56 protein-coding genes and 1 tRNA gene (1 of these 57 running past the window's edge) are annotated in these 55,766 nt (G+C 62.5%); 32 read left to right on the top strand and 25 right to left on the bottom strand.

Annotation, left to right across the window (positions count from 1 at the left end):
• The 5 genes from V6765_RS16155 to V6765_RS16135 form a co-directional block, all read right to left on the bottom strand.
• A protein-coding gene (locus V6765_RS16155) for a GntR family transcriptional regulator (protein WP_448430566.1) crosses the window boundary here: on the bottom strand, positions 1-474 show its 5' portion. Its footprint begins 249 nt before the window's first position; 474 of the gene's 723 nt are visible here — the first part of the coding sequence; the start codon lies at positions 472-474; its stop codon lies beyond the left edge, outside the window.
• 537 nt (positions 475-1,011) lie between these two features.
• Complete coding sequence (locus V6765_RS16150; protein WP_448430564.1) at positions 1,012-2,625, bottom strand: BCCT family transporter; 1,614 nt, start codon at positions 2,623-2,625, stop codon at positions 1,012-1,014.
• An 81-nt stretch (positions 2,626-2,706) separates the two neighbouring features.
• A complete protein-coding gene (locus V6765_RS16145) occupies positions 2,707-3,123 on the bottom strand; it encodes a universal stress protein (protein ID WP_448430562.1) in 417 nt (138 codons plus the stop codon).
• 245 nt (positions 3,124-3,368) lie between these two features.
• Positions 3,369-5,117, bottom strand: coding sequence for an ABC transporter ATP-binding protein (locus tag V6765_RS16140; RefSeq protein WP_448430936.1), 1,749 nt, complete (start codon positions 5,115-5,117; stop codon positions 3,369-3,371).
• A 228-nt stretch (positions 5,118-5,345) separates the two neighbouring features.
• Positions 5,346-7,766, bottom strand: a complete 2,421-nt coding sequence (locus tag V6765_RS16135) for a beta-mannosidase (protein WP_448430560.1) — start codon at positions 7,764-7,766, stop codon at positions 5,346-5,348.
• Between the two features lie 172 nt (positions 7,767-7,938).
• Between V6765_RS16135 and modA the strand changes: the two genes are divergently transcribed.
• The 3 genes from modA to modC are packed head-to-tail and all read left to right on the top strand — an operon-like array spanning position 7,939 to position 10,464.
• The gene (modA, locus tag V6765_RS16130) at positions 7,939-8,688 is read left to right on the top strand and encodes a molybdate ABC transporter substrate-binding protein (protein ID WP_448430558.1); all 750 of its coding nucleotides are present in this window, start codon (positions 7,939-7,941) and stop codon (positions 8,686-8,688) included.
• A 37-nt stretch (positions 8,689-8,725) separates the two neighbouring features.
• On the top strand, positions 8,726-9,391 hold the full coding sequence (gene modB, locus V6765_RS16125; RefSeq protein WP_448430556.1) for a molybdate ABC transporter permease subunit: 666 nt from the start codon (positions 8,726-8,728) through the stop codon (positions 9,389-9,391).
• Positions 9,388-10,464, top strand: coding sequence for a molybdenum ABC transporter ATP-binding protein (gene modC, locus V6765_RS16120; RefSeq protein ID WP_448430554.1), 1,077 nt, complete (start codon positions 9,388-9,390; stop codon positions 10,462-10,464). Before modB ends, modC begins: the two co-directional genes overlap by 4 nt.
• Here modC and V6765_RS16115 read toward each other — a convergent pair.
• The 6 genes from V6765_RS16115 to V6765_RS16090 form a co-directional block, all read right to left on the bottom strand.
• Positions 10,454-11,431 (bottom strand): LysR family transcriptional regulator, encoded by a 978-nt coding sequence (locus V6765_RS16115; RefSeq protein WP_448430552.1) that lies wholly within the window; start codon positions 11,429-11,431, stop codon positions 10,454-10,456. The two genes, modC and V6765_RS16115, sit on opposite strands and share 11 nt — an antisense overlap.
• Positions 11,432-11,471: 40 nt before the next feature.
• Positions 11,472-12,503, bottom strand: coding sequence for an ABC transporter ATP-binding protein (locus tag V6765_RS16110; RefSeq protein WP_448430550.1), 1,032 nt, complete (start codon positions 12,501-12,503; stop codon positions 11,472-11,474).
• A gap of 10 nt (positions 12,504-12,513) precedes the next feature.
• Complete coding sequence (locus V6765_RS16105) at positions 12,514-13,317, bottom strand: ABC transporter permease (RefSeq protein ID WP_345899883.1); 804 nt, start codon at positions 13,315-13,317, stop codon at positions 12,514-12,516.
• Positions 13,310-14,134 carry an ABC transporter permease gene (locus V6765_RS16100; RefSeq protein WP_448430548.1) on the bottom strand — a complete coding sequence of 275 codons (825 nt, stop codon included), beginning with the start codon at positions 14,132-14,134 and terminating at the stop codon, positions 13,310-13,312. Before V6765_RS16100 ends, V6765_RS16105 begins: the two co-directional genes overlap by 8 nt.
• 314 nt (positions 14,135-14,448) lie before the next feature.
• Complete coding sequence (locus tag V6765_RS16095) at positions 14,449-15,474, bottom strand: ABC transporter substrate-binding protein (protein WP_448430546.1); 1,026 nt, start codon at positions 15,472-15,474, stop codon at positions 14,449-14,451.
• Positions 15,475-15,504: 30 nt separating this feature from the next.
• Positions 15,505-15,981, bottom strand: a complete 477-nt coding sequence (locus tag V6765_RS16090; protein ID WP_448430544.1) for a DUF3830 family protein — start codon at positions 15,979-15,981, stop codon at positions 15,505-15,507.
• A gap of 267 nt (positions 15,982-16,248) precedes the next feature.
• Here V6765_RS16090 and V6765_RS16085 point away from each other — a divergent pair, with 267 nt between their 5' ends.
• Both V6765_RS16085 and V6765_RS16080 read left to right on the top strand, forming a co-directional pair.
• Positions 16,249-16,860 carry a DsbA family protein gene (locus tag V6765_RS16085; RefSeq protein WP_448430542.1) on the top strand — a complete coding sequence of 204 codons (612 nt, stop codon included), beginning with the start codon at positions 16,249-16,251 and terminating at the stop codon, positions 16,858-16,860.
• 76 nt (positions 16,861-16,936) lie between these two features.
• Positions 16,937-18,739, top strand: coding sequence for an adenine deaminase (locus tag V6765_RS16080; protein WP_448430540.1), 1,803 nt, complete (start codon positions 16,937-16,939; stop codon positions 18,737-18,739).
• A 10-nt stretch (positions 18,740-18,749) separates the two neighbouring features.
• Here V6765_RS16080 and V6765_RS16075 read toward each other — a convergent pair whose 3' ends face one another.
• On the bottom strand, positions 18,750-19,250 hold the full coding sequence (locus V6765_RS16075) for a ClbS/DfsB family four-helix bundle protein (protein ID WP_448430538.1): 501 nt from the start codon (positions 19,248-19,250) through the stop codon (positions 18,750-18,752).
• Between the two features lie 283 nt (positions 19,251-19,533).
• Between V6765_RS16075 and phoR the strand changes: the two genes are divergently transcribed.
• The 7 genes from phoR to phoB all read left to right on the top strand — a co-directional run bounded on the left by phoR (position 19,534) and on the right by phoB (position 27,031).
• A complete protein-coding gene (gene phoR / locus V6765_RS16070; protein ID WP_448430934.1) occupies positions 19,534-20,736 on the top strand; it encodes a phosphate regulon sensor histidine kinase PhoR in 1,203 nt (400 codons plus the stop codon).
• Positions 20,737-20,861: 125 nt separating this feature from the next.
• On the top strand, positions 20,862-21,905 hold the full coding sequence (locus V6765_RS16065) for a PstS family phosphate ABC transporter substrate-binding protein (RefSeq protein ID WP_448430536.1): 1,044 nt from the start codon (positions 20,862-20,864) through the stop codon (positions 21,903-21,905).
• 67 nt (positions 21,906-21,972) lie between these two features.
• Complete coding sequence (pstC, locus tag V6765_RS16060; protein WP_448430534.1) at positions 21,973-23,454, top strand: phosphate ABC transporter permease subunit PstC; 1,482 nt, start codon at positions 21,973-21,975, stop codon at positions 23,452-23,454.
• Positions 23,451-24,779 (top strand): phosphate ABC transporter permease PstA, encoded by a 1,329-nt coding sequence (gene pstA, locus V6765_RS16055; RefSeq protein ID WP_448430532.1) that lies wholly within the window; start codon positions 23,451-23,453, stop codon positions 24,777-24,779. The genes pstC and pstA overlap by 4 nt, the downstream gene beginning before the upstream one ends.
• A 9-nt stretch (positions 24,780-24,788) precedes the next feature.
• Complete coding sequence (gene pstB / locus V6765_RS16050; RefSeq protein WP_448430530.1) at positions 24,789-25,592, top strand: phosphate ABC transporter ATP-binding protein PstB; 804 nt, start codon at positions 24,789-24,791, stop codon at positions 25,590-25,592.
• Positions 25,593-25,605: 13 nt separating this feature from the next.
• A complete protein-coding gene (gene phoU, locus V6765_RS16045) occupies positions 25,606-26,325 on the top strand; it encodes a phosphate signaling complex protein PhoU (protein WP_448430528.1) in 720 nt (239 codons plus the stop codon).
• Positions 26,326-26,347: 22 nt separating this feature from the next.
• Positions 26,348-27,031: a phosphate regulon transcriptional regulator PhoB gene (phoB, locus tag V6765_RS16040; protein WP_448430526.1), complete on the top strand. Its 684-nt coding sequence runs from the start codon at positions 26,348-26,350 to the stop codon at positions 27,029-27,031.
• An 11-nt stretch (positions 27,032-27,042) separates the two neighbouring features.
• On the opposite strand, the gene V6765_RS16035 is transcribed toward phoB, so the two are convergent.
• Positions 27,043-27,228: a hypothetical protein gene (locus V6765_RS16035; RefSeq protein WP_448430524.1), complete on the bottom strand. Its 186-nt coding sequence runs from the start codon at positions 27,226-27,228 to the stop codon at positions 27,043-27,045.
• Positions 27,229-27,393: 165 nt separating this feature from the next.
• Between V6765_RS16035 and V6765_RS16030 the strand changes: the two genes are divergently transcribed.
• The gene (locus V6765_RS16030) at positions 27,394-28,089 is read left to right on the top strand and encodes an orotate phosphoribosyltransferase (RefSeq protein WP_448430522.1); all 696 of its coding nucleotides are present in this window, start codon (positions 27,394-27,396) and stop codon (positions 28,087-28,089) included.
• A 36-nt stretch (positions 28,090-28,125) separates the two neighbouring features.
• The gene (locus V6765_RS16025; protein WP_448430520.1) at positions 28,126-29,052 is read left to right on the top strand and encodes a carbohydrate kinase family protein; all 927 of its coding nucleotides are present in this window, start codon (positions 28,126-28,128) and stop codon (positions 29,050-29,052) included.
• A gap of 15 nt (positions 29,053-29,067) precedes the next feature.
• Here the strand turns inward: V6765_RS16025 and V6765_RS16020 are convergent, their stop codons facing one another.
• A complete protein-coding gene (locus V6765_RS16020; RefSeq protein ID WP_448430518.1) occupies positions 29,068-31,125 on the bottom strand; it encodes a M3 family metallopeptidase in 2,058 nt (685 codons plus the stop codon).
• Positions 31,126-31,261: 136 nt separating this feature from the next.
• Here V6765_RS16020 and V6765_RS16015 point away from each other — a divergent pair, with 136 nt between their 5' ends.
• The 3 genes from V6765_RS16015 to V6765_RS16005 all read left to right on the top strand — a co-directional run bounded on the left by V6765_RS16015 (position 31,262) and on the right by V6765_RS16005 (position 33,775).
• Positions 31,262-31,699, top strand: coding sequence for a MarR family winged helix-turn-helix transcriptional regulator (locus V6765_RS16015; protein ID WP_448430516.1), 438 nt, complete (start codon positions 31,262-31,264; stop codon positions 31,697-31,699).
• A 14-nt stretch (positions 31,700-31,713) separates the two neighbouring features.
• Positions 31,714-33,009 carry a multidrug effflux MFS transporter gene (locus V6765_RS16010; RefSeq protein ID WP_448430514.1) on the top strand — a complete coding sequence of 432 codons (1,296 nt, stop codon included), beginning with the start codon at positions 31,714-31,716 and terminating at the stop codon, positions 33,007-33,009.
• Between the two features lie 76 nt (positions 33,010-33,085).
• The gene (locus V6765_RS16005) at positions 33,086-33,775 is read left to right on the top strand and encodes a hypothetical protein (protein WP_448430512.1); all 690 of its coding nucleotides are present in this window, start codon (positions 33,086-33,088) and stop codon (positions 33,773-33,775) included.
• Between the two features lie 73 nt (positions 33,776-33,848).
• On the opposite strand, the gene V6765_RS16000 is transcribed toward V6765_RS16005, so the two are convergent.
• The gene (locus V6765_RS16000; protein WP_448430510.1) at positions 33,849-35,069 is read right to left on the bottom strand and encodes an argininosuccinate synthase; all 1,221 of its coding nucleotides are present in this window, start codon (positions 35,067-35,069) and stop codon (positions 33,849-33,851) included.
• Between the two features lie 275 nt (positions 35,070-35,344).
• Here V6765_RS16000 and V6765_RS15995 point away from each other — a divergent pair, with 275 nt between their 5' ends.
• From V6765_RS15995 to V6765_RS15980, 4 genes are all read left to right on the top strand, one after another.
• Positions 35,345-36,211: an SDR family NAD(P)-dependent oxidoreductase gene (locus V6765_RS15995; protein WP_448430508.1), complete on the top strand. Its 867-nt coding sequence runs from the start codon at positions 35,345-35,347 to the stop codon at positions 36,209-36,211.
• Positions 36,201-36,542, top strand: a complete 342-nt coding sequence (locus V6765_RS15990; protein WP_448430506.1) for a TfoX/Sxy family protein — start codon at positions 36,201-36,203, stop codon at positions 36,540-36,542. Before V6765_RS15995 ends, V6765_RS15990 begins: the two co-directional genes overlap by 11 nt.
• Before the next feature lie 111 nt (positions 36,543-36,653).
• The gene (locus V6765_RS15985) at positions 36,654-37,283 is read left to right on the top strand and encodes a riboflavin synthase subunit alpha (RefSeq protein ID WP_448430504.1); all 630 of its coding nucleotides are present in this window, start codon (positions 36,654-36,656) and stop codon (positions 37,281-37,283) included.
• A gap of 159 nt (positions 37,284-37,442) precedes the next feature.
• The gene (locus tag V6765_RS15980) at positions 37,443-38,390 is read left to right on the top strand and encodes a hypothetical protein (RefSeq protein ID WP_448430502.1); all 948 of its coding nucleotides are present in this window, start codon (positions 37,443-37,445) and stop codon (positions 38,388-38,390) included.
• Between the two features lie 20 nt (positions 38,391-38,410).
• On the opposite strand, the gene V6765_RS15975 is transcribed toward V6765_RS15980, so the two are convergent.
• Genes V6765_RS15975 through V6765_RS15965 form a run of 3 tightly spaced genes read right to left on the bottom strand, consistent with a single transcriptional unit; the run spans position 38,411 to position 41,035 of the window.
• Positions 38,411-38,935, bottom strand: a complete 525-nt coding sequence (locus V6765_RS15975; RefSeq protein ID WP_448430500.1) for a flavin reductase family protein — start codon at positions 38,933-38,935, stop codon at positions 38,411-38,413.
• A gap of 52 nt (positions 38,936-38,987) precedes the next feature.
• The gene (locus V6765_RS15970) at positions 38,988-39,878 is read right to left on the bottom strand and encodes an aldo/keto reductase (RefSeq protein WP_448430498.1); all 891 of its coding nucleotides are present in this window, start codon (positions 39,876-39,878) and stop codon (positions 38,988-38,990) included.
• A complete protein-coding gene (locus V6765_RS15965) occupies positions 39,878-41,035 on the bottom strand; it encodes an LLM class flavin-dependent oxidoreductase (RefSeq protein WP_448430496.1) in 1,158 nt (385 codons plus the stop codon). The genes V6765_RS15970 and V6765_RS15965 overlap by 1 nt, the downstream gene beginning before the upstream one ends.
• Before the next feature lie 75 nt (positions 41,036-41,110).
• Between V6765_RS15965 and V6765_RS15960 the strand changes: the two genes are divergently transcribed.
• The 3 genes from V6765_RS15960 to V6765_RS15950 all read left to right on the top strand — a co-directional run bounded on the left by V6765_RS15960 (position 41,111) and on the right by V6765_RS15950 (position 44,284).
• Entirely contained in the window at positions 41,111-41,818 is a 708-nt protein-coding gene (locus V6765_RS15960; RefSeq protein ID WP_448430494.1) for a GntR family transcriptional regulator, read from the top strand.
• An 11-nt stretch (positions 41,819-41,829) separates the two neighbouring features.
• Complete coding sequence (locus V6765_RS15955) at positions 41,830-42,945, top strand: Gfo/Idh/MocA family protein (protein ID WP_448430492.1); 1,116 nt, start codon at positions 41,830-41,832, stop codon at positions 42,943-42,945.
• A gap of 124 nt (positions 42,946-43,069) precedes the next feature.
• The gene (locus V6765_RS15950) at positions 43,070-44,284 is read left to right on the top strand and encodes a sensor domain-containing phosphodiesterase (protein ID WP_448430490.1); all 1,215 of its coding nucleotides are present in this window, start codon (positions 43,070-43,072) and stop codon (positions 44,282-44,284) included.
• A 161-nt stretch (positions 44,285-44,445) separates the two neighbouring features.
• On the opposite strand, the gene V6765_RS15945 is transcribed toward V6765_RS15950, so the two are convergent.
• The 3 genes from V6765_RS15945 to V6765_RS15935 form a co-directional block, all read right to left on the bottom strand.
• Positions 44,446-44,640 carry a hypothetical protein gene (locus V6765_RS15945; RefSeq protein WP_448430488.1) on the bottom strand — a complete coding sequence of 65 codons (195 nt, stop codon included), beginning with the start codon at positions 44,638-44,640 and terminating at the stop codon, positions 44,446-44,448.
• A gap of 287 nt (positions 44,641-44,927) precedes the next feature.
• Positions 44,928-45,014, bottom strand: a tRNA-Leu gene (locus V6765_RS15940).
• 103 nt (positions 45,015-45,117) lie between these two features.
• Positions 45,118-45,420 (bottom strand): SelT/SelW/SelH family protein, encoded by a 303-nt coding sequence (locus V6765_RS15935; RefSeq protein WP_448430486.1) that lies wholly within the window; start codon positions 45,418-45,420, stop codon positions 45,118-45,120.
• A 174-nt stretch (positions 45,421-45,594) separates the two neighbouring features.
• On the opposite strand from V6765_RS15935, the gene V6765_RS15930 reads away from it, so the two are divergent.
• The 6 genes from V6765_RS15930 to V6765_RS15905 all read left to right on the top strand — a co-directional run bounded on the left by V6765_RS15930 (position 45,595) and on the right by V6765_RS15905 (position 51,334).
• Complete coding sequence (locus V6765_RS15930; RefSeq protein ID WP_448430484.1) at positions 45,595-46,083, top strand: GFA family protein; 489 nt, start codon at positions 45,595-45,597, stop codon at positions 46,081-46,083.
• A gap of 124 nt (positions 46,084-46,207) precedes the next feature.
• Positions 46,208-46,744 carry a hypothetical protein gene (locus V6765_RS15925; RefSeq protein ID WP_448430482.1) on the top strand — a complete coding sequence of 179 codons (537 nt, stop codon included), beginning with the start codon at positions 46,208-46,210 and terminating at the stop codon, positions 46,742-46,744.
• Between the two features lie 141 nt (positions 46,745-46,885).
• The gene (locus V6765_RS15920; RefSeq protein WP_448430480.1) at positions 46,886-48,499 is read left to right on the top strand and encodes a bifunctional metallophosphatase/5'-nucleotidase; all 1,614 of its coding nucleotides are present in this window, start codon (positions 46,886-46,888) and stop codon (positions 48,497-48,499) included.
• Positions 48,500-48,796: 297 nt separating this feature from the next.
• Positions 48,797-49,834 carry a ferrochelatase gene (hemH, locus tag V6765_RS15915; RefSeq protein ID WP_448430478.1) on the top strand — a complete coding sequence of 346 codons (1,038 nt, stop codon included), beginning with the start codon at positions 48,797-48,799 and terminating at the stop codon, positions 49,832-49,834.
• Between the two features lie 31 nt (positions 49,835-49,865).
• The gene (locus V6765_RS15910; RefSeq protein ID WP_448430476.1) at positions 49,866-50,867 is read left to right on the top strand and encodes an SPFH domain-containing protein; all 1,002 of its coding nucleotides are present in this window, start codon (positions 49,866-49,868) and stop codon (positions 50,865-50,867) included.
• Positions 50,868-50,872: 5 nt separating this feature from the next.
• Positions 50,873-51,334: an NfeD family protein gene (locus V6765_RS15905; RefSeq protein ID WP_448430474.1), complete on the top strand. Its 462-nt coding sequence runs from the start codon at positions 50,873-50,875 to the stop codon at positions 51,332-51,334.
• An 18-nt stretch (positions 51,335-51,352) separates the two neighbouring features.
• Here V6765_RS15905 and V6765_RS15900 read toward each other — a convergent pair whose 3' ends face one another.
• The gene (locus V6765_RS15900; protein WP_448430472.1) at positions 51,353-51,799 is read right to left on the bottom strand and encodes a Crp/Fnr family transcriptional regulator; all 447 of its coding nucleotides are present in this window, start codon (positions 51,797-51,799) and stop codon (positions 51,353-51,355) included.
• Positions 51,800-51,832: 33 nt separating this feature from the next.
• On the bottom strand, positions 51,833-52,516 hold the full coding sequence (locus tag V6765_RS15895; RefSeq protein WP_448430470.1) for a response regulator transcription factor: 684 nt from the start codon (positions 52,514-52,516) through the stop codon (positions 51,833-51,835).
• Between the two features lie 76 nt (positions 52,517-52,592).
• Here V6765_RS15895 and V6765_RS15890 point away from each other — a divergent pair, with 76 nt between their 5' ends.
• Complete coding sequence (locus V6765_RS15890; RefSeq protein ID WP_448430468.1) at positions 52,593-53,174, top strand: L,D-transpeptidase family protein; 582 nt, start codon at positions 52,593-52,595, stop codon at positions 53,172-53,174.
• Between the two features lie 6 nt (positions 53,175-53,180).
• On the opposite strand, the gene V6765_RS15885 is transcribed toward V6765_RS15890, so the two are convergent.
• A complete protein-coding gene (locus tag V6765_RS15885) occupies positions 53,181-54,188 on the bottom strand; it encodes a 2-hydroxyacid dehydrogenase (RefSeq protein WP_448430466.1) in 1,008 nt (335 codons plus the stop codon).
• A gap of 191 nt (positions 54,189-54,379) precedes the next feature.
• Here V6765_RS15885 and V6765_RS15880 point away from each other — a divergent pair, with 191 nt between their 5' ends.
• Positions 54,380-54,913: an SH3 domain-containing protein gene (locus V6765_RS15880; RefSeq protein ID WP_448430464.1), complete on the top strand. Its 534-nt coding sequence runs from the start codon at positions 54,380-54,382 to the stop codon at positions 54,911-54,913.
• 25 nt (positions 54,914-54,938) lie between these two features.
• Here the strand turns inward: V6765_RS15880 and ubiG are convergent, their stop codons facing one another.
• Positions 54,939-55,691 (bottom strand): bifunctional 2-polyprenyl-6-hydroxyphenol methylase/3-demethylubiquinol 3-O-methyltransferase UbiG, encoded by a 753-nt coding sequence (gene ubiG, locus V6765_RS15875; protein WP_448430462.1) that lies wholly within the window; start codon positions 55,689-55,691, stop codon positions 54,939-54,941.
• Positions 55,692-55,766 lie beyond the last annotated feature (75 nt).

Genomic DNA, 55,766 nt, shown 5'->3' with positions numbered 1-55,766 from the left:
ACGCGCTAGGGACGGCTCAAGCCCGGCATAGCGGCCGGGAATGAACATGTGGTTCCAGCAAAACGCCCGCAGCCGGCCCGACATGCGCCTGACACCGATCACCTCCAGCCACTTCCCGTCGTGACATCCCCTGCCCCGCAACAGCGGCTCCTCGCTCTCCTCCACCATCCGGGTGGTCCAGATGTCGAGCACGGTTTCGCGCTCGAGGCGCATCAGCTCCGCCAGTGAGTTGGTTCTCATCCGGAAATGAAGCTGGGGCGTGAGCGCGGTCACGATCGTACCGACCCGCTTGCGCCGGGCCACAAGACCCTCCGCCTCCAGCTCGCTCAAGGCTCGCCTGAGCGTGGTGCGGCTCACGCCGCGCTGGGCGGCAAATTCCACTTCAGGTAGCAGTCTGTCGCCGACCTTGAATTGGCCGGAGGTGAGCTCCTCACGCAGGGCCCGGGTCAGTTGCTTGTGTCGCGGTGCGCTCATTCACTTTCTCCGAAAACAGAGAGTGATCTGACGAACAATCGTCAGACGCTGGTAAAGAACCTGGATTAGGCCGGAAATGCGGCATAGGGCGCGCAGGCAATCTCGGCGCTGGGGTCTCGACGTCGCCGCCGGGCCTTCATCGAGACCTGTCGCTCGTCCTGTCCGGACGCGTCACCAGATCGTCCGGTGGCGTTCGCCGCTCCAAAACCTCCGGCTGCAATGCCGGACAGGGGAAAACGCCGGGGCCCCGATCAGGCAAGCGGCGAAGGCTGAAAAAGAAGACTGAAAGCGTTGATAATCAGAAAATGTCATCGGAAATAGAACTCGGTTGACCCTTCCTGCCCGCACTTTAACGTTGTGACAGGTTGTACACTTGCCTACAGCGATTACGCGGAAGTTGCAAGCCGCCGCGCCGGTTGTAAATCGATTTGCATTTTTTCAGCGGATGCGATGCGGAAGACAGGCGCAAAGCCCCCCAAACAAAAAGGCGGCGCCCGCTGGGGACGCCGCCTTTGAATATGCTCCGCCACGATCGACCTATCGCGGCTCGCTTCTGAGCCCTTTCACGATGGCAAAGCAGGCCAGCAACAGCACGAAGGTGAACGGGAAGCCCGTCGACACGGCCATCGCCTGCAGCGCCGTCAGGCCGCCGCCGAGCAACAGCGCGATCGCCACAAGGCCCTCGAAGCTTGCCCAGAACACGCGCTGCGGCACCGGCGCATCGACCTTGCCGCCCGCGGTGATCGTGTCGATCACGATCGAGCCGGAGTCCGACGAGGTCACGAAGAACACGATGACGAGGACGATGCCGATAACCGATGTGATCGTCGCCAGCGGCAGCGCCTCCAGCATGATGAACAGCTTCAGATCGAGCGGCGCCTGGGCAAGAGCCTCATAGTTGTTGACGATGATCTCGCGGATCGCGGTATCGCCGAACACCGTCATCCATACGATCGAGACAACCGACGGAATGACCAGCACGCAGGTGATGAACTCGCGCACTGTGCGGCCGCGCGAAACGCGGGCGATGAACATGCCGACGAAGGGCGACCAGGAAATCCACCAGGCCCAGTAGAACGACGTCCAGCCATCCAGGAAGTTCTTGTCGCTCCGGCCGAACGGATTGGCAAGCTCCGGCAGATAGCGGGCATAATCCACGAAATTGGTGAATATGCCGCTAAGAATGGCAAGCGTGGGACCGACGGCGACCACGAACACAAGCAGCAGGGCCGCAAGCGCCATATTGATCTTCGAAAGCCGCTGGACGCCGGCATCCATGCCCGCGACCACCGATGTGAGCGCGATGCCGGTAATGAAGACGATCAGGACCACCTTGGAGACCTCGCTCACCGGCAGGCCGAAGATATGATTGAGGCCGGCATTGGCCTGTTCCGCGCCGATGCCGAGCGAGGTCGCAAGCCCGAACAGGGTTGCGAGAACCGCCAGCACGTCAATGATGTGGCCGGTCCAGCCCCAGACGCGCTCGCCAAAGATCGGATAGAACACCGAGCGCATGGCGAGCGGCAGGCCCTTATTGTAGGAAAACAGCGCCAGCGCCAACGCGACGATGGCGTAGATTGCCCAGGGATGAAGCGCCCAGTGGAAAATCGTCGCAGACATGGCAAGCGACTGCGCCTTCACCGAGTCGCCCGGCGCGCCGCCGAGCGGGGCCCAGCTATCCGGCGTGCCGGCATTCTCCGCGATCGAGGACGTGTAGTGCGAAATCGGTTCGGAGACGCCGTAGAACATCAGCCCGATACCCATTCCCGCGGCGAAAAGCATCGCGAACCAGCCGGTATAGGTATAATCCGGCTTGGCGTCCGCGCCGCCGAGGCGAATCTTGCCGTAGGGCGAGAAAATCAGATAGATGCCGAGCAGCACGAAGACGTTGCCGGCCAGAAGGAAGAACCAGTCGAAGGTCGAGGTCAGCCAGTCGCGCATGCCGTTGAACACGGCCTCAGCCTGATTCTGGAAGGCGAGCGTGACCAGCACGAAGGCGACGACGGCAAGACCCGAGATCAGAAAGACCGGGTTATGGATGTCGAGACCGAACGGACCGATATTGGTGGTGATATTGTCCTGGCCGATCTCGTAATCGGTGTCGATGATGTCTGTCTCGCCCTCAGGCTCGGGTATCCCCGTGTCGGACATATAATATCTCCTTGTTTCACTTCGACGCATCGGCCCGGACTTGGGCGTCGGTCGATCCGCGATGTCTAATCTTCAAACGGCTCAGCCGCGCACCAGCAGCACCGATGCCTTGGTATGCGTTGCAAGCTGGCCGCCATGGGAATGCATGAAATGGTCGGCAAGGTTGGGCACATGGGTTGCCATAACCACCAGATCGCAGCCGAGTTCATCGACGGAGCGTGCAAGCGACTGGTTGATGTCGACCGCCGGATCGTGGGCGACAACAACATGAATGTCGGTCGCCAGGCCGTGTTCGGACTCCTGCGCTTTCGCAAAGGCCTCGAGCTTCTGCCGGTATTCCTCCGGATTGTGGCCAAGCGCGCCCGGCGCCGATGATGTGACGCCGACATAGATAACGGATGCGCCATAGAGCTTGCCGATATCGCCCGCAGCCTTCAGGCCGCGCTCAAGCTTCTCCGCATGGGCCAGATCGACGGGTACCATGATTTTCGTAAACATCGCGATTCCTGGATTTGCGGGTTTGCCGACCCGCCGGTTTCCTTCCCTCTTCCACAAGGCCTGTGGGGCTTTCCGCCAGCACGACATATGCCGATCACGAAAAAGCCACATTCTGTTTAGCATTTCGCCGCATGCCCCGCAAATCGAGCGAGGCATATTGTCGCTGCACCGGGCTGAAGCGGACGCAAAAAAGCCATGGCGCGCAAGGGCAGCCATGGCTTTTCAAAAAAATCGGAGGACGGCGATCAGGCCTCTTCGAGCTGGGGAAGAATCTGCAACTCGTAAAGGCGCCGGTAGGGCCCGTCATGGGCGAGAAGCTCGCGCTGCGGCCCCTGCTCCAATATCTTGCCGTTTTCGAGAACGACGATGTTGTCGGCCGACGTGATCGTTGCGAGACGGTGGGCGATCACGATCGTGGTGCGATCCTTGGTCAGCCGCTTCAGCGCATCCTGCACCAGCGATTCGGCATAGGAATCGAGCGCGCTGGTCGCCTCGTCGAGGATCAGGATATCGGCGTCGCGCAACATCGCGCGGGCAATGGCCAGACGCTGTTTCTGGCCGCCGGAAAGATTGCCGCCGTTTTCGCCGACGAGGGAGTCATAGCCATTGTTCATGTTCATGATGAAATCATGCGCATGCGCCGCCTTGGCCGCCTCGATGATTTCCTCTTCGGTGGCCCCCTGACGGCCAAGCTCCAGATTGTCTCTCACCGTGCCGTTGAACAGGAATGTATCCTGACCGACATAGGACATGTGCGCGCGAAGCGACTCGAAGGACACCTGCCTGAGGTCGAGGCCGTTGACCGTGACCGAGCCTTCATCGGGGTCGAACATGCGCATGACGAGATTGATGATCGTCGACTTGCCGCCGCCGGACGCACCCACCAGAGCCGTTGTCTTGCCCGCGGGGAAGACGAGGTTCAGGTTCTTGAACAGCGGTTTGTTCTCGTCATAGGAGAAACCGACATTATCGAAGATGATCTCGCCACCGCCCGGAGGAACCGGCTGGGCGTTTTCGGCTTCGGTCAGCATGATCGGATGATCCTTGAGCTCGTACATCATCCTGACCCCGACCATGGCCGATTCGAGATTCACGCGCATACGGGCCAACCGCTTGGCTGGCTCATAGGCCAGAAGCAGAGCGGTGATAAAGGACATCAGCTCCCCGGGTGTCTGGCTGCCGCCGACAACCCAAAGACCGCTCAGCGCGATCACGCCGGCGATCGCCAGACCCGATAGCGTTTCCATGATCGGGCTTGTGGCTGCGGAAAGCCGGGCGATGCTGTTGGCACGATGCTCCACCTGGGTGACCTGCAGGTCCATGCGCTTGCGCATGTGTTCCTCCAGGCCAAACGCCTTGATGATGCGAACGCCTGTGGAAGCTTCCTGAACGCTTTCGATGATCTTGGCGAAGGCGGTCAGTTCCTGCTGCATGATATGGCGGACCTTGTTGGTCAGGTAGCGAACGCCGATAAAGGCCGCCGGTCCGAGAATGAAGGAAACAAGCGATAGGATCGGTTGCTGGATGAACATCACGATGACCAGTCCGATCAGCGAAAACAGGTCGCGGATTGCCGAGGTCAGGATCAGATCCATCGCCGTCCTTGCCGCCTGGGCATTGTTGGTCAGGCGCATGACAAGGTCGGAGGACGGAAACCGGATGAAGAAGTTCAAATCCTGCTGCAGGATCCGGCTGAAGATGCTGCTTTGGGTCTTGGCGATGATATTGTTGCCGGCCTTGCTCAGGATCACGATCTGGAAGTAGGTCGCGATGCCCTTGACGATGAAGATCAGCGCCACGCCGCCTGCAAGCATGAACATGCGGTTCATGTCTTTCGAAACCACGGTTTCGTTGACAATATCCTTCATGATCCATGCGCTCATGGAGGTCATGCCGGCGACAATCAGCATGGCGACCGTCGCCAGAGCATACCATGGAGCCTGGTCGCGCAGGTTCTCCGACAGCAGCCGATAAAGCAGGCTGCGGTTGGCCATGGGAATAAATCGCGCTGCGACCTTGTCGAGCAGACGCTTGAAAACAGAGGTTCTGGGCATTGGGATGCGTTGTTCCATATCGATTAGGGCCCTTCGCTGTCGCGCGGCAACACTGTCGTGCGCTCATCGTCCCATTCGGCATTGGGCGCCGACAAATAGGCCAATCGTCGCGCAAGGGCAAGGCCCGCACGTCCCAGTGAACGAAGAACAACACGGAGGTGTGTCTTATCAGCCCCTCAAATACCGCAGCGCCGGGGCGCCCTCGCGCGGAAGATGCGCGGTCCGTCTGCGGGTCACCGTCAGCACCTTGTCTTCGCCCGGCAGCAGCGTGAAGCAATTGTCGGAATAGATGTCGTCGCCGCCGTGATCATAGGTCACATAGAGCGCCGGCCGATCAGTTGCGAGTATGATCCGGTCGTCTTCAGCGTGGACGGTGATGTTCGGCTCCCCGAAGCGATAGGCTTTCGGCCGCTGCGGCAGATACTCGTTTTCGCCGAGATGATTGCCGTCGCCGTCGCGCCAGTCGAACAGAAGGAAGGTGCTTTCGCCCAGGCTTTCGGGACGGATGCGAGTAATCTCGACCACGGCATCCACGCTGGTGACCACCTCATAGGTTCCCAGTTCGGAAACCGTGCCATCGGTCGCATCGACAGTGCGCAGCCTGACGGTGATCGGCTTTTCGTCCTCGATATCGGAGACCGCGAGCAGAACGATCGCGCCGGTTGCCGGGTCCGGTTCCGCCGTCACCATCAGCGGCGCGAAGAAGCGGCGGGCGAGATACTGCGTGGTCTTCCAGCCGCCGCCATATTCAAGGCTCGACCAGCTTGCCACCGGCCAGGTGTCGTTCAACTGCCAGAACAACGTGCCCATGGTGCGGGGCTTGTTTGAACGCCAGAATTCGATCGCCGTCTTCATCGCCAACCCTTGCGAAAGCTGACTCAGATAGACCATGTCCTCGAAACTGTCGGGGAAGCGGAAATAGCGCGCGATGGTCTCAACGATGCGGCTATTGCCGCCGATATTGCGCTGGTGGACGTCCATGACGGCGGAGGAGACGTTGCGGTCTTCCGGCGCGGTGAAGCTTTCGATCACCCGCATCGAGGGAAACGACTGGAAGCCGAATTCCGAGCAGAAGCGCGGGCGGACCGTGCGGTAATGCTCGAAATCCTTGGCCGAGTGCCAGACATCCCAGAAATGCATGTCGCCCGAGGTATCGACATGCCAGCCATCGCCGAAATCGAGCCGCCCGACCGAGGGCGATGACGGGCGGAACGGCAGGCCGATCGCCTCATCCTCCACCGCTTCCTCGAGCGCGTGATTGAGCCGGTCGTAGATCGCGAGATAGCGATCGCGGTTCTCGATGCTCTCCTCGTACCAGCTGAGCGCGCCCACCAGTTCGTTGTCGCCGCACCACAGCGCGATCGAAGCGAAGCGCGACAGCCGGCGTAATTGCTGACGGGCTTCCACGCGGACCAGATCGAGAAAGCCGCGCTCATGGGCGGGATAGTGGCTGCAGGCGAACATGAAATCCTGCCAGACCATGATGCCAAGCTCATCGCAGAGTTCGTAAAACCAGTCGGCCTCATACTGCCCGCCGCCCCAGACGCGGATCATGTTCATATTGGCCTCGACCGCCGAGACCAGCAGGTCGCGTACCTGATCGGGCGTCGCGCGGCCCGGCAGGGCATCGCCCGGAATCCAGTTGGCGCCCTTCATGAAGATCTCGCGGCCGTTGATCTGAAAGGCGAAGCGATGACCGATTTCGTCGGCATTGGTCAGCAGTGCAACGCTGCGCAGGCCGATGCGGAAATCGCGCCGCTGGCCGGCCAGCGACACGGCAAGATCGTAAAACGCCTGCTCCCCGTGGCCCGCCGGCCACCACAGCCGCGGATTCTCGACCCGCACAGTCACCGTGACCCGGTTTTCGCCGGGCCATGCGGTCAGCATGCCCGTCGCCCGCGCGCCGTCGATTTCGACCGTCGCCTCGGCTTGCCCCGGCGCAAAGGCGAAGGCATGGAAGGTCACATCGAGTTCCACCGCGCCGCCCGCATGGCGCTGGCGGATCGCGACATCGTCAAGCCTCAGATCACCGGTGCGCACCAGCTTGATTTCGCCGTAGAAGCCGAGCGGCGACAGCGCGATCCCCCAGTCCCAGCCGCCATGGCATTGCGCCCGGCGCAGGAAGTTCAAATGGCCGATCCGGCTGTTCTTGGTGTAGGGTATCGGAAATTCGGAGGCTTTCGCGCGCTTTTCCGCCTCGCGCGAATTGGAAAGGAACCGCACCGCGATCTCGTTTTCGCCCGCGCGCAACAGCCCGGTCACGTCGAAGTCATAGCGCAGGAACTGGCTTTCGCAGCGCCCGGCGGACTTGCCGTTGACGCTGACCTCGGCGAGGCAATCGACGCTTTCGAAGCGCAGGGTGAACCGGCCGCCCTCGACATCAGAAAGCTGGAAGCGCTTGACGGCGACCCATTCGGCCTCGTGGACCCAATCGGTTCTGGGCTCGTTGTCGCGGTAATAGGGGTCCTCGATCGCACCGGCGGCCAGTAGCGCGGAATGGACATCGCCGGGCGCGGACAGCGTGACGGAACTGTTGTGAGCGTCGGAGGAAAACACCCAGTCGTCGTTGAGATCGAGAATATCCGTCATGCTGCTTCCGCCCGTTGAATTGAAACGACACCTTACTAGAGGTTTTTTGGTTCTCTCTAAACCGATTTTAAAGAGGCGGCGGCAGAATTTTGCGGCGTCTTGTCGCGCAGGGCGCATTTGACCCCTGCACAATCAGCAGGCACATTTCCCGTATCCGTCCCTGGAGACCATGATGCGCCGTCTGTTCCTTTTCGCCCTCCTGCTTATGCCGCTCGCGACGACGCCGGTGGCTGCCGACGAAGTCACCGTCGCCGTCGCCGCGAATTTCACTGGCACCGCCGAGGAGATCGCCGAGGCCTTTCACGAAGAGACCGGCCACGATGCGGTGCTGAGTTTCGGCTCGACCGGCAGGCTCTATGCCCAGATCATCCACAGCGCGCCCTTTGAGGTGTTTCTTGCCGCCGATGAGGAGCGTCCCGCGCTTGCCATCGAAGAAGGATACGCGGTGGAAGGCAGCGCCTTCGTCTATGCGCTCGGCGCGCTGGTGCTTTACAGCGCCGATCCCGATCTCGTGGACCCGGAAGGCAAGGTGCTCCTCCATCCCGAACGCTTCGCAAAACTGGCGATCGCCAATCCGCGCACCGCTCCCTATGGAGCGGCGGCAGTGGAAGCGATGACGGCGCTCGGCTTCTACGAGACGCTCGCCGAACGGCTGGTCGAGGGCGAGAGCATCACCCAGGCCTATCAGTTCGTCGCCACCGGCAATGCCGCGCTCGGCTTCGTGGCCCTGTCTCAGCTTGTCGGCGAGCCCGGCGGCTCGCGCTATGAGGTGCCGGCCGATTTGTATAGCCCGATCGCCCAGGGCGCGGTTCTTTTGAAGAAGGGCGAGAACAATATCGCGGCGCGGGCGTTTATGAGCTTCCTGAAGGGCGATACCGCCCGCAAAATTGTCGAAAATCACGGCTACCGGCTGCCGTCGTGATTCCTGGCAGTCGGGAATGGGCCCTGGAGCGGAAATAATGTGGGAAGCCGTATTCCTGACGCTGAAACTTGCCGGCGTCACGACCTTGTTCCTGATGATATTGGGCGTGCCGCTTGCGTGGTGGCTGGCGCGGTCGCACACATGGTGGAAGGAAGTGATCGGCGCGGTCGTCGCCCTTCCCCTGGTTCTGCCGCCGACGGTGCTCGGCTTCTACCTTCTGATCGCCTTAAGCCCGCAGAGCCCGCTGGGCGCTATGATCGGCAAGTCCATCGGCTTTACCCTGCCCTTCACATTCGCTGGTCTGGTGGTCGGCTCGGTGATCTACTCCCTGCCTTTTGCCGTGCAACCGGTGCGCAACGCCTTCGAGGCGATCGGCAATGATCCGCTGGAGGCGGCCGCGACGCTGAGGGCCGGACCGGTCGACCGCTTCTTTTCCGTGGCCCTGCCGCTTGCCCGGCCCGGCCTCATCACCGGCGCGATCCTCGGCTTTGCCCACACCGTCGGCGAGTTCGGCGTGGTGCTGATGATCGGCGGCAATATTCCCGGCAAGACCAAGGTGCTCTCGGTGGCGATCTACGACTATGTCGAGACCCTGCAATGGGGAAAGGCGCATATCCTTGCCGCCGGCATGCTGGCGTTTTCCTTCATCGTCATTCTTTCGACAATGCTGATCGAGCGACGCATGCGGAGGCGCTTTCCATGACCGGTGACAGACTTTCCGCCCGTTTCGCCGGAAGATTCGGCGCGTTTTTGCTGGATGCATCGTTCCGGTTTCCGAAAAGCGGGGTCACCGCGTTGTTCGGTCCCTCCGGCTGCGGCAAGACCAGCCTGCTGCGTTGTTTCGCGGGACTGGAACACCTGCCGGACGGGGAATTCTCGATCGATGGCGAGGTTTGGCAGGACGGCAGACGCTTCCGGCCGCCGCATTGCCGCGAGGTCGGCTATGTGTTCCAGCAGGCCAATCTGTTTCCCCATCTGACCGTCCGCGATAACCTGCGCTACGGCGAGAAGCGGGCGAAGCGCGATGGCAAGGCGCGGTTTGACGAACTGGTCGCGTTGCTCGGTCTTCCCAACCTTCTGGAGCGCATGCCGGCGCGGCTTTCCGGCGGCGAGCGCCAAAGGGTCGCGATCGCCCGCGCGCTGCTTTCGCAGCCGAAACTGCTGTTGATGGACGAGCCGATGTCGGCGCTCGACATCCACGCGCGCCAGGAAATCTTTCCCTATCTGCAGAACCTGAGGCAGAGCCTTTCCATTCCGGTGCTCTACGTCACTCACGCGCCCGACGAGGTGGCCCGGCTTGCCGATCATCTGGCGGTGATGCGCGACGGGCGCGTGATCGCTTCCGGCCCCACCGCCGAGACGCTTGCCCGCCTCGACCTGCCGATGGCGCATGAGCGCCGCGTCGGGATAGCGATCGACGCACGGATCGCCGATATCGACCTGCGCTGGCAACTGGCGCTTGCCAAGTTCGAAGGCGGCGCGCTGTGGATCGCCCATACCGGCAGAGAGGTCGGTGAGCCGGTGCGACTGATGATCCATGCCCGCGACGTCTCGATCGCGCTCACCGAAAACCTGAATGTCTCGATCATCAACCGGGTGCCGGCGATCGTGCGCGAGATCGCGCGCGGCGATCATCCCTCCGTCATGATCGTGCATCTGGAGATCGGCAGCAGGCTGATCATGGCGCGCGTCACCGCCCGTTCGGCCAATCTCCTCAGCCTGCAGCCCGGTATGGCCGTCTATGCCCAGATCAAGTCGGTGGCGATCATCGATTGATGCGGCCGCGTTCCTGCTCGGCGGTGGCAGGCGCGCCGTCCCCGGGCACCCAGGCGCCTTCCGACGACACCTTGCGGCAGAACTCGGCGGCGCTGCTGCGGGCGTGATCGGCGACGCTGCGCAGGATATTCTGGCCGACGGTCGTCTGATAGGTGGCAACGATCGGCATCGGCGGAAACGGCTTGGTCACGCTCACCCGGCACAGCAGGCCGTTCTCCAGCTCGCGCGCGATCGCCACCGAGGGGATCGCGGCGAGGCCGAAGCCGCCGATCAGCAGATTGATCATCGCAAAAAGGGAGTTCGAACTCGTCAGCTTGGAGGCCAGCACCCGTTCGTCCTGAAAATAGGGCGCGACATAGGCATAGGGCGGCGTGCCCTTGGGGAAGGTGATGATCGGCATCCGCGACAATTCGTCGACGCTGTAGGTGGTGTTGCGGTCGACCACCGCGGGGGCCGCGGCCCAGACCATTTCGTAATAGCAGATGATGAAGGAGCGGAAACTGTCGCCGATCGCGGGCTCGATGCCGAAAATCAGGTCGAACTCGCCATGGGCGAGGCCGGCGATGAGATCGCGCGTTCCCTCGATCGTCAGTTCGACCCTGAGGTTCGGCATCGCCTGGCTCAGCGCCTCGATGAAATCGGGCATCCAGGTGGCGACCACGGAATCGATCGCGCCGATGCGCACGATATAGGCGGCGTCAGCGCCGCCCTCCTTGAGGTCGGATTTCAGCGTGTTGAGCTTTTCCAGCACATCCTGGAACACGCGCAGCGCCTCCTCGCCCGCCGGCGTCAGCCGGAATTCGCGGTCGCCGCGCTCGACAAGCCGGCAGGCGTAATCGCGCTCGAGAATGGCAAGGCGCGAGGAAATGGCCGGCTGGGTGGTGTTCAGCTCCCGGGCGGTGCGGCCGAAATGCCGGTTGCGGGCAAGCGCCACGAAGGTGGCCATATCGATGATGCGCATCGCCATACGCTACCAGCCTCCGCGCGGTCTCACAATCAAAAGTGGCTCAGCGGGCGAGAACGCGAATGCGATCGGGATCGATGGAAAGCGCGACCTCGTCGCCCGGCTGCAGCACGGTTTCGTTGTCGGTGAGCATGCGGATGGTCTCGCCGGCAAGCTCCAGCACATAACGGTTGCGCGCGCCGAGGTAGACCCGGGTCTTGACCTTCGCCTTCAGCCCCTCGCCAGAAGCTGCGACGGTCAGGTCCTCCTGCCGCAGCACCACGGACACCGGACCGGTTACGGCCTCTGACGGCACGGCCAGGCGCTGGCCGTCCTCCAGCAAGGCGAGCCCGCCATTTTCCAGCGTCGCGTGCAGCACATTGGCAGAGCCGATGAAGCCGGAGACGAACGCGGTCGCCGGGCGGGCGTAGATCTCGGCGGGCGCGCCCTCCTGCTCGACCTTGCCGGCGTTCAGCAGCACCACCCGGTCGGAAAGGCTCAGCGCCTCCTCCTGGTCGTGGGTCACGAACAGCGTGGTCAGCCCGAGGCGGCGATGGATCTCGATCAGTTCCACCTGCATGTCCTCGCGCAGCCGGGCATCGAGGTTGGAGAGCGGCTCGTCGAGCAACAGCACCTTCGGGTTGGAGACGATGGCGCGGGCGAGCGCCACGCGCTGCTGCTGGCCGCCGGAAAGCTGGCGCGGATAGCGGTCGGAAAGATGGCCGAGCTGCACCGTCTCCAGCGCAGCCTTCACCCGCTCATCCTGCTCATCGCGCGCGCCGATGCGACGCATGCGCAGCGGAAAGCGGACATTCTCGTAAACGCTCAGATGCGGCAGCAGCGCGTAGGACTGGAACATCATCGCGATATCGCGCTTTTCCGGCGGCAGTCCCGTCACATCCTGGCCATCGATGACAACATGACCGCCGGTGACGGCCTCAAGCCCGGCAACGGTGCGCAAAAGCGTGGTCTTGCCGCAGCCGGATGCGCCGAGCAGGCTGACGAATTCGCCCGAGGACAGCGCGAGGTCGATGCCGTGAAGCACCTCCACCTTGCCGTAGGACTTCCTGATCCGATCGAGATGAATATCCGACATGATTATATTCCTAGGCAGAGGCGAATTTCCGGATACCGAGCACGCGGTCGATAACCAGAATGAGGATGACGGTGAGCGCGATCATGATCGTGGAAACCGCGGCGACGGACGGGTCGGGGCTGAATTCGAGCTGGCCGTAGATCTGCACCGGCAGCGTGGTCATGTCCGGGGTGCGCAGGAACAGCGACAGCACCGCCTCGTCGAACGAGATGTTGAAGGCGAAGAACGCGCCGGCGGCAAGCCCCGGCCGGCATTGCGGCAGCACCACGAACACGAGCCTCTGGATGCGCCCCGCCCCCATGGTGCGGGCCGCCTCCTCGATGAAGGGATCGGACTCGCTCAAAACGGCGAGCGTGGTGCGCACCACATAGGGCAGCGTGATCGCGGTATGGCCGATCCACAGCGTGACGAAGGAGACCGGCCCGAAAGCGGCGCTCCAGAACATCAACAGGCCGATGGCGTAGATGATCGTCGGCAGGATCAGCGGCGAGAGAAACAGCGCGCCGAGCAGCTCCGATTGCGGCAATTGCCGGCGATGGATCGCGATCGCCGCAGCGCCGCCGATGGTGACGGAGGAGAGCGTCACCAGCAGCGCGATGCCGAGGCTCAGCGCCCCGGACGAGAGATAGGCGCTCGACGACAGCACCTTTTGATACCATTCGAGCGAGAAGCCCTTCGGCGGAAAGGCGATAAACTGGTTGGCCGAAAACGAGGTGCCGATCACCACCACCAGCGGCGCCAGCATGACCAGCACGATCAGCGCGATGAACACGACCGTCGCGATCTTCAGCCACAGCGGAACGGCCTTAACCATGGTGGCCACCCGTCAGTTTGAAATAGGGGATGAGAGTGAGCGCGATGCCGAGGAACAGGATCACGGCCTGGGCGGCGGCGAAATGCCAGTCGAGCGTTTGCGTGACCGAGGAATAGATCGAGGCCGCCAGCACCTGAAGGCGCGGTCCGCCAAGCAGGCTCGGCGTCACGAACGAACTCGCCGAGAGCGTGAAGGCCAAAAGCGAACCGGCGGCGATGCCCGGCATGGCAAGCGGCAGCACCACATGCCGGAACGACTGCAGGAACGAACAGCCCATGGTCCGCGCGGCTTCCTCCAGCCGCTGGTCGATGCGGGTCACGACGCCGAGGATAGACAGCGTCATGAACGGCAGCAGCACCTGCACCATGCCGATCACGATCGCGGTTTCGGTGCGCATCAGCGTGAAATTGCGCTTCACCAGGCCGAGATCGTAAAGCATCGACGAAATGATGCCGCCGCGCTCGAAGATCACCATCCAGCCGAAGGTGCGGATCACCACGCTGGTCATCAGCGGCAGCAGGATCACGATGATCAGCCACAGCCTGAGCCGGGGCCCGGCGCGGGCCATGATATAGGCAAGCGGAAAGCCGACAAGCGCTGCGATCAGCGTGATGATGAAGGACAGCCGGATCGTGCGCCACAGCACATTGAGGTAATAGGGCTCGCGGATAAACTCGGCAAAATGGGCAAGGGTGAAGCCTTCCGGCCCCATGACCGACAGCATCAGCATGCGCGCGATCGGCAGGAAGAACGCCAGCGCCAGCAGCAGCAGGCCGGGCGACACCAGAAGCGCGTTTTCTGCACGGTCGGACTTCATCCGCTGGATTTCCTTTTATCGATGCTGCACGCGGTGGAAGCGTCTAACCATAGCGCATCCGTCCCGCATAGCCCCCCAATCTTCTCGCCCCGGAGGGGAGAGATATCGCGACAGCGACAGTGAGGGGGGAGCCTATCGCCGCGAACGCCCTCACGATCGGACATGCCGCGCCACCTTCACTGTGCCCCCTTCGGGGCATCTCTGCCGCAAGCGGGAGAGCGTAACGGGCGCTAGCCGCAGGGTCGATGCGGCTTCGACTTCAATGATTCACCCCGCACCCCGGCCAAGCCGGGATGCGGGGCTGGCGCACCGCCTTATTGCGCGATTGCCTTGTTCCACTCAACCACCCAGTCGGCGCGGTTGGCCTCGATCGTTTCCGGGTCGAAACGCAGCAGGCTTGCCACGCCTTCCTCGCCATAGGCGACGTCGGCGGCCACTTCGTCCGGCAATTCGGTCTTGGAATTGGTCGGCGTGTAGCGCAGCGCCTCTGCGAAGCAGGCCTGGGCGTCGGGCGAAAGCTCGATATCGATGAACTTCAGCGCCAGGTCCTGATTGTCGCGGCCGGCCACCAGATTGGCGGTGATATAGCTTGCCGGCGTGCCTTCCGCGCCCTGCTGGAACTTGATCGGAAGGCCGGCCTTGCGCAGCGTATAGGCGTAGTCGGAGGCATAGGGCGCCACGAAAGTGCCGCCCTGGGCAAAGGCCTGCTGGATTTCCGGCGATTTCGAAACCACGAAGGCGCCGTTTTCAAGCATGGCCTTCACGGCGTCGAGGCCCGGCTGGATATTGTCGAGATCGCCGCCGGCAACCTGGTTCAGCATCAGGAAGCCGAACAGGCCATAGGTATTGGAGATATCGGTGAGCACCAGGCCTTCGGCAAGCTCGGGCTCCATCAGGTCCGCCCAATTGGACGGCGCTTCGGAGAGCTCGTCGCTGTTGTAAAGCAGGCCGATGGCGGCAATCTGATAGGCCGGGCCCTCGCCTTCCGCCATCTTGGCGCCGGCGAAGGGATAGAGGTCTGCGGCATTGGAAAGCTTCGCCGCATCGATCGGCGCGAGCAGGCCTTCCTTGGCGCCGACGATTTCCTGGCCGCCGGAGAAGTGGATCACGTCATATTGCGGCGCGTCCTTCTGGGCGCGGAGCTGGGCGAAGGCATCGGCCGAATAGGCGGTGACGATCTTGACGTCGGCGCCGGTCTCGGCCGTAAACGGCTCGATGACGCATTTGCGGTGCGCCTCTTCATAGGCGCCGCCGAAGGAATTGATGGTGATTTCCGCGGCGAAGGCGGGCACGGCGGCAACCACCGAAACACCGGCCAGCATTGCTGTAACAAGTTTCATGCTATTCCCTTCCTCTTGGTTATCGGATCATCAGGCCAGACGGCCGATCTCCACTTTCTTTGCGCCCTCGGTGCGGATCAGCCGGCACTGGGCCGCCACCGCCTCGAGATTTTCCGTCATCTTGCCGAAATAGGTGCAGGGTATCCACCCGGTCGGACCGAATGTGCGGCCGCCGACGCCGTAGAACATGCCGATCTCCCAGAACTCGTCGGGATCGATCTTGAAGAAATTCTTCGGCTGATAGAACCACAGCAATTCGCCCGGCTCGGGCAGGATGGTCTGGTTTTCCGGCGGCAATTTGGTCGGGTCGAAATTGCGCGCTTCCTCGGGCAGGCCCATCATGATTTCGGGCCCGGAGAAGATCGCATGGGTCGCCGGCCACTGGATCGGCTTTTCGAGTGCGCCCCACAGGGCGGCGCAGGTCTCCGGCGCATTGTCCCAATAAAGGGAAATTATGCCCTGAACATTAGCATCCACGAATTTGAGATAAAGTTTTTTATCGCTCACAGAAGGGCTCCCAATCATTTCGACAAGCAGGAAACCGGAAATTCGCAAGCCCTGTCCAATTTCAATTTCGCATGCGCCGATCAGATATTTTTATCGCCACTTGAGCATCACCATCTTTTTAGGGAACGATCCAAATGCCGCAAAGCCTCGCCCCCTGTTCGCGTCGCTCGCGCGAATGTGAGCGGACAGGTCGCTGATTTTCGGCATCGCCGCTTGCCTTGGCCTATTTCGGGCGGTCTACTGCCGGACGATAACGCGGAGATGAACATGATCGACAGACGCACGGTTTTGACGGGAATGCTGGCTGCCGGCGGGCTTTCCGCCTTGTCTCTGCGCCCCGCCCTTGCCCATGAGCCATCCCCGGAAGAAGTCTTCGCCGATCCCGCCGCCCCCGTGCTCGGCAACCCCGACGGCGATGTGACGGTGGTTGAATTTTTCGATTTCCAGTGCACCTATTGCAAGCGCGACTATCCGATGATCCGCGACGTCGTGGCGAAGGACGGCAATGTCAAGCTGGTGATGAAGGACTGGCCGATCTTCGGGCCGGTCTCGGTTTATGCCGCTCAGGCGGTGCAGGGCGCTGCCGCGCTCGGCGATTACGAGACCGCGCTCGACGCGCTGATGCGGGCGAAGACCCGGCTGACCCATGAAAAGGTCGAGGAAATCCTGACCGATGCGAGGCTCGATTTCGATGCGATCGCCGCAAGTGTGTCGAAAAACCAGGATGCGATCGGGGCGCTTCTCGACCGCAACTACCATCAGGCCGAAGCCTTCCAGTTCAACGGCACACCGTCCTTCGTGATCGGCCGGACGGTCTATCCGGGCGTTCTCGACCGCGCGCTTCTGGAAGAGGCCATCGCCAAGGCCCGCGCCGCGTAAAACGGCGCGATAAGGGGCTGGACCGCCAGCCAACGGGCCTATAGCCTCTCGGTTTCCAACAGCACGAGAGCCGAGCATGAGCAAACTGACCCGCTTTTCCGTCGCCCCCCTTTCAGACATGACCCGAAAGCTTACCGATGTCGCTTCCGGCAGGGCTGATCCCGATCTGGTGATCGCCGGCGCGCGGGTGCTGTCGACCTATAGCGAGCGGATTCTCGACGATCGCGAAATCTGGCTTTCCGGCGGACGGATCGCCGCCGTCAAACCCGCCGGCAGCTATCAGGGCCGCCTGGCCGCAAGCTATGACGTCAAGGGCGGGATCATCGCCCCCGGCCTTGTCGACCCGCATCTGCATATCGAGAGCAGCATGGTGACGGCCTGCGCCTATGCCGAGGCGGCGCTCTTGAACGGCACCACCACGATCTTCTGCGACAGCCACGAGATCGGCAATGTCATGGATGTCGCCGGCGTCGAGGCGATGCTGGAAGACGCCCGCCGGGCGCCGCTTTCGATCTACCTCACCGTGCCCTCCACCGTGCCCGCGACATCCGCCGAAATGGAAACCGCCGGCGGCGACCTGACGCCGGAGAAGATTGCCCAAATCTTCGACAAGTGGCCGGAAGCCCTGGCGCTTGGCGAAAAGATGGATTTCGTGCCCGTTGCCATGAGCGACGAGCGCTCGCATGCGATCATCGCCGAGGCGCTGAAACGCGGCCGCCCGGTTTCCGGCCATGTCTATGGCCGCGATTTCGTGGCCGCCTATGCCGCCTCCGGCGTGACCGACACCCATGAGGCGATCGACCGCGATATCGCCAACGACCTCTTGGAGGCGGGCGTCTGGATCTTCCTGCGCGGCGGCCCGCCGACCACGCCATGGCATTCGCTGCCGGAAGCGATCAAGGCGATCACCGAACTCGGCGCCTCCCACAAGCGCGTGGCTGTCTGCACCGACGACCGCGATGCCGACGATCTCCTGATGTTCGGCCAGGACTGGGTGACGCGCCAGGCGGTGAAGGCCGGCATGAAGCCGGAACAGGCCTGGGCGATGGGCTCGCTCCACGGCGCCACCCGCTTCGGCCTCGGCGACGAGATCGGCGGGCTTGGCGGCGGCAGGCGCGCCGATCTGGTGCTGCTCGACGATACGCTGCAGCCGATCAACACCTGGTATGGCGGCGAACTGATGGTCGAGGACCGCAAGGTGACCGCCGCGCTCGACGAGGCGCTGTCGGAGCGCTGGCGCTATCCCGATGCCGCCTACCACACCGTGAAGCTGCCCAAGGAAGTGAAGCTCGTCCCCGAACTGCCGGTCGAGCGGGTCAAGGCCCACTGCATCCGCACCGAACTGCCGGGGATCATGGCGGTTCACGAGGTCATCGAGCTGGAGCCGGCCAATGACTGGCAGAGCCATTTCGACCGCCACGACCTGTGCTTCGTTTCCGTGGTCGAGCGCCACGGCAAGTCCGACGGCAATGTCGCCCACGGCCTCCTGTCGAATTTCTCGCTGAAGCGCGGCGCGGTCGCCTCCTCTGTCGGCCATGACAGCCACAACATCATCGTCGCCGGCACCAATGAGACGGACATGCAAGCGGCGGTGCGCGCGATCGAGGAAAAGCAGGGCGGCGTCTGCGTGGTTGCCGACGGCAAGGTCCGCGCCATGGTGGAACTGCCGATCGCGGGGCTTCTCTCCGACAAGCGCGTTCATGACGTGGCCGACGACCTGCGCGTGCTGAAGCTTGCCTGGGAAGAGGCCGGCTGCTCCATCCCCTATATGGGCTTCAACCTGATCCCGCTTTCCGTGATCCCCGAAATCCGGATCACCGACAAGGGCCTGGTGCTGGTGCCGGAGATGGAGATCGTCGACCTGTTCGAGCCGGCTTAGCAGGCCAAGCCTATCGGGCGGCTTTCAAGACCTTGCGGATATAGGCGTTTGCCGAACGGAAATGCGATGGCCCGGAGGCTTCGGCATAGCGGCCAAGCGTCCACTTTCCGGTCCAGGCGTAAACGCCATCGGTATAGAGTTCCCGGTCGTCCCGGGCGGCGATAAACGACCGCATCCGGTCGCAAGCGGCGTCGAATTGGCTGATAAGCTCGGCCCAGGGCGTGGCATCGCCCTTGGCATAAAGCGGGGCGTTATAGGCCTTGAGCTGGTTCCACTTGTAGCCCTTGGCCGGCACGAACACCTCCCGGCCGGCAATGCCGTCTTCATACCAGTGATGGAACATGCCCATCCAATGCGTGCGATGAGCTATGATGCCCTTGATCGTGACGGCATCGTCAGGCGCGGACAAGGTCGACGTTTCCTCGTCGACCGCATCGAGCGTCTTTTTCAGCTTCGCGAGCTCCTTGTCGAAGACCGCGAGCAATTCGGATTTGTTCGTGGCTGCTGGCATGGTTCATTAATATGCGCGCGGGTCTGCCATGCCTTGACTTCAATCAAGCACAGCCGTTCGGGTTCCGGGCGCACGAGAGAAAAGCAGATCTGGAAGAGGCGGCTTTCCGGTCCTGCGAACGGATAAATCAATCGCCCGTGACCGCGGTGACCCGCCAACCCCCGATTATTTTCCCGTCATCAATATTCCTGTTACAAAATGCGTATAGTAGGCGCAGTTCAGGAGAATTCGGGAGCATCGGGTGAACCGTGTGGAAGGCATTCTGAGCGGCTTTGCATCGCGCATGGCCGCGGCGCGGTTCGTGTTGCTTGCAACGACGGGCGTGGCGTTGCTTGCGTTTTTTTATGGCGCGCTGCCGACATTCGCCGTGCTTGCCGCCTGGCTCGTCATCTGCATTGCCGCCCTTGCCGGAATCCGCCCCCGGATGGCGACTGAGGAAGAGACTGTCCCCGACAGTCTGGAGACCGCGCTTACCTTCGATTTCGGTGATCTTCCGGGCCTCCTCGATGAAATCGACCTGGCGATCTACCTTCTCGCCCCCGACGGCACGGTGCTGTTCCAGAACCGCTCGGCCGGCGACACGTTCGGAAAGTTTCCGCTCGGCTCCCACATCTCGGCGCGCATGCGCGCCCCCGGCGTGCTCGACATCATCCGCGATACGCTGGCAAACGGCAGGGTCAACCAGATCGAATATTCCGAGCGGCTGCCCTCCGAGCGCGTCTATCTGGTGCGCAGCGCCCCGGTTTCCGATGCCGAGAGGCGGGTGTTCATGCTGGTGCTGCGCGATGTCTCAGAGGCCCGCCGGATCGATCGCATGCGCTCCGATTTCGTCGCCAATGCCAGCCACGAGCTCAGAACCCCGCTTGCCTCGCTGCGCGGCTATATCGAAACGCTGCAGGGACCGGCCAAGCATGATGTGAAGGCGCAAGAACGGTTTCTGCCGATCATGCTCGACCAGGCGACGCGGATGAGCCGCCTCGTCGACGACCTGATGAGCCTGTCGCGGCTGGAGGCCAAGGCGCATCTGCCGCCGGACCAGACGGTCACGCTCAACGCCGTGCTCGGCCATGTCCGCGACAGCCTGTTGCCGCTGGCCGAGGATCTGGAGGTGTCGATACACCTGTTCATGCCCGAGGAGCCGGTGACGGTGAACGGCGACAAGGACGAGCTGGTGGAAGTGTTCGAAAACCTGATCGAGAATGCCTGCAAATACGGTTCCGAGGGCGGCAGGGTCGAGGTCTATCTCAAACCGCTTTCGCCCTCCGGTGCCGAGGTTTCCGTGGTCGATCACGGTCCCGGCATTCCCTCCGAACATGTGCCGCGACTGACCGAGCGCTTCTATCGCGTCTCAGTGGCAGACAGCCGCTCGAAGAAGGGCACCGGCCTTGGCCTCGCGATCGTCAAGCATATCCTCACCCGGCACAAGGCGCGGCTCACAGTGAAATCCGAAGTCGGTCAGGGCACGACCTTCACCGTCCGGTTCTGATGTTCGTCCATCGAAAAAGACAATATTTTCATAAACATAGACTGTCATAAAACTGAAGTAAAAATGACATAAAACCGGGGCAGCCCGACGAGGGACCTGCAAAGCCGCAAGAGGCGCGCCCAGCCATGAAGTCATTCATACTGCCGATCGTCACGCTCGCCGCCACGCTCGCCTTTTCCGCGCCGGCTGTGGCGCGCAACCAGATTCAGATCGCTGGTTCCTCCACCGTTCTGCCCTATGCCAAGATCGTTGCGGAGACCTTTGGCGAGATCTATCCCGACTACAAGACGCCGATCGTGGAATCGGGGGGCTCGTCCGCAGGCCTCAAGGAATTTTGCAAGGGCGTCGGCCCGCGCACCATCGACATCGCCAATGCCTCGCGGCCAATGCGCGAGGGCGAGCGCGAGAACTGTGCGAAAAACGGCGTCACCGGCATTTCCGAGATCGTGTTCGGCTATGACGGCATCGTGTTCGCCACCGACGCGGCGATGGAGCCGATGGCGCTGACGCCGCTCGATCTCTACAAGGCGCTCGCCGCCGAACTGGTGATTGACGGCGAGCTCGTGGAAAACCCTTATACGCGCTGGGCGCAAGTCAATCCGGCGCTGCCCGATGTCGAGATCACGGCCTATATCCCCGGCGAGAAGCACGGCACCCGCGAGGTGTTCGAGGAAAAAGTGCTGGCGGTCGGCTGCGAGGAAGCGGGCGCCGTCGAATTTCTCACGGAGGAATTCGGCGAGAAGCAGGGCGAGCAAAAATGCATCGCCGTGCGCAAGGATGGCCGCGCGCCGGGCATTGACGGCGATTACACCGAAACGCTGGCGCGGGTCGCCGCCAACCGTTCGGCGCTCGGCGTCTTCGGCCTGTCCTTTTACGACAACAATGCCGACAAGCTGAATGTGGCGACCATTGACGGCGTCACGCCGACGCTCGAAACCGTTGGCTCCGGCGAATACCCGGTGTCGCGGCCGCTCTATTTCTACGTCAAGAATGCCCATGTCGGCGCAATCGCGGGCCTTCAGGAATATGTCGATTTCTTCCTCTCCGACGATATGGCAGGGCCCTATGGCCCGCTTGCCGAATATGGCCTCGTGCCGGCCTCCGAGGCTGAACGCGGGGCAACCAAGGCCGCTTTCGATGCGGGCGTAACGGCGCAGCAGACGCAGTAGCGCATATATGAATTCAATGCCCGCCGGTGGCGGGGCAATGGGGTTTCAGGCCCCGAATGGTCCGAATATGCATGTGTTTTTGATCATACTGGCGCTTATCGTGCTGTTTGGCGCAGGCGGGTTCTTTGCCGCCCGCGCCAAGGCCTATGCGCTGGCCGATGCCGGGCGGATCAACTCCCGCCCCAGCCATCACGCAAGCTTCGTGACGATCGCGACCGTCATTCCGGCCGTGCTCCTGATGGCGGTGTGGATGGTGGCGAGCCCGCTCCTGATCGGCGCGGAAATCCGCGAGGGGTTTCCCGAAAGCGTGAAGGAACAGCCGGCCTCGGCCCAGAGCCTCACCTTCAACACCGTCACCTCGGTCGCCTACGGTCTGCGCCAGCTTCCCGAAACGGCGCGCGAACGCGTTGCGGAAGACTCCAGCCAGCTCCGCGCGGTGCTTGCAAGAAGCGGCATACCGCTGGCCTCCAATCCACAGCCCTTCGTGCTTTCCTCGGCGGAGCGGATGAACGCGCTTTCGGCGAAAAGCAGTTACGCCATGGCGGCGGCCGTGCTGGCCGTCGCGCTTGTCTCGCTGGCGCTATCCTTCCGCGCGGTCAAGCCGCAGTTTCAGGCGCGCAACCGCGTCGAGCAGGTGGTGCTGGCCGCCCTGCTGATCGCCTCCACAATCGCGATCCTGACGACCGTTGGCATCGTGCTGTCGATGCTGTCGGAATCGCTGCGCTTCTTCGCCCAGGTCTCGCCGATCGATTTCTTCTTCGGCACGGTATGGGACCCGCGCTTTGCCGCCGCCGGCGAAACCGCCTCGCCCGGACAGTTCGGCCTGATCCCGTTGCTCGCCGGCACGATCTATATTTCCGTGGTGGCGATGGCGGTCGCCGTGCCGATCGGGCTCTATGCCGCGATCTACATGTCGGAATATGCAAGCGGCCGGCTGCGTTCGATCGCCAAGCCGCTGCTGGAGGTGCTCGCCGGCATTCCAACCATCGTTTACGGCTTTTTCGCGCTGATCACGGTCGGCCCGCTGCTGCGCGATATCTCGGTTGAGCTGAACGGTCTGTTCACCGGCAATTACCGCAATTTCATCGAGGCGCAGTCGGTGCTGACCGCCGGCGTGGTGATGGGCATCATGCTGATCCCCTTCGTCTCGTCGCTCTCCGATGACATCATCAACGCCGTGCCGGACAGCCTGCGCAAGGGCTCGCTCGGGCTTGGCGCGACACAGTCGGAAACCATCAAGCGGGTGGTTCTGCCCGCAGCCCTGCCCGGCATTGTCGGCGCGCTGCTTTTGACGGCGTCGCGCGCGATCGGCGAAACCATGATCGTGGTGCTCGCAGCCGGCGTCGCCGCCAATCTGCAGATCAACCCGTTCGAGCCGATGACGACCGTGACGGTCAAGATCGTCAACCAGCTCACCGGCGATCTCGAATTCAACACGCCCCAGACGCTGGTGGCCTTCGCGCTCGGCCTGACGCTGTTCGTGATCACCCTCTGCCTCAATGTCTACGCGCTCTATGTCGTGCGCAAATACCGGGAGCAGTACGCATGAGCGAGACTTTCTCCAATCCGAACGAGGCGGACAATTTCCGTCGCACGATCACCGAGACCCGCCGCAAGGGGCTGAGACGCCGCCACCGCGCGGAGAAACGCTTCCGTGTCTTCGGTTTCCTCGCGATCTTCGCCGGCCTGTTCTTCCTGGCGGCATTGCTGTTCTCGGTCGCCGGCAAGGGCTTTTCCGCCTTCCAGCAGACCACGATCACGCTGCCGATCACATTCACGGAGCAGGTCGTCGACCCCGAGGGCCTGCGCGATGAAAACCCGCGCCTGCTTCTGACCGCGAACTATCCGGCTCTGGTGCAGGACGCGCTGGCAAAAACGCTCGGTCTCGATCCGGCCAATGCCGCCGAGATGCGCGAAGCCATGCGGCTTGTCTCGCGCTCGGCCCGCGTCGACCTGCGCGATGTGGTGATGGACGACCCGTCGGTGATCGGAAAGACCGTCGATGTGAAACTGCTCGCCGCCGCCGATATCGATTCCGCCAACAAGGGCCAGATCGATCTCTCGCTGCCCGAAACCAGTCGCCGCGTCTCGGATCAACAGGCCGCCTGGATGGCGGAGCTGAAGGCGGAAGGACGGCTGCACAAGAGCTTCAACACCGGCTTCTTCACCCATGGCGCGTCCTCGCGGCCGGAATCGGCCGGCATCGGCGTCGCCTTTGTCGGCACGCTCTACATGATGGGCATCGTGCTGGCGCTGTCCCTGCCGCTCGGCGTGGCGTCCGCGATCTATCTCGAGGAATTCGCGCCGAAGAACCGGTTCACCGATGTCATCGAGGTCAATATCAACAATCTCGCCGCCGTGCCGTCGATCGTCTTCGGCCTGCTGGGCGTCGCGCTGTTCATCGGCTTTCTCGGCCTGCCGCGCTCGGCAGCGCTCGTCGGCGGGCTGGTGCTGACGCTGATGACGCTGCCGACGATCATCATCGCCACCCGCGCGGCGCTGAAGGCCGTACCCCCCTCGATCCGCTCGGCGGCGCTCGGCATCGGCGCTTCGAAGATGCAGGCGGTGTTCCACCACGTGCTGCCGCTTGCCATGCCCGGCATCCTCACCGGCACGATCATCGGTCTTGCCCGCGCGCTCGGCGAAACCGCGCCGCTGCTGCTGATCGGCATGGTCGCCTTCGTGGCGGATTATCCGGCAAGCCCGCTCGATCCGTCGACCGCGCTTCCGGTGCAGATCTACATGTGGGCGGGCGAGGCCGAGCGCGCCTTTGTGGAACGCACCTCTGCGGCGATCATCGTGCTCTTGGTGTTCCTGATCCTGATGAACCTGACCGCGGTCATTCTCCGCCGCCGCTTCGAGCGGCGCTGGTAGGAGACGACGATGACCCTTGATGCGAAAAGAACAATGAGCGGAAACATGAACGAACAAAGCTACAAGATGGCCGGCAAGGATGTTTCCGTCTATTACGGGCAGAAGCGGGCGCTGTTCGACGTCAATCTCAATATCCGCGAGAATGCCGTCACCGCGCTGATCGGCCCGTCGGGCTGCGGCAAGTCGACCTTTCTGCGCACGCTGAACCGGATGAACGACACGATCGACAATTGCCGGGTCACCGGCACGATCACGCTCGACGGCGAGGACATCTACACCTCCGGCATCGACGTGGTGGAGCTGCGCGCCCGCGTTGGCATGGTGTTCCAGAACCCCAACCCGTTTCCGAAATCGATCTACGAGAACGTCGCCTATGGCCCGCGCATTCACGGCCTTGCCCGCCACCGCGCCGATTTCGACAGGATCGTGGAGACCAGCCTGCAGAAGGCCGGCCTGTTCAACGAGGTCAAGGACCGGCTGCATGAGCCCGGCACCAGCCTTTCCGGCGGCCAGCAGCAGCGGCTCTGCATCGCCCGCGCCATTGCGGTCAGCCCCGAAGTGATCCTGATGGACGAACCGTGCTCGGCGCTCGACCCGATCGCGACCGCGCGCGTGGAAGAGCTGATCAGCGAGTTGAAGCAGAATTACACCATCGTGATGGTGACCCATTCGATGCAGCAGGCCGCGCGCGTTTCCGAACGCACGGCGATGTTCCACCTCGGCTACATGGTCGAGGAGGACGACACCGACACGATTTTCACAAATCCCGCGGACCAGCGCACCCAGGACTACATCATGGGCCGGTTCGGTTAAGGAGACGCACAAGATGGCACACTCGCATATCATATCGGCCTTCGACGAGGAGCTGAAATACCTCCAGCGCCGTATCTCGGAAATGGGCGGCATGGCGGAAGAGATGGTCTCGCAATCCGTCGTGGCGCTGGTCAACACCGATACCGAACTCGCCGAAAAGGTGATCGCGGAGGATCTGGCGCTGGACGATGCCGAGCGTGAGGTCGGCGAAAAGGCGATCGTCACCATCGCGCGGCGCCAGCCGGTAGCGGCGGACCTGCGCGAAATCATGGGCGCGATCCGCATCGCCGCCGACCTCGAGCGCGTCGGCGACATGGCCAAGAACACCGCCAAGCGGGTGATCTCGGTGCAGGGCACCGGCGTGCCGCGCAAGCTTGCCCATGGTATCGAGCATCTGTCGGAACTGGCGCTGCTGCAGCTCAAGGAAGTGCTCGACGCCTACACTTCGCGCCAGGCCGACAAGGCCAATTCGATCCGCGAGCGCGACGAGGAGATCGACGCGATCTACACCTCGCTGTTCCGCGAGCTTCTGACCTACATGATGGAAGATCCGCGCAACATCACCACCTGCACGCATCTTCTGTTCTGCGCCAAGAACATCGAGCGCATCGGCGACCACGCCACCAATATTGCTGAAATGATCTACTACATCGCCACCGGCTCGCAGCCGCAGGGAGAACGCCCGAAGGACGACATGTCGCCCTCGGTCGGCTCCGGCGAGAGCAAATCCTGACACCATGTGACGAGGGCACGAGATGGTTCCGAAGATTGCAGTTGTCGAAGATGAAGAAGCGCTGAGCGTTCTGCTGCGCTACAATCTCGAATCCGAAGGCTATGAAGTCGAGACGATCGCGCGCGGCGACGAGGCCGAAATTCGGCTTCAGGAGCGGGTGCCGGACCTTTTGCTGCTCGACTGGATGCTGCCGGGCGTTTCCGGCATCGAGCTTTGCCGCAGGCTGAGGATGCGGCCGGAAACCGAGCGCCTGCCGATCATCATGCTGACGGCGCGCGGCGAGGAAAGCGAGAAGGTGCGCGGCCTTGCGATCGGCGCCGACGATTATGTCGTCAAGCCGTTCTCGACGCCTGAACTGATGGCGCGGGTCAAGGCGATCCTGCGCCGGGCCCGGCCGGAAGTGCTCTCCAGCGTGCTCAAATGCGGCGATATCGAGCTTGACCGCGAGACCCACCGCGTCCACCGCAAGGCCAAGGAAGTCCGCCTCGGCCCGACCGAGTTCCGGTTGCTCGAATTCCTGATGACCTCGCCCGGAAGGGTGTTCTCCCGCTCCCAGCTTCTCGACGGCGTCTGGGGCCACGACATCTATGTCGACGAACGCACCGTCGACGTCCATGTCGGCCGGCTGCGCAAGGCCCTCAACTTCTCGCAAATGCCCGACGTGATCCGCACCGTGCGCGGCGCGGGCTATTCGATGGAAGTGTAAGGCAGTGCCTCTCAGCCGTCCCCTTCTCCCCGTGGGGAGAAGGTGGCCGAAGGCCGGATGAGGGCAGCGGCATCGCCATGGTCGTGGCGCTCGCGGGTCACTTCAACGTCCGGGGTTCTCCCCTCACCCGGCGCATGCGCGCCACCCTCTCCCCTCCGGGGCGAGGGGTAGAAGGCTGCGATGGCAATGGGTTTCATCGGCGCCTCGCCGTTGGGCGCTCCGCAAATACCGCCCCCAGACATTGCGATATCGCATCGTTTCCTTATCCTGAGGCCATCAAAGCGCTGCTCTTTCGGCAGCAGGCAATTGATTTTTCCCTTCAGACAGGGCACGGACAGACCCATCAGACAAAAGGAACCGAGATGACGCGCGCGAGTTTTACTGAGCCGGCGGTGATGGCCGACCTGATGGCCCGGATGCTGTGGGAAATCCAGGCGGTGCATTTCTCGCCCGACGAGCCCTACAAGCTCTCCTCCGGCCTTGTAAGCCCGGTCTATATCGACTGCCGGCGGCTGATCTCGTTTCCGCGGATCCGCTCCACCCTGATGGATTTCGCCGCAGCCAAGATCATGGCCGAGGCCGGCTTCGAACAGTTCGACTGCGTCGCCGGCGGCGAGACCGCAGGCATTCCCTTTGCAGCCTTTCTCGCCGACCGGCTCGACCTGCCGATGATCTATTGCCGCAAGAAGCCAAAGGGCTACGGCAAGAACGCGCAGATCGAAGGCCATATGCCGGAAGGCGCGCGGGTGCTGGTGATCGAGGACCTGACCACGGCGGGCGGCTCGATGTTCAACTTCATCGATGCGATCCGCAATGCCGGCGGCATCGTGAACCACGGCATGGCGCTGTTCTACTACGATATTTTCGCCGAAGCCGGGAAACGTTTCGATAATGGCGGCGTTGACCTACATTATATCGCAACATGGCAGAACGTGCTGGCGGTGGCGCGCGAGAAGAAACTGTTTGATGACAAGGCGCTCGATTCCGTCGCCGATTTTCTCGATCAGCCGATGGCATGGTCCAAGGCGCGCGGCGGCATTGACCAGCTGCCCGCCTGACGCCGCGAACGCGATAAAACGAACTGGGAGAAGACAATGATCCTTTGCTGCGGCGAAGCCCTTATCGACATGCTGCCCCGTGAGACCACAAAGGGCGAGCCGGCGTTTTCGCCCTATGCCGGCGGCGCGGTCTGCAATACGGCAGTGGCGCTTGCAAGGCTCGGCCGGCCGACCGGCTTCTTCTCGGGTATCTCATCGGACCTGATGGGCGATATCATCCGTGAAAAGCTCGATGCCTCCAATGTCGACCATTCTTATGTCGCCACCTCCGACCGGCCGACCACGCTCGCCTTCGTCAAGCTGGTGAACGGCGCGGCGAGCTACGCCTTTTATGACGAGAATACCGCCGGCCGGATGATCACCGAGGCCGACCTGCCGGAGATCGGCGATGATTGCAGCGCCATGCATTTCGGCGCGATCAGCCTGATCCCGGAGCCCTGCGGCTCGACCTACGAGGCGCTTTTGATGCGTGAAGCGGAGAGCCGCGTGATCTCGCTCGACCCCAATATCCGCACGAGCTTCATCACCGACCCCGACAAGCACCGTGCCCGGATCGAGCGGATGGCGGCGAAAGCCGATATTCTCAAATTCTCCGACGAGGATCTCGACTGGTTCGGGCTGGAAGGTTCGCTCGACGACAAGGCCCGCCACTGGATTGCAGCCGGTGCCAGCCTCGTTGTCGTGACCCGCGGCGGCGACAGCACGATCGCCTACACCGCTAAAGAGAAGGTCGAAGTGGCAAGCGAAAAGGTCGAGGTGGTCGACACCGTCGGCGCCGGCGACACGTTTGACGCCGGCATCCTCGCCTCGCTCGACCTCGCCGGCCTGCTCACCAAGGACAAGGTGAAGACGCTTTCCGCCGATGCCATCCGCGATGCGCTGGCCCTTGGCGCAAAGGCCGCCGCCGTCACCGTATCCCGCGCCGGCGCCAACCCGCCCTTCGCCCGCGAAATCGGACTATGATCGGGGGCTGGTTCCCTACACCAGCCCGCGGCCCTTCAGCATTGCCTCAGGGCCCGGCATGCGGCCCCGGAACGCCTGATAGGCCGCCTCGGGCGCGACAGAGCCGCCTTTGGTGAGGATTTCCGATTTGAGCTTGCCGGCGGTTGCCGGGTCGAAGACGTTGCCGGCCTCCTCGAAGGCCTCGAAGGCGTCGGCGTCCAGCACTTCGGACCACATGTAGGAATAATATCCTGCGGAATAGCCATCGCCGGAGAAGATGTGCAGGAAATGCGGGATGGCATGGCGCATCGCGATCGCCTTCGGCATGCCTATCGCATTGAGCACGCCGTCCTGGAACGCCACCGGATCGGCCGGCGGGTGTTCTGCCGTATGGAGACGCATGTCGACGATCGCGCAGGCGGTGTATTCGACGGTCGCGAAGGCCTGGCCGAAGGTCGCGGCGGCAAGCACCTTGTCCATCAGCGCCTCGGGCATCGGCGCGCCGGTTTCAGCATGGAGCGCGTAGGTCTTCAGCACCTCCGGCGTGGTCAGCCAGTGCTCGTAAAGCTGGGAGGGCAGTTCCACGAAATCGCGGTCGACGCCGGTGCCCGAGACCGAGGGATAGGTGACATCCGACAGCATGCCGTGCAGCGCATGGCCGAATTCGTGGAACAGGGTGCGGGCATCATCCAGCGATAGCAGCGCCGGCTTTCCGGCGGCGGGCTTGGCGAAATTGCAGACATTGATGACGATCGGGATTTCGCCCTCGTCTCCGTCTGGCAGGGTCAGCCGGTGCTGGCTCTGCAGGGCGTTCATCCACGCGCCGGAGCGCTTCGAGGTGCGGTTGAAATAGTCGCCGAGGAAAAGCGCGATCAGGTCATCGTCGCTATTGCGGATTTCATAGACCCGCACATCGGGATGATAGGCCTTCACATCCGGCTTCGCCACGGCGCGAATGCCGAACAGCCGCTCGGCCACGGCAAAACAGGCCTCGATGATCTTTTCGAGCTGAAGATAGGGCTTCACTTCGCTTTCGGAGAAATCGAACTTCCGGGCCTTCAGCTTCTCGGCGTAATAGCGCCAGTCCCAGGCCTCGATCTCGCCATTATAGCCTTCCTCGGCCGCCAGTTCGCGCAGTTCCGCTTCATCGGCGGCCGCAGCTTTCACGGCCTTTTCCCAGACATCCATCAAGAGCGCGTCGACGGCGTTCGCGGTCTTCGCCATGGTATTGTCGAGCTTCAGCGCGGCGAAATTCTCGTAGCCGAGAAGCGCTGCCTTTTCCGCGCGCAACGCCAGCGTTTCCTTCATGATTTCGCGGTTGTCATGCTCGCCGCCGGAAAGGCCGCGCGCGGTCCAGGCGCGGAACGCCTTTTCGCGCAGGTCGCGACGGGCCGAAAGCGTCAGGAACGGCTCCACGATCGAGCGCGACAGGGTGACGGCATACGCGCCCTCGCGGCCGCGCTCGCTGGCCGCGCCCGCCATCGCATCCACCAGAAAATCGGGCAGGCCGGCAAGCTCGTCGTCCTCCGTCAGAAACATCGCCCAGTCGCTCTCGTCAGCCAGCACGTTCTGGCCGAAGGCTGCGCCGAGTTCGGCGAGCCGGCGGTTGACGGCGGCCAGCCGCTCCTGCGCCTCGCCCTCAAGCTGCGCCCCGGAGCGGACAAAGCCCTTCCAGTGTCGTTCCAGAACACGCAATTGCTCGCCGGTGAGCCCCAGCCCATCGCGCGCCTGCCAGAGCGTGTCGATGCGCTGGAACAGCGTCTTGTTGGCGCCAATCGCGGAGTAGTGGCTGGAGAGCTTCGGCACGATCTCGCGCTCGATCTTCTGGATTTCGGGATTGGTGTCTGCCCCGGCCCTTGTGAAGAACACCGCACTGACCCGCGACAGCGCATCGCCGGCAACCTCCAGCGCGTCGACCGTGTTGGCAAAGTCGGGGGCATCCGGATTGGCGGCGATCGCGTCGATCTCGCGGTCATGGTCGGCCATCGCCCAGTCGAAGGCGGCGGCAAAATCGCCCTCCGTGATGCGGTTGAATTCGGGCAGGCCCGCAAAACCCTCCCAGCGGATGAGAGCGCTGTTGATCGTGTCGGTCATGTCGCATCGGTCCTTTCATGCTGGCTGGCGGCCTATCATGTGTGTGCGGCAGACGCGGCTTCAAGGCAAGGGCCTTGATTGCACCATCCAAAAATAGTAAGCAATGCTTACTAAATGTCGAATGACGGGAAAGGGTATGACGCACGCGCCAACCGAAAGACTCGGTTTTCTTCTGAGCGATGTGGCGCGGCTGTTTCGCGCGGCCTTCGAACGCGAGATCGCGAAAAGCGGGCTCGGCGTCACGCCGGGCGAGGCGCGCGCGCTCACCCGCATTGCCGCCAGCAACGGCGTGCGCCAAAGCGAGATCGCGGTGGCGCTCGGTATCGAACCGATGACGCTGTCGCGCTATGTCGACGGGCTGGAAAAGGCCGGCTTGATCGAGCGCCGCGTCGATCCGAAGGACGGGCGCGCCAGATGCGTATCGATGACGGAAAGGGGCGAGGCCGTGCTCGCGGACATTCGCGCGCATACGGACGATCTGGTGGCGCGCCTGCAGGCGGACCTTCCCGAAAGCGACAGGCAGGCGCTTTTCCGGGCGCTCAGAACCATGCGCGACAATTTCGCGCGGCTTTGAAAGATGACGCGAGGATGATTCAGCCCACAGCAACCCGGCCGTTGATGAGCGAAGGGCGCACAAGCGTGCTGGGCGCGGCGCTCTCCATGCTCGGCCCGATTTCGCTGTCGCTTTATACGCCCGCCATGCCGGCGCTGACGCAGGCGCTTGCCACCACCGATGGCGCGATCAAGCTTTCGCTGTCGCTCTATTTCGGCGGCTTTGCCTTCGCCATGCTTGCCACCGGCCCCCTGTCGGATGCATTCGGGCGGCGGCGCACGGTCGTGTGGTTTCTGGCGCTCTATCTGCTCGGCAGCATCCTCGCCGCCTTCGCGGGCAGCGTGTCGATGCTGCTGGCGGGCCGCCTGATCCAGGGCATCGGCGCATCGGTGGGGCTCACCGTCGGCCGCGCGATCGTGCGTGACCAGTTCACCGGCGAGCCGGCCTCGCGGATCCTCAACATGCTCGGCATCATGCTGGCCACCGGACCCGCAATCGCGCCCACCATCGGCGGCATCATCCTTTCGCTGGTCGGCTGGAAGGCGATCTTCGTCGCCATGATCGGCTTTGGCCTCACGCTCGGCGCGCTGGTGCTTCTCTTGATGCCGGAGACTGGAAAGCCGGATCGCGCCAAGGCCCGGCCGCTGCCGTTGCTCAAGGCCTATGGCCGGCTGTTGCGCAGCCAGCACTTCATGGCGTCGTCGCTGGTGATCGCCGCGTCGGCGGGCTCGCTCTATGCGCTCGCCTCGATCCTGCCCTTCGTGATGATCAATGTTGCCGGCCTCACGCCCTCGCAATTCGGCCTCGGCATGCTGATGCAGACCGGCTGCTACTTCTCCGGCTCGGTGGTCTTCCGGATTTTGCTGCGCTGGTTTACCTCGCGCGCCCAGGTGGCCTTCGGCCTGTTCTTCGTCGCCCTTGGCGCGGTTTCGCTGGCGATCTCCACCGAGCTCCTGACGATCTCCTATCTTTCGGTGATGCTGCCGGTCGGCTGTTTCGCCTTCGGCCTCGCCTTCCTGATGCCCTATATCACCAATGCCGCGCTGCTGCCCTTTCCCGATATTGCCGGCTCCGCCTCGGCAATGATGGGCTTCATGCAGATGGGCTCGGGCCTCGTCACCGGCATGATCGCCGCCGCCCTCGGCTCCCCCGTACTCGCCATGCAGATCATGGTGCCGGCCATGGGCGCGATCGCTGTCGCCTGCTATCTCTGGCTCCGCCTGATCGAGGGGCGGGAACCGGCATCGCCGGAAATCCGGGAGCCCGCCGAACAGCCCGCGGCCGGCGGCGACTGGAACAAGGACCCCCAGCGTTCCGCGGCGATGAAATAGCGGAAACCGCTCCTTTTACTAGTATTTATAGCGCAAGCCCTCTAAGGTTGAGATTGTCGTTCCGGGGGCACAGACCATGTTGCGCAATGCGCTCGATTTCATGCGGGCCAATGTCGGGTTCTTTGCGATCGTGATCGTCGCGACGGCGGTTCTTCCCGCGCTCGCGCCCGCCGCCATCGCGAGCCTGCTGGAGATCGTCGCAAGCAGCGCGCTTCTCTTTCTCATCTACAGGCGGCTCCTGCGACAGGCCTCCTTGAACCCCTTCAGCCCCGGCGCGGGGGTCGCGCCTGCGGAACTGTTCGGCTTCGTCTGGCGCGACCTTGTCATCGTGGTCATATCGGTGGCCATTCCAATCCTGCTGCTTCTGGCCGTGACCCGTGTCGACCTGGCGAATGTGAACGTCAGCATCGCCCTGATCTACGGGTCTACCGTGCTTCTCGAGCTTTCCGCGGTCTGGGGCATTGCCTATTTCGGCACATGGCTCCCGGCATATGTCTATGGCCAAAACCCGACATTCCAGGCAGCGCGAAAGCGCGGTCAGGCGAGTTTCGGCTCGCTTGCTTGGCGGTTCACGCTCTTATCGCTGGGGGTGCTCGCCATCGGTTTCGCGCTCGTCCAGATTGACAGTCCGCTCGGACTTTCCGATGCGACATGGCTTCACTGGCTCATCATCATCCCGATCACCGGCGCCATCAACTGGTTCGTCAGTGTCTATATCGCCGTGGCGCTGTGCCAGGTCTATCTGACGCTCGAAAAGATCGTCTGACGCCGCCGGGGTGAGGTCCCCGGAGGCGAGGTCGACGAGGCAACTGGGTCGCCGCCTCGTCTTGCAAGATTGCTCACATCCGGTCGCGCTTGGCGAGCGTGCGCAGGCGCAGCGAATTGAGCTTGATGAAGCCGGCGGCGTCCTTCTGGTCGTAGGCGCCGTGATCGTCCTCGAAGGTGACGAGGGCTTCGGAGTAGAGCGATTTGTCGCTCTCGCGGCCGATGACCATGACATTGCCCTTGTAGAGCTTCAGCGTCACCTCGCCCTCGACATGCTCCTGGCTCTTGTCGATCGCGGCCTGCAGCATCGCCCGTTCCGGCGAGAACCAGAAGCCGTAATAGATCAGCTCGGCATATTTCGGCATCAGCTCGTCCTTGAGGTGCGCCGCGCCCCGGTCGAGCGTGATGGATTCAATGGCGCGATGCGCTGCCAGAAGAATGGTGCCGCCGGGGGTCTCGTAGACGCCGCGCGACTTCATGCCGACGAAGCGGTTTTCGACGAGATCAAGCCGGCCGATGCCGTTGTCGCGGCCGTAATCGTTAAGCTTTGCCAAGATCGTCGCCGGGCTCAGGCGCTCGCCATTGATCGAGACCGCGTCGCCCTTTTCGAAACCGACCTTGATGATCGTCGCCTTGTCGGGCGCTGCTTCCGGAGAGACGGTGCGCATATGGACATATTCCGGGGCTTCGACCGCCGGGTCTTCCAGCACGCGGCCTTCGGAGGAGGAGTGCAGCAGGTTGGCGTCGACCGAGAACGGCGCTTCGCCGCGCTTGTTCTTGGCGATCTGAATCTGGTGGCTTTCGGCGAATTCCAGAAGATCGGTCCGGCTCTTGAACGACCAGTCGCGCCACGGCGCGATGATCTTGATATCCGGGTTCAGCGCATAGGCCGACATTTCGAAGCGAACCTGGTCATTGCCCTTGCCGGTAGCGCCGTGAGCGATCGCATCGGCGCCGGTCTTCTCGGCGATCTCGATAAGGTGCTTGGAGATCAGCGGCCGGGCGATCGAGGTGCCGAGCAGGTAGACGCCCTCATAAACGGCATTGGCGCGGAACATCGGGAACACGAAATCGCGCACGAATTCCTCGCGCACATCCTCGATGAAGATTTCCTTCACGCCCGCCTGTTCGGCCTTCAGGCGCGCCGGTTCCAGCTCCTCGCCCTGGCCGAGATCGGCGGTGAAGGTGACGACTTCAGCGCCGAGCTCGGTCTGGAGCCATTTCAGGATGATCGAGGTGTCGAGTCCGCCGGAATAGGCGAGCACGACCTTCTTGACGTCTTTATGCGTTGCCATTTGTTCAGTCCATTCGCATTGGGCTCGCGCGAGCCGGAATAATTAGGGTGACGTTTTAGCGGCTTTGCCGGGACACGCAAGGAAAACCGCCGCCCCACGGGCCACCGAGGCGGATTTTGCGCATTGACAGCGGCTGTCTTTGTGAAAACAGTCGTTAGAGTGCGCCCGGTTCTCGACGTGGGCGGATCGTTTCGGCGAAAACGGCCTTGGGATGAGGAAATCGTGCCTGTTTTGCCGCTGATGGTCGAATGAAAAAGATTGATGGGAGGCATCACATGACTGAGCATCCGGCACTCAAAGCGGGCAATTCCGCTGTCATTACCGGCGGCGCATCCGGCATCGGCCTTGCCGCCGCCAAGGCCTTTATCGACCTCGGCATGAATGTGATGATCGCCGACCTGAAGGGCGAGCGGCTGAAGCGGGCCGGAAACGAGTTGGCAGAGCTTGCCGAGAAGAAGGGCGTGAAGGCGGAAGCCCACGCCACCGACGTTTCCGATCTGTCGGAACTGGAGGAGCTTGAGCGCGCCGCCAACCGCGCCTTTGGCAATATCCATGTGCTGATGAACAATGCCGGCATCCAGCCCGGCACCGGCATTTTCGGCAAGCAGATGCCGTGGGACCGGATCATCGGCGTCAATCTTACGGGCGTGATCAACGGCACCCGCATCTTCGCGCCGGAAATGCGCGCCCATGGCGAGCCGGCGGTGATCATCAACACCGGCTCCAAGCAGGGCATCACCACGCCGCCCGGCAACCCGGCCTATAATGTTGCAAAAGCCGGGGTGAAGGCGTTTACCGAGGCGCTGCAGCATGAATTGCGCAATATCGAGGGCTGCAAGCTCGAGGCGCATCTCTTGATCCCCGGCTTCGTGTTCACGCCGCTGACCGCCAATGGCCGCGACGAAAAGCCCAAGGGCGCCTGGACGCCGAAACAGACGGTCGAGTTCATGCTGAAAAGCCTGGAAAACGGCGATTTCTACATCCTGTGCCCGGATGGCGAGGTCGACCGCGCCACGGACGAAAAGCGGATGATGTGGGCGATCGGCGATATCGTCGAGAACCGCCCGCCGCTGTCGCGCTGGCATCCCGATTACGGCGATGCCTTCAAGGCCTATCTGAACGGGAGCAGCGATGGCCATTGACGAGGAACTGGCGGCCCGTGTGCGCGACCGTCTCGAAGGCCTCGAAGGGGTGAGCGAGAAAAAGATGTTCGGCGGGCTCTGCTTTCTGGTGAACGGCCATATGGTGGCCGCCGCCAGCCGAAGGAATGGCGAGGGGCGTTACCTGTTCCGCATCGGCAAGGAAAACGCCGATGCCGCAGCCAAGCTCGGCCAGTCCGAGCCGATGGTGCATGGCGGACGCAAGATGTCCGGCTTCTATTTCGTCGATGCCGACGATCTCAGCGATGCGCATTTTGCAGAATGGCTGTCGATCGCCGTCGAAAACGCTTTCTCGCTGCCGCCGAAGGCTTAGACGCTCTGTCGCCCGTAGCGCTCTTGTTTTCGGCCGAACGCCCGCTCATATTGCCGCCTGACCCAGGATTTCATGAAAGTCGCGCGGCCCCCGCGTGGCGGGAGAGCCATTATGTATACCGGCATCGTCCAGGCCGTCCGGCCGCTTTCCGATATCACCGCCTATCCCGGCGGCAAGACCTTCACCATCGAATTCACCGATGAACTGCTGGAAGGGCTGAAGCTCGGCGCCAGCGTCAACATCGAAGGCGTCTGCCTCTCGGTCACGGGCATTGACGGCCATCATGTCACCTTCGATGCCATGAACGCCACGCTGGAGCGCACCAATCTCGGCACGCTTGCCGCAGGCGACGGCGTCAATCTGGAGCGCTCGGCCAAGATGACGGATGAGAATGGCGGCCACGTGATCGCCGGCCATGTGGCGACAACCGCCACCGTGGAAGCAATCAGCACCGCGGTGGAAAGGGCCTTCATCCGTTTCCGCGTGCCGGAAGAATGGGCGAAATATATCTTCCCGCGCGGTTATCTGGCCGTCAACGGCTGCAGCCTGACGGTGGCGGAGGTCGAGGACAACCTGTTCACCATCAACCTGATCCCGGAAACGCTGCGCCAGACCACATTTTCCCGCTACAGGCCCGGCGACCTTCTGAACATCGAGGTCGACCACCAGACCATGGTGCTGGTCGACGTTATCGAACGCACCGTCTCGCGCGTCCTGCCGGGACTGATTGCCGGGCGCTGACCGGGTTGTCCTCGGAAAGAATCCAAACGCTTTCGAGCACTTGGCGAGCGAGATTAACGGGCCGGTAACCATCTTTTCCTCTCGACCCTTCCCCGTCGTCCGGGCTTCACATTCGGCGCTATACTCCGCGTGACGGACCAAGGCAGTCGGGGGCAAGCGATGACATTTAAATTTCTACTGGCGGCGACATGTCTGGTCGCCTCCTCCGCTGCGGCCGAGCCCGCGAATTTCATCTATTCGGGCGATGCCGATGAGGCGACGCTGACGCGCCTGTTGCAGCGGCCCGATATTGAAGGGTTCCAGCAGATCTACAGCTGGCGGCAACTCGAGCCCGGCGAAGGCGTGTATGACTTCTCGGCGATCGAGACAGACCTCGCCCGCACCGAGGCGCTGGGCAAGCAATTCTTCATCCAGATCCAGGACCGTTTCTTCTCCAACGAAGCCCGTCGCCTGCCCGACTATATCCTGACCGATCCGGTCTATGACGGCGGCCTCGTGGCCCAGATGGACGGAAATGGCGAGGAGTTGCCCCTGCAGCAAGGCTGGGCCGCGATCCAGTGGAACGACGCGCTGCGGACGCGCTTCCAGTCATTGCTGACGGCGCTCGCCGAGGAATTCAACGGCCGCATTGCCGGCATCAACCTCCCCGAAACCGCGATCGATATCGACATGAAGGCCGATACAACCGGTTTTTCCTGCGATGCCTATGTCGATGCCGAGCTCGACAATCTGCGCCACGCCCGATCCGTTTTCACCGAGAGCGACGTGGTGCAGTATGTGAATTTCTGGCCGTGCGAATGGAATAACGACCACGGCTATATGGAGCGGCTGTTCGAGATGGCGGCGGCGGAGGGCATCGGCCTTGGCGGTCCCGACATCGCGCCATATCGGAAGGGTCAGATGAAGAACGCCTATCCGTTCTTCCACGGTTATCGCGACCGGCTGCCGGTGGTCGCCATGGCCATTCAGGAGCCGACGCTGAAATACAAAAACGAGAAGACCGGCAAGCCCTATACCAGGGCAGAATTCGTTGATTTCGCCGAGAATTACCTTGGCGTCGATATCATCTTCTGGACGCCCGAAGCGCCCTGGCTTTCCGAAAGCTGAACCGGCGGGCCGGCGGCATTTCAGCGGTGATGGGCAAACCGGCCGAAGGCGCCGCGTGAGAAGATCAGCGGCTCGCCCTCGCCGTGAGCGGCGCGCAACACCCGACCGACCACGATGGTGTGATCGCCGGCGTCATGGGCATCGGCGCGGACGCATTCGAACCGGGCCAGCGTTCCCGCAAGCACCGGCACGCCTTCTTCGTTCAGGTGATGGTCGAGGCCTTCAAACGCCGCTCCGCCGCGGGTGAAGCGGGCGGAAAGGTCGTGCTGGTCGGCCTTCAGCACATGGATGGCGAAATGGCGGGCGCCGGCGAACAGGTCGTGGCGGCGCGAAGACTTGGCCGGCGACCACAGCACCAGCGGCGGATCGAGCGAGACCGAGGCGAAGCTGTTGACCGTCATACCCTGCGGCCCGGCATCGCCCTGCAGCGTGACCACGGTGACGCCGGTGGAAAACGCGCCCAGCGCATGGCGATAGCGGCGGTTGTCGGTTGGGTCGGGCACGAACACATTGTCTTTTGCAATCGCCATCTGGTGCAGCGTCATTCTCCATTTCTTGCCGCATTTTCGCGGACGTCCGGCGTAACCGCGAAATGCGCTATGGAACCTCGTATCCGCGCGCGGTCTCGAACAGGGCGAACCAGTCCTGACGGTCGAGTTCGACCTTTTCGGCGTCGGCAATCGTGGCAATCCGATCGAGATTGTTGGTGCCGAGCACCGGCAGAATATTGGCCGGATGCGCCAGCAGCCACGCGATGGCGACGGCAGATGCATCGACGCCGAAGCTCTGGCCGTTCGCCTCCAGCGCGGAAAGCAACGGCTTACCGGCTTCAGAGAACAGGCGACCGCCGCCAAGCGGCGACCATGCCATCACCGGCAGCGTGCGCTCCTGCAGAAAGGCGAGGTCGCCATTGGTGAAGGGCTCGGTCGCCAGCAGGCCCAGTTCGATCTGGTTGGTGGCGAGCCAGGTTTCCATATTGGCCTGCAGCAGGGTGAAATCATGCGGGCGGAAATTGGAAACGCCGGCGGCAAGGATCTTGCCCTCGGCCACCAGATCGTCCAGCACACGGCCGGTCTCCTCCGGATCGATCATCGGATCGGGACGGTGAATCAGCAGCAGGTCGACATGATCCGTCGCCATATCCGTGAGCGATGCCTCGACCGAGGCGCGGATATGGCTTGCCGAGGTGTCGTAATGCTTCACTCGCGCACCGGCATGCCGGCCCATCGGCGCCACGATGCCGCATTTGGTGACGATCTCGATCCTGTCGCGCAGGCCGGGAGACCCCTTCAGCGCTGCCCCGAGCACGGCTTCCGCTGTATAGCCGCCATAGACATCGGCATTGTCCATGGTGGTGATGCCCTGCGCCAGGCAGGCCTCCACCTTGGCCTGAACGGTCTTCGGCGTGGCATCGCCCTCGGCGATCCGCCACATGCCGTAGACCAGACGGCTGAAACTCAAATCCTTCGCGATATCGACCCGCTGCATCAATGCCTCTCTCCAACGCCGAGCGGCGTTGCCGGTGTGGTTTCTGGTACCCGGCCATATACATGCGGCAGCGAGCAGGTCTCAAGCGCGGGCAGAACTTTCGTGCCGAAATGATCGGCCTCGTCGAGATGCGGATAGCCGGAGAGTATGAAGGCGCGAATGCCCATGTCGCGATATTCGGCAAGCTTGGAGAGAACCTGATCGGTGGAGCCGACCAGCGCCGCGCCGCAGCCAGAGCGGGCGCGACCAATGCCGGTCCAGAGACCGGGCTCGACATAACCGAACTGGTCGGCGAGTTCGCGCGCGCGAGCCTGATGCGAGACGCCGAGCGAGGCGGCGTCATGGGCGCGGTCGCGGATCAGCCGTCCATATTCATCATCGAGCTTCGAGACCAGATGATCGGCATATTCGCGCGCTTCCTTCTCGGTATCGCGCACGATGACATGGACGCGCAGACCGTAATCGAGCGTGCGGCCATGGGCGGCGGCGCGCTCATGAACCGCCTTCATCCGCTCGGCGAGTTGGTCCTTCGTCTCCGGCCACATCAGATAGACGTCGCATTGCGCGCCGCAAAGCTCCAGCGCATCCGGCGAATAGCCGCCGAAATAGAGCAGCGGCCCGCCATTTTGCTGGTAGGGACGCGCGGGCTCGGTCGTGACCTTGTGGAACTGATAGATCTCGCCGTCGAAATTGATCTCGTCACGGGTCCAGGCCTGGCGCAGGATCTCCACCACCTCATGGCTGCGGCGGTAGCGATAGGCACTGTCGGCCTCCTCGCCCGGAAAGTTGGAGGAGATCACGTTCAGCGTCAGCCGGCCCTTCAGCATGTGATCGAGGGTGGCGACCGTGCGCGCCAGCATGATCGGCTGCATCTCGCCGCAGCGGATCGCCGCCAGGAAATTGATCTTTTCCGTAATCGGCGCGCAGCCCGCCACGAAACTCAGCGTGTCCTGCCCCACCTGATAGGATGAGGGGCACAGGATATTGCGGAAGCCGTGGCCTTCCGCCCTCTTCACGATGTCGGAACAGTGTTCGAAGGACGAACGCAGGCTGCCATCCGGCACGCCGAGATAGGCGTAGTCATCCGAACACAGCGCGGAAAACCACGAAACTTCGGCAGCGTTCAGATCGGCGGATGTGACGGGCACGACGGTCATGCGTTTCTCCCAATTTTTTGCTTGCGTATCATCAAATTTCGAGTAAATCAATAGTGTATCAATTTTGAGGTGACGATGAAATCCCGCAATGATGGCAGCCTTCCGGTCTATCTGCAGATCGTGGAACTGATCGTGCGCGATCTGGCGGCCGGTCGGCTGGTCGACGGCGAGAAACTCGCGCCCGAACGCAAGCTTGCCGCCGAGCTGAATGTCGCGGTCGGGACGCTGCGCAAGGCGCTCACCGAACTGGAGGCGCGCGGGCTGCTGGAGCGCCGCCAGGGCTCTGGCAATTACGTACGCGCGATCGCCGATCCCGCGAGCGTCTACACCATGTTCCGGCTGGAGCTGATCGAAGGCGGCGGTCTGCCGACGGCGCGGCCGCTCTCCGTGGACCTTATGGACAAGCCGGTGGATTTGCCGGCGTTCGGCTCCTCGGCCAGGGCCCACCGCATCCGCCGCCGCCGCTTCGTCGGCAAGAAATTCGCAGCACTTGAGGAAATCTGGCTCGATGCCGCCTATGCCGAGATGCTCACCATGACCGATCTCTCCGAAAGCCTCTATCTCCACTATCGCACGAAGCTCGGTCTCTGGATCACGCGGGCAGAGGACCGGATCGGGCTTGGATCCGTGCCGGACTGGACGCCGGATGATTTCGGCCTTGCCGCCGGCGCGCCGGTGCCCGAGGTGCAACGCATCTCCTTCGACCGGGACGGCGAGAAGGCGGAATTTTCATACACATGGTTCGACCCGGCGGTGGTGCGCTATGTCGCGCGGCTCAAATAGGAGGGGCTGAGGTGAAGGCAATCTACGGCATTATCGGCTGCGGCATGATGGGACAGGAGCATCTGCGCAATATTGCGCTTCTGCCTGACGCAGAAATCGGCGCGATCTTCGAGCCCGAACCGGAGATGCGCGAAAAGGCGGCAGCCCTCGCCCCGCAGGCGAAGCTTTGCCACAGCCTCGCCGAACTGCTTGCGGTGGAGGCGATCACCTGCCTGTTGATCGCCAGCCCCAACCACCTGCATCTGTCGCAGATGGAGGCGATCGCTCGCACGCGGCCGCTGCCGCTGATGGTGGAAAAGCCGCTTTTCACTGATCCCGGCGATACCGCCCGGGTAACCGCTTTCAAGGCAAATTATCCCGCGCCGGTCTGGGTGGCGATGGAATACCGCTACATGCCGCCGATCGCGCGACTTTTGGCCGAGGCGGACAGCGTGACCGGCGGCGTGCGGATGCTGAGCATACGCGAACACCGCTTTCCGTTTTTGACCAAGGTCGGCAACTGGAACCGGTTCAACCGCTATTCCGGCGGCACGCTGGTGGAGAAATGCTGCCATTTCTTCGACCTGATGCGGCTGGTGATGAAAAGCGACCCCGTGCGGATCATGGCCAGCGGCGGCCAGGCCTTCAACCATCGCGACGAGGTGATCGACGGCCATGAGCGGCCGGATGTCTGGGACCACGCCTATGTCATCGTTGACTTCGCCTCGGGAGCCCGCGCGGCGCTGGAGCTTTGCATGTTCGCCGAGGGGTCGCGCTATCAGGAAGAAATTTCGGCGATCGGCCCCGAAGGCAAGATCGAATGCCACGTGCCGGGCCCGACCCGCTTCTGGCCGGCCAACCTCGGCGCGCCGCCGGAGGCCCGCATGGTCTATTCTCCGCGCAACCCCAAGGGCCCGCGCGAAACGGTGATCCCGGTTGATCCAACGCTCTTGATGGCGGGCGATCACAACGGTTCGACCTTCTACCAGCACCAGAGTTTTGTCGCCGCGATCGCCGGTTCGCGACCGGTGGAGGTGAGCCTCGAGGATGGCTGGTGGGCCGTTGCCATGGGCCACGCCGCCCAGCAATCTGCCATGAGCGGCCACGCGGTGAAGCTCGAAGGCGACCATTTCAGGGTCCAGACTTGATAAAAGGCAAGAAATTCAACACCGAAGCGGTCGTTCTACTGCGTAAGACCAACGTTGAAACTGGACGGAGACACAAGAACCGCTGTAGCATGCAAACAAGCACGAAACAGCGGACGCTAAAAAGATGGGTCGCCTACCTCTCAACCTGACGCTGGAACCGATAGAGCAGCCCAGAGACGCCGTCGACATCATTCTGGAGACGGTGCGTACGCATTTCGACATGGAGGTCGCCTATCTTTCCGAGATCGTCGACGGCCAGTCGGTTTTCCGCGCCGTCAGCGCCCCGGGTTTCGAGGCGCTCGTCGGCCCCGGAACGGTGATGCCGCTGTCGGCGGTCTACTGCCAGCACATTCTCGACGGCCTGTTGCCGAACCTGATGGCCGATACCAGCGAGCACCCGCTTGCGGTTGCCATGCCGATCACGCAGAACGTGCCGATCGGCGCGCATATGAGCCTGCCGGTCTATCGCGACAATGGCGAGGTATACGGCATGTTTTGCTGTCTGCGCACCACGCCGCATCCGGACCTAGGGGAACGCGACCTGGCGGTTATGGAAACCTTCGCCGGACTTGCTGCCAGGCAGATCAATGACGGCCTGCGTCGCCGCGCGGACACGGCCGACATTCACGCGCGGCTCGATGGCGCACTCTTTGAGAACGGCTTCAGGATCGTACTGCAGCCGGTGGTGGATCTTGAAACCCTGCGGCCGATCAAGTTCGAGGCCCTGTCGCGATTTGCCGACGGCAGGCCCCCCAATATCTGGTTCGAGGAGGCCCAACAGGTGGGCCGACAGGTCGAGCTCGAGATCGCAGCCATTGAAAAGGCCCTGGCATTGCTCGGCGACATCCCGCAGGAAATGGCGATCGGCTTCAACGCCTCCCCGCAGACCATCGCCAGCGGCGCGCTGCTACAAGCGATCGGCCATATGCCGCCCGAGCGGCTTGTGCTGGAGATCACCGAACACGACGTGGCGGAGGATTTCAACGAACTCGCCACCGCGCTCGAAGGTCTGCGTCGGCGAGGCATACGCACCGCCGCCGATGATGTCGGCGCCGGGTTCTCCGGCCTGATCGCGCTTTTGCGCATGCGGCCGGATATCCTCAAGCTCGACATCGAACTGGTGCGCGACATCAATTCCAACCTCGCCAAACAGGCGCTTGTGCTGGGTATGGTCGACTTCGCCCGCCAGACCGGCGCGCTCACCATCGCCGAAGGCGTGGAAACCGAAGAGGAATACGCAACCCTGCTCCGCCTCAAGGTCGATCTGGGCCAGGGCTACCTGTTCGGCAGACCGATGGACATTGGCGGTGCGCAGGAATGGCTGGCGGAAAGACGTTAGAGCCATCCCGCGTTTCACGGAAACGCGAAATGGCTCTATCTCTTTGTTGTCACGCAATTCCGGACGGTGAACCGGTGTCCACTTCACCTGGAATTGCTCTAGAGCCTATCAACAAGAACGCGCCGCCGGATCTTTACTCGACGACGCGTTATACGCGATCACTATTCTTCTCCGAGGTCCTTTTCATTATGTATAAGCTCGAGTGCTCCATACATACGAACCGCGGCAGCGCTGTAACCCAGCTTGATGGCAAGATCCAAAGACGTTTCTATGGACCTTAACATTCTCGTTTTCTTTGATTCTTCAATCAACCAGCGACCAGCGCGCTCCTGATTTTCCGCACTAATATCATGCATTCCTTCACCTCCCTTTTATATTTTCTGAGGCGCGCCCTGTTGCACAATAGCTGTATATTTCGATAGATGAATAATTGAAAACCCTGATACAGGCAATACTAATGATTGTATAAATTGTTACTATTGGGGCGTTTTATTTCAAATCCCGAAGGTAGACTACAACCGAACCGGGAAATTCTGTCAAAGCGCACGACTTATACGGCATCAATGACGTCCGGGCGTAACAACAGCCGTCCGGTTCCCGCGAGAATAGCGGGGCAAAACAAAATCAGGATATCGAGATGAATTGGTGCCCAGAAGAGGACTCGAACCTCCACACCCTTGCGAGTACCAGCACCTGAAGCTGGCGCGTCTACCAATTCCGCCATCTGGGCAATGACGGCTCGTTTAAGAGGCGTGGCGGCATTAGTCAACGGGTATTTGACGTTTTCGCGACAAAAAAGCTGTTCGCCTCGACCGGACCTGTCGTCTGCCGCCTCAGTCCTGCTTTCCGGGCTCGCCCGCGCGATCGACATGGCCGAGATCGCGATCGGGATCGATGATGTCGCGGACCTTCTGCTTGAGCTCCTTGGGGCCGGGAAAGCCGCCATCGCGCTTGCGCTCCCAGATCAGTTCATCATCGACCCAGATCTCGAAAATGCCCCCGGTGCGCGGCTCGAGCGTGACCGCGCCGATTTCGAGCGAGAAGGTCGAAAGCAGTTCCTGCGCGATCCATGCCGAACGCATCAGCCAGTTGCACATGCTGCAATAGACAATTCTGATTCTCGGCTTTTCCGCCATGCGCCGCCTCCTTTTCGCGAATGTCCTGATTAGAACAGGTGCGGAGGAAATAGATAGCGCCTCATTGCCCGCCAAGGCTCAAAACATAGAAAACCTCCGACGCCGAGGCAAGACAAGTTGCCCGCAGCCCGGCGCCATGCTTTGCTGCGCCGAGGCAAGATGGGGAAGCGGTGAATGTCCGACGCAGTTTTCGAGGGCGGCTGTTTTTGCGGCGCCATACGTTTCAAGATGAACAGGCGCCCGATGTTCATCCACGCCTGCCACTGCCGGGATTGCCAGCGCCAGACCGGCGGACCGTTTGCCATAAACGGGCTCATTGAAGGGGATGCTATCGAAATCGCAAGCGGCACGCCGGCCGAACACCGCCTTCCCACCACCAGCGGACGGGCGCATGTCCTTTCGGCCTGCGCCGATTGCGGGGCCCCGCTCTTAAGCGACTATGGCGGACGCGGCTGGCTGAAATTCGTGCGGATCATGGCCCTGGACGAGGCCGACCACTTCGAGCCCGATGTCCACATCTACACGCGCTCGAAACTGCCTTGGCTGCCATTGCCGGCGGGGGCGCGGGCATTCGATGCCTATTACGAGATGAGCGAGGAATGGCCCGAAGAAAGCCTCGCCCGCCGGGCCGACGCCGAGGCGCGGCACAAAAGCCGACAGTGAGCCTTCCATGCAACGGTGAAAAAGCGATGCAGCCGACATGGAACCAACCGGCCCCTCCTGCAGTTGATTTTTGAAGCCAGATAAGCCTTTCTTGTGTTTGAACCGATTGCGAAAGAGCGCGCCCGTGAAAACGATCCCGATCCTGACCCTCGTCTGCTGCACAGTGCTTGCCGCCTCCTGCACCACCACGCCGCAGTCCAGCCGCCTTCCTTCTACGCCGACAGCGCCCCAGGCGCCCGTTTCCGCCGTTGACGGCGAATGGCGCGACAAGGACGGGATCATATCGCGCTTTGCCGGCGGCCGATTCGAGACGCTTTCGGCCGACAGCAACACCACGCTTGCCGTCGGCACCTATACCGAGACCGGCAATCTGATCGAAATCGAGCTGACCTCGGTGCTGCGCCGGACCCAGTCCAGGGTCAACTGCGCGCTGGTGGCCCCCTATCTGATGAACTGCACGCCGAGCCAGGGCGCGAAATTCTCGCTCTACAAGCCGAGCATGGCCCCCGTGGGCTTCACCCTGCCCGACCTTTCCCAGCAGGTGGCGAGCGCTCAACCCTCCCAGACGATGCCGGGCAACACCATGACGCCGCCGACATCGATGCCCGCCGCCACGCCCTCGGTGAATTTCTCCGGCGCGCAGACCGGCGGTAGTTTCTGACAGCGCGGTTTGGCGGCCCGCTTTTGTGGCCGCTCCTGAAATCGGCACTTGACGCGGCGGTTTAAAACGTCGTCACATTCCCGTGTAAAGTTAAGTGCCGGGCGGCAAGTGCCGCGATTTCATTCTTTTCAGGAGTCTGCCATGCATTCCCTTTCGAAAGCCGCCCTCTTCGCGGCATCCGCGCTGACCCTTTCAGCCGGCAGCGCCCTTGCCGATTTCGACCTCGAAATCCTGCATATCAACGACCTCCATTCCCGTATCGAATCGATCAACAAATATGATTCGACCTGCTCGGCCGAAGACGATGCCGCCGGCGAATGCTTTGGCGGCATTGCCAGGGTGAAGACCGCGATCGACCAGAAGCGCGCCGACAATGAAGGCGAAAACCTGCTGGTTCTCGATGCCGGCGACCAGTTTCAGGGCTCGCTGTTCTACACCCAGTACAAGGGCGCCCCGATCGCCGAATTCATGAATGACATAGGCTTCGATGCCATGGCGATCGGCAATCACGAATTCGATGATGGCCCGGAAGAACTGCTTGCCTTCATCGACGCCATCGATTTCCCGATCCTTTCGGGCAACACGATCGCGGCCGAGGACAGCATCGTTCACGGCAAGTTCGAGGGTTATGAGATCTTCGATTTCGACGGCGAGAAGGTCGGGGTCGTCTCGGTTCTGGCAACCGATACCGATGAGACGTCGTCGCCCGGCCCCAAGATCACCTTCGAAGACGAGATCGAGTATCTGCAGAAGGCCGTTCCCGAACTCGAGGCGCAGGGTGTCAACAAGATCATCCTTCTGTCCCATGTCGGCTACAAGCGCGATCAGGAGATCGCCGCCGCCGTGGACGGCATCGATGTGATCGTCGGCGGACACAGCCACACCCTGCTTTCCAGCACCGACGACAAGGCCGCCGGCCCCTATCCGACGATGGTCAGGAACCCGTCGGGCGAAGAGGTTCCGGTCGTCACTGCCTATGCCTATTCCAAATATCTCGGCGATCTCAACGTCACCTTCGATGATGACGGCAAGGTGATCGACGTCTCTGGCGCGCCGATCCTGCTGGATGCGTCCGTGACGCCGGACGAAGCCTTCGCGGCACGGGTCGCCGAACTCGATGCCCCGCTTGAGGAGCTGAAGAAGCGGGAAGTCGGCGAAACCGCAAGCGAGGTCAATGGCGACCGCACCGTTTGCCGCGCCGAGGAGTGCTCGATGGGCAATCTCGTGGCCGACGCCATGCTCGCCCGCGTCGCCGATCAGGGCATCACGCTCGCGATCCAGAACGGCGGCGGCGTGCGCGCCTCGATCGATGCGGGAACGGTGACCATGGGCGAGGTGCTGACCGTGCTGCCGTTCCAGAACACGATCGCGACCTTCCAGCTCAAGGGCGCCGATGTGATTGCAGCGCTTGAAAACGGCCTGTCGGAGATCGAAGACGGCGCCGGCCGCTATCCGCAGGTCTCCGGAATGAAATACACCTATGATTCCAGCAAGGAACCGGGCAGCCGCGTGGTCTCCGTCGAAGTTGCCGATGGCAATGGCGGCTTCACGCCGATCGACGAGACCGCTACTTACGGCATCGTCACCAACAACTATGTGCGCGGGGGCGGCGACGGCTATGCCGTGTTCGCTGAAAAGGGCATGAACGCCTATGATTTCGGCCCCAACCTGGAAGATGCCGTCGCCGAATATATCGGCATGAACAGCCCCTACGAGCCCTACACCGACGGCCGTATCACCGACGTGGCTAAGTAATAGAAGCGTCTCAACCCATAATCTCCCCCCTTGAGGGGGAGATGCCCCGACAGGGGCAGAGAGGGGTGAACCCTCTCGGCAAATTCGGAATATGAGGCTTATGCCCATACCCCTCTCTGTCGCTTTCGCGACATCTCCCCCTCAAGGGGGGAGATTGTTTGCTGCCAGGCCCTCACCTCTTCAATGTCAGCAACAGACGGCAGAGCCCCGATCCGCCTGCGACACCGTATAATCTGGCGAAGCCTTGTTTGCGTTGTTATATGACACCCGACAACGACAACAATGGAAAGACTGCCGATGTCAGAATTGCATGCCGCATGGCCGGACAAACACCCCAGCGTCGCCTTCGGCAAGGTCGGCGTCCTGCTCGTCAATCTCGGCACGCCGGACGGCACCGACAAGGCTTCGATGCGGCGCTATCTGGAGGAGTTCCTGAAGGACAAGCGCGTGATCGAATGGCCGCGGGCGCTGTGGTATCCGATCCTCTACGGCATCGTGCTGAACCGTCGCCCGGCCAAGGTCGGCGAGGCCTACAAGCTGATCTGGAACAACGAGCTGGATGAGAGCTATCTGCGCACCTATACCCGCAGCCAGGCCGAAAAGCTTGCAGCGCAATACGCGGATACGCCGAACCTCGTGATCGACTGGGCGATGCGCTACGGCCAGCCCTCCATCCCCGCCCGCATCGAGGCGCTGAAGGCGGCCGGCTGCGAGCGCATCCTGATCTATCCGCTCTATCCGCAATATGCCGCATCGACCACGGCGACCGTCAACGACAAGGCGTTCCAGGCGCTACTCGACATGCGCTGGCAGCCGGCGCTACGCACCGTGCCGCCCTATCACGACGACCCGGTCTATATCGACGCGCTGGCGAAATCGGTCGAAAACCACCTCGCCACGCTCGACTGGGAGCCGGAGCTGATCATCACCTCGTTCCACGGCATTCCGCAGTCCTATTTCAAGAAGGGCGATCCCTATCACTGCCAGTGTCAGAAGACGGCGCGGCTCTTGCGCGAGCGGCTCGGACTTTCCAAGGAGCGGCTGATGATCACCTTCCAGTCCCGCTTCGGGCCGGAGGAATGGCTGCAGCCCTATACCGACAAGACGGTCGAGGAACTGCCGAAAAAGGGCATCAAGCGGATCGCGGTAATGAATCCCGGCTTCGTCTCCGACTGTCTGGAAACGCTGGAGGAAATCGGCGAGCAGGCCCGCGAGAGCTTCATGGAGCACGGCGGCGAGAAATTCACCCATATCCCCTGCCTGAATGATTCCGACGAGGGCATGCGGGTGATCGACCATGTGGTTGCCCGCGAGCTGTCGGGCTGGGTAAACTGAGCCGGAGAAACCGGCCGAAGGAGGAAATGACATGGAAGCACTGACCGGATTTTCCATCACGATCATCATTCTGGCGGTGCTGATCCTTCTGACGCTGTTCGCCGGGATCAAGACCGTGCCGCAGGGCTATGGCTATACCGTGGAGCGCTTCGGCCGCTACACCCGCACGCTGACCCCGGGCCTCAACCTGATCATCCCGTTCATCGACCGGATCGGCAAGCGCATCAGCATCATGGAACAGGTGCTGGATGTGCCCGAACAGGAGGTCATCACCCGCGACAATGCCAGCGTCCAGGCCGACGCCGTCTGCTTCTACCAGATCCTCAACCCGGCCTCCGCCGCCTATCAGGTTGCCAATCTGCAGCTCGCGGTCCTTAATCTGACCATGACCAATATCCGCTCGGTCATGGGTTCGATGGATCTCGACGAGCTGCTCTCCAACCGCGATTCCATCAATGAACGCCTGTTGCGCGTCGTCGACCTCGCCGTTGAGCCGTGGGGCGTGAAGGTGACGCGCATCGAGATCAAGGATATCCGGCCGCCGGCCGATCTAGTCGAGGCCATGGGCCGGCAGATGAAGGCCGAGCGCGAGAAGCGCGCGCAGATCCTTGACGCCGAGGGTCACCGCGCCGCCCAGATTCTCCGCGCCGAAGGCTCCAAGCAATCCGCCATTCTGGAGGCCGAGGGCGAGCGCGAGGCCGCCTATCGCGAGGCCGAGGCCCGCGAACGGCTGGCCGAAGCCGAGGCCAACGCCACCCGTTCCGTCTCCACCGCGATCGCCGAGGGCGATGTCGCGGCGATCAACTACTTCGTGGCGCAGAAATATACCGAGGCGATGGCCTCGATCGGCACCGCCAAGAATTCCAAGGTGGTGCTGATGCCGATGGAAGCGTCATCGCTGATCGGCTCGCTCGGCGGCATCGGCCAGATCGCCAGGGAAGTCTTCGGCTCCGATGGCGATGGGACGACGGCATCGCGGCCGACGCGTTCCACCCCGTCGGTCTCCGGGTCGCGCCCGAACGACGAAAGCTGACGGCGATGGAGCTGCTCGTCTTCTTTTCGGAATCCGGGCCTTGGGGCTGGTTCATCGTGGGCCTGCTGCTTCTGGTGGCAGAGTTGATCGTGCCGGGCGTGTTCCTGATGTGGGTCGGCATCGCGGCCCTGATCCTCGGCCTGTTGTCGCTGCCCTTCCAGGGTTTCGGCTTCTGGGTATGGCAATTGCAGCTCGTGCTCTTCGCAGTGCTCGCCTTCGTCAGCATCCTCGTCGGCCGGCGGGTGCTTTCGCGCCGGGACACGACCTCCGACCAGCCGCTGCTGAACCAGCGCGCGGCAAGCCTGATCGGCCGCACCGCGATCGTCAGCGAGGCGATCGTCAACGGAAGGGGGCGCATCCGGCTCGACGACACGACATGGACGGCGGAGGGCCCGGACGCTCCCATCGGCGCCACGGTGCGCATCACCGGCAGCGACGGCGGGAAGCTGGTCGTGGAAGCGGTTTAGAAGCCTTCGGAACGAAGCCTAAAAGTCAGAAAGCCGCGTCTTCACCGCATTCAGAGCGCCGACCATGTCGGCGAAGCTCTGGCGCAGGCGGTTTTCCATTTCGCGGCCGATATCGGGATATTCCTCGATCAGGCGCAGGAACTGCTCACGGCGGATCAGCAGGAGTTCCGACGGCGCGCTGGCGCGGGCGGCGAAACGATGCGGCACGGGGCTGATGAGTGCTGCCTCCGCCAGCAGACTGCCCGGCCCTGCAATGCCGGCGGAGCGCCCGCCGGCCTGAAGATCGAGATGACCGCTTTCGAGCATATAGGCGCCGGCGCTGTCCTGATCCTCGTCAAACAGCAATTCGCCCTCGCCAAGCGAAAGCCGCGAAATGGTAAAGGCGATGAGACGCAACTGATCGGCAGAAAAACCGGAGAAAAGCTCCACCCGGCGCAGCGTCGCGATGTCGTCAGACAGTGCCATCTCGTCCCCCTCCCCCTAACCGGCAAAGCCGTATCAGGGCACCAGTTTGTAGCCGCCGTTTTCCGTCACGAGGATCCGCGCGTTCGACGGGTCTTCCTCGATCTTCTGGCGCAGGCGGTAGACATGGGTTTCGAGCGTGTGCGTCGTGACCCCGGAATTATAGCCCCAGACCTCTTCCAGAAGCATGTCGCGGGTTACCACCTTCTGGCCGGCGCGGTAAAGATAGCGGATGATCGAGGCTTCCTTTTCGGTGAGCCTGATCTTCTGGCCGTCTGCGGTATGAAACAGCTTCTGGCCCGGCTTGAACACATAGGGCCCGACATTGAAGGTCGCGTCCTCGCTCTGCTCGTGCTGGCGAAGCTGGGCGCGGATGCGCGCCAGAAGCACGGCGAAGCGGAACGGCTTGGTGACATAGTCGTTGGCGCCCGCCTCGAGCCCCAAAATGGTGTCACTGTCGGTGTCGTGGCCGGTCAGCATGATGATCGGCGCCTTGTAGCCGTTCTTGCGCGCGAGCTTCACCGCCTCGCGGCCATCCATGTCCGGCAGGCCGACATCCATGATCAGAAGGTCGATCTGTTCCTCGCGCAGCATTTTCAGCGATTTGGCCGCGCAATCGGCGGAGCGGAGGATGAATTCGTCGTAGAGCTCGAGCTGTTCCACCAGCGTCTCGCGCAAATCCGCATCGTCGTCGACGAGAAGTATCGTCCGCTCTGTCATCCGCACCTGCCCTCTGCCTCGCATCCCCGAAGACCATTGCGATACGCCATGGCCCGGCGTAATGCTATGAAACTATATGATTTCACGCACAAAGCAAAAAAAAGTGAAGAAAACCAGCCGTTCCGCGACGAAAACACGGGGCGTTATCGCGGTGCGCCGCGCGCCGGGCCCCGCCCACCGCGCCGTCCTCGCCTACGGTCCGCTCCGCTTCCGAGCTGCAATCGGCCGGAACGGCATGACGGCCATGAAACATGAGGGCGACGGCAAGACGCCGATCGCCGCCATGGCGCTGCTTTACGGCTACCGCGACCCAAGGCATCGGCGATGCTGGCCGCAATCCGGGCTGCGGATCAGCGCGACCAGGGCTGATGACGGCTGGTGCGACGCGCCGGTCTCTCCGAACTACAACCGCCCGGTTCGCCTGCCCTTCAGCGCAAGCCATGAACGCCTGCGGCGCGAGGACGGCGTTTACGACCTCGTGATCGTGATGGACTGGAACATGGGCTCGCGCGCCCGCAATCGCGGTTCCGCCGTGTTCTTCCACCTCGCCCGCCAGGACTTTTCGCCGACCGCCGGATGCGTGGCGATCGCGCCGGCGGCGATGCGGATATTGCTGCCCCATCTGAGGGCTGGCATGCGGCTGGAGGTTAAAGGCTGAGCTGCATCAAATGCGGCCCGGCAGCACCCGGTTCGGCGGGCGATGGCCGTCGAAGAAGGTGCGGATATTGATGATCACCTTGTCGCCCATATCGACCCGGCTTTCGAGCGTGGCCGAGCCCATATGCGGCAAAAGCACGGCCTTGCCGGTTCTGGCAAGCTCCAGAAGCCGTGGATTGATCGCCGGCTCGTTCTCGAACACATCGAGGCCGGCGCCGGCGATGCGGTCCTCTTCCAGGCAGCGGATCATCGCCGCCTCGTCGATCACGTCGCCGCGCGCGGTGTTGACGATGTAGGCTTCCGGTCTCAGCAGCGCCAGCCGGCGCGCCGAGATCAGGTGATAGGTGGCCGGCGTCGACGGGCAGTTGACCGACACGATATCGACCCTCGCAAGCATCTGGTCGAGGCTGTCCCAATAGGTCGCCTCCAGCTCCGCCTCGGTCTCCGGATTGACGCGGTTGCGATTGTGGTAATTCACCGAAAGGCCGAAGGCCTTTGCCCTGCGCGCGACCGCCGTGCCGATGCGCCCCATGCCGACAATGCCGAGCCGCTTGCCCCAGATCCGCCTTCCGAGCATCCAAGTCGGGCTCCAGCCCTGCCAGCTTTCCGATCCGCTGCCGGCCAGAAGCCTGGCCCCCTCGGCAAGCCTGCGCGGCACCGCCAGCACCAGCGCCATGGTCATGTCGGCGGTGTCCTCGGTCAGCACATTCGGTGTATTGGTGACGGTGATGCCCTTGCGCGCGGCGGCATCGACATCGACATTGTCGATGCCGTTGGAAAAGCTCGCGATCAGCTTCAGATTCGGGCCGGCCTTCTCGATCAGCGCGGCATCGATCGTGTCGGTCAGCGTCGGCACCAGCACATCGGCCCGCGCCATGGCCTCGGCGAGTTTCTCGCGCGAAAATGGCCGGTCGTCATGGTTCAGCTCGACGCTGAACAGTTCCCCCATCCGCGCCTCCACCGAAGCGGGCAGCTTGCGGGTGACGACGACGACGGGCTTTCTGGGGTTATTCATCGGTTAACAGCTCATTAATCATGTCGGGCGATAATGCACATAATGAGGGCGCTTTTCCACCTGAAGCGGTTCTTCCCGTGATGAAAACCGCTTCGGACACGCAAATCCCTCATTGAAGGGGCAGGCGCGTGGCCGTAAACCCGCGCGAACAGAACAACAACAGGCCGGGAAACGGTATTAGAAGAGGTCATATGCGTCGTCTGGCAAGATTGCTAATCTGCACATTGCTTGTCTTCGCCATGCTGGAGCCGGCGATGGCGCAAACCGAGCGCAAGGGCGCCTCGGGCGGGCCGCTGCCGCGTTTTGCCATGATCAAGCCGGATCGCGCCCGCATGCGCGTCGGCCCCGGCTTCAACTACGCCACCAAATGGATCTACAAGCGCCCCGGCCTTCCCGTCGAGATCACCGAGGAATACAGCGTCTGGCGCCAGGTGCGCGACGCCGACGGCACCGAGGGCTGGATGCATGTCTCGGTGCTGTCCTCCCAGCGCAACGCCATGATCGCGCCCTGGCTGCGCGACGGCAATGCGGACAGCGAGAATTTTCTGGCGCTGAAGGCCGGCAAGGATGATTCGGCCCGCGATGTCGCGAGCCTGGAGCCCGGCGTGATCGTGCATCTCGAGGAGTGCGACGGCACCTGGTGCGAGCTCTCGGTCAAGGGCGTCAACGGCTATATGCGCCAGAAGGATATCTGGGGCGTCTATCCCAACGAAGTATTCAACTGAAGCAGCGCAAACCCGTCCGGCGCGCTCAGGCCTCGGGCTTGACCGCCAGCACCATGTAGTTGACGTCGGTATCCTTCGAGCGGTTCCAGCTATCCGTCAGCGGGCTGTAGAACACGCCCTGGCGCTCCACGGGCGTCATGCCGGATGTCTTCAGCGGCGTCTCGATTTCCTCCGGCCGTACCAGCTTTTCATACTGGTGGGTGCCGGGCGGCAGCCAGCGCAACACCCGCTCGGCGGCGAAGATCGCCAGCGCCCCGGCCTTCAGCGTGCGGTTGATGGTGGCGACGAACATCATGCCGCCGGGCTTTACCAGCGATGCGCAGGTCGTGAGGAAGAAATCGACATCGGCGACATGCTCGACCACTTCCATGTTGAGCACGATATCGAAGCTCTCGCCGTCCTCGGCAAGCTTTTCCGCCGTGACGGCGCGGTAGTCCACCGGCACGCCGCTTTCGGCGGCATGGGTCTTGGCGATGCCGATATTCTTTTCTGCGGGGTCGATGCCGACAACGCTTGCGCCCATGCGCGCCATCGGCTCCGACAGCAGCCCGCCGCCGCAGCCGACATCGAGCACGCGCAGCCCTTCCAGCGGGCGGGCCAGCTTCTCGTCGCGGCCGAAATGGGCGCAGGCCTTTTCGCGGATATAGCTGATGCGCACCGGGTTGAACTTGTGCAGCGGCTTGAACTTGCCATGCGGGTTCCACCACTCGGCGGCCATCTTCGAGAACCACTCGACCTGTGCGTCATCGATCGTCGTCTTGCCGGCAGCCTCGGTCATCGGTCTCTCCAGGGTTGTTTCCCAAGGTTATAGGTGCGCCACGGCGATGCGGCAAGACGCGGGCGGAAGACAGAT

The organism is Martelella sp. FOR1707 (assembly GCF_053484265.1).
This window is presented reverse-complemented; position numbering and strand designations above follow the sequence as displayed.

Bases quoted from the DNA above. Each gene is read 5' to 3' on its own strand.
- V6765_RS16150 (WP_448430564.1), bottom strand. From the start codon at position 2,625: ATGTCCGACACGGGGATACCCGAGCCTGAGGGCGAGACAGACATCATC.
- V6765_RS16145 (WP_448430562.1), bottom strand. From the start codon at position 3,123: ATGTTTACGAAAATCATGGTACCCGTCGATCTGGCCCATGCGGAGAAG.
- V6765_RS16140 (WP_448430936.1), bottom strand. From the start codon at position 5,117: ATGGCCAACCGCAGCCTGCTTTATCGGCTGCTGTCGGAGAACCTGCGC.
- V6765_RS16135 (WP_448430560.1), bottom strand. From the start codon at position 7,766: ATGACGGATATTCTCGATCTCAACGACGACTGGGTGTTTTCCTCCGAC.
- modA (WP_448430558.1), top strand. From the start codon at position 7,939: ATGCGCCGTCTGTTCCTTTTCGCCCTCCTGCTTATGCCGCTCGCGACG.
- modB (WP_448430556.1), top strand. From the start codon at position 8,726: ATGTGGGAAGCCGTATTCCTGACGCTGAAACTTGCCGGCGTCACGACC.
- modC (WP_448430554.1), top strand. From the start codon at position 9,388: ATGACCGGTGACAGACTTTCCGCCCGTTTCGCCGGAAGATTCGGCGCG.
- V6765_RS16115 (WP_448430552.1), bottom strand. From the start codon at position 11,431: ATGGCGATGCGCATCATCGATATGGCCACCTTCGTGGCGCTTGCCCGC.
- V6765_RS16110 (WP_448430550.1), bottom strand. From the start codon at position 12,503: ATGTCGGATATTCATCTCGATCGGATCAGGAAGTCCTACGGCAAGGTG.
- V6765_RS16105 (WP_345899883.1), bottom strand. From the start codon at position 13,317: ATGGTTAAGGCCGTTCCGCTGTGGCTGAAGATCGCGACGGTCGTGTTC.
- V6765_RS16100 (WP_448430548.1), bottom strand. From the start codon at position 14,134: ATGAAGTCCGACCGTGCAGAAAACGCGCTTCTGGTGTCGCCCGGCCTG.
- V6765_RS16095 (WP_448430546.1), bottom strand. From the start codon at position 15,474: ATGAAACTTGTTACAGCAATGCTGGCCGGTGTTTCGGTGGTTGCCGCC.
- V6765_RS16085 (WP_448430542.1), top strand. From the start codon at position 16,249: ATGATCGACAGACGCACGGTTTTGACGGGAATGCTGGCTGCCGGCGGG.
- V6765_RS16080 (WP_448430540.1), top strand. From the start codon at position 16,937: ATGAGCAAACTGACCCGCTTTTCCGTCGCCCCCCTTTCAGACATGACC.
- V6765_RS16075 (WP_448430538.1), bottom strand. From the start codon at position 19,250: ATGCCAGCAGCCACGAACAAATCCGAATTGCTCGCGGTCTTCGACAAG.
- phoR (WP_448430934.1), top strand. From the start codon at position 19,534: ATGGCCGCGGCGCGGTTCGTGTTGCTTGCAACGACGGGCGTGGCGTTG.
- V6765_RS16065 (WP_448430536.1), top strand. From the start codon at position 20,862: ATGAAGTCATTCATACTGCCGATCGTCACGCTCGCCGCCACGCTCGCC.
- pstC (WP_448430534.1), top strand. From the start codon at position 21,973: ATGCATGTGTTTTTGATCATACTGGCGCTTATCGTGCTGTTTGGCGCA.
- pstA (WP_448430532.1), top strand. From the start codon at position 23,451: ATGAGCGAGACTTTCTCCAATCCGAACGAGGCGGACAATTTCCGTCGC.
- pstB (WP_448430530.1), top strand. From the start codon at position 24,789: ATGACCCTTGATGCGAAAAGAACAATGAGCGGAAACATGAACGAACAA.
- phoU (WP_448430528.1), top strand. From the start codon at position 25,606: ATGGCACACTCGCATATCATATCGGCCTTCGACGAGGAGCTGAAATAC.
- phoB (WP_448430526.1), top strand. From the start codon at position 26,348: ATGGTTCCGAAGATTGCAGTTGTCGAAGATGAAGAAGCGCTGAGCGTT.
- V6765_RS16035 (WP_448430524.1), bottom strand. From the start codon at position 27,228: ATGAAACCCATTGCCATCGCAGCCTTCTACCCCTCGCCCCGGAGGGGA.
- V6765_RS16030 (WP_448430522.1), top strand. From the start codon at position 27,394: ATGACGCGCGCGAGTTTTACTGAGCCGGCGGTGATGGCCGACCTGATG.
- V6765_RS16025 (WP_448430520.1), top strand. From the start codon at position 28,126: ATGATCCTTTGCTGCGGCGAAGCCCTTATCGACATGCTGCCCCGTGAG.
- V6765_RS16020 (WP_448430518.1), bottom strand. From the start codon at position 31,125: ATGACCGACACGATCAACAGCGCTCTCATCCGCTGGGAGGGTTTTGCG.
- V6765_RS16015 (WP_448430516.1), top strand. From the start codon at position 31,262: ATGACGCACGCGCCAACCGAAAGACTCGGTTTTCTTCTGAGCGATGTG.
- V6765_RS16010 (WP_448430514.1), top strand. From the start codon at position 31,714: ATGATTCAGCCCACAGCAACCCGGCCGTTGATGAGCGAAGGGCGCACA.
- V6765_RS16005 (WP_448430512.1), top strand. From the start codon at position 33,086: ATGTTGCGCAATGCGCTCGATTTCATGCGGGCCAATGTCGGGTTCTTT.
- V6765_RS16000 (WP_448430510.1), bottom strand. From the start codon at position 35,069: ATGGCAACGCATAAAGACGTCAAGAAGGTCGTGCTCGCCTATTCCGGC.
- V6765_RS15995 (WP_448430508.1), top strand. From the start codon at position 35,345: ATGACTGAGCATCCGGCACTCAAAGCGGGCAATTCCGCTGTCATTACC.
- V6765_RS15990 (WP_448430506.1), top strand. From the start codon at position 36,201: ATGGCCATTGACGAGGAACTGGCGGCCCGTGTGCGCGACCGTCTCGAA.
- V6765_RS15985 (WP_448430504.1), top strand. From the start codon at position 36,654: ATGTATACCGGCATCGTCCAGGCCGTCCGGCCGCTTTCCGATATCACC.
- V6765_RS15980 (WP_448430502.1), top strand. From the start codon at position 37,443: ATGACATTTAAATTTCTACTGGCGGCGACATGTCTGGTCGCCTCCTCC.
- V6765_RS15975 (WP_448430500.1), bottom strand. From the start codon at position 38,935: ATGACGCTGCACCAGATGGCGATTGCAAAAGACAATGTGTTCGTGCCC.
- V6765_RS15970 (WP_448430498.1), bottom strand. From the start codon at position 39,878: ATGCAGCGGGTCGATATCGCGAAGGATTTGAGTTTCAGCCGTCTGGTC.
- V6765_RS15965 (WP_448430496.1), bottom strand. From the start codon at position 41,035: ATGACCGTCGTGCCCGTCACATCCGCCGATCTGAACGCTGCCGAAGTT.
- V6765_RS15960 (WP_448430494.1), top strand. From the start codon at position 41,111: ATGAAATCCCGCAATGATGGCAGCCTTCCGGTCTATCTGCAGATCGTG.
- V6765_RS15950 (WP_448430490.1), top strand. From the start codon at position 43,070: ATGGGTCGCCTACCTCTCAACCTGACGCTGGAACCGATAGAGCAGCCC.
- V6765_RS15945 (WP_448430488.1), bottom strand. From the start codon at position 44,640: ATGCATGATATTAGTGCGGAAAATCAGGAGCGCGCTGGTCGCTGGTTG.
- V6765_RS15935 (WP_448430486.1), bottom strand. From the start codon at position 45,420: ATGGCGGAAAAGCCGAGAATCAGAATTGTCTATTGCAGCATGTGCAAC.
- V6765_RS15930 (WP_448430484.1), top strand. From the start codon at position 45,595: ATGTCCGACGCAGTTTTCGAGGGCGGCTGTTTTTGCGGCGCCATACGT.
- V6765_RS15920 (WP_448430480.1), top strand. From the start codon at position 46,886: ATGCATTCCCTTTCGAAAGCCGCCCTCTTCGCGGCATCCGCGCTGACC.
- hemH (WP_448430478.1), top strand. From the start codon at position 48,797: ATGTCAGAATTGCATGCCGCATGGCCGGACAAACACCCCAGCGTCGCC.
- V6765_RS15910 (WP_448430476.1), top strand. From the start codon at position 49,866: ATGGAAGCACTGACCGGATTTTCCATCACGATCATCATTCTGGCGGTG.
- V6765_RS15905 (WP_448430474.1), top strand. From the start codon at position 50,873: ATGGAGCTGCTCGTCTTCTTTTCGGAATCCGGGCCTTGGGGCTGGTTC.
- V6765_RS15900 (WP_448430472.1), bottom strand. From the start codon at position 51,799: ATGGCACTGTCTGACGACATCGCGACGCTGCGCCGGGTGGAGCTTTTC.
- V6765_RS15895 (WP_448430470.1), bottom strand. From the start codon at position 52,516: ATGACAGAGCGGACGATACTTCTCGTCGACGACGATGCGGATTTGCGC.
- V6765_RS15890 (WP_448430468.1), top strand. From the start codon at position 52,593: ATGATTTCACGCACAAAGCAAAAAAAAGTGAAGAAAACCAGCCGTTCC.
- V6765_RS15885 (WP_448430466.1), bottom strand. From the start codon at position 54,188: ATGAATAACCCCAGAAAGCCCGTCGTCGTCGTCACCCGCAAGCTGCCC.
- V6765_RS15880 (WP_448430464.1), top strand. From the start codon at position 54,380: ATGCGTCGTCTGGCAAGATTGCTAATCTGCACATTGCTTGTCTTCGCC.
- ubiG (WP_448430462.1), bottom strand. From the start codon at position 55,691: ATGACCGAGGCTGCCGGCAAGACGACGATCGATGACGCACAGGTCGAG.